General features: G+C 62.2%; 58 protein-coding genes (1 of these 58 running past the window's edge). 22 read left to right on the top strand and 36 right to left on the bottom strand.

Annotation, left to right across the window (positions count from 1 at the left end):
• Positions 1–623: 623 nt before the first annotated feature.
• The 3 genes from DMO26_RS33665 to DMO26_RS12110 form a co-directional block, all read right to left on the bottom strand.
• Positions 624–812: a hypothetical protein gene (locus DMO26_RS33665; RefSeq protein ID WP_162894853.1), complete on the bottom strand. Its 189-nt coding sequence runs from the start codon at positions 810–812 to the stop codon at positions 624–626.
• Between the two features lie 264 nt (positions 813–1,076).
• Positions 1,077–2,540 carry a sulfatase family protein gene (locus tag DMO26_RS12105; RefSeq protein ID WP_162894855.1) on the bottom strand — a complete coding sequence of 488 codons (1,464 nt, stop codon included), beginning with the start codon at positions 2,538–2,540 and terminating at the stop codon, positions 1,077–1,079.
• A 16-nt stretch (positions 2,541–2,556) separates the two neighbouring features.
• A complete protein-coding gene (locus DMO26_RS12110) occupies positions 2,557–3,465 on the bottom strand; it encodes a dihydrodipicolinate synthase family protein (protein WP_117192712.1) in 909 nt (302 codons plus the stop codon).
• A 186-nt stretch (positions 3,466–3,651) separates the two neighbouring features.
• Here DMO26_RS12110 and DMO26_RS12115 point away from each other — a divergent pair, with 186 nt between their 5' ends.
• From DMO26_RS12115 to DMO26_RS12165, 11 genes are all read left to right on the top strand, one after another.
• Positions 3,652–4,398: a FadR/GntR family transcriptional regulator gene (locus tag DMO26_RS12115; RefSeq protein ID WP_117192338.1), complete on the top strand. Its 747-nt coding sequence runs from the start codon at positions 3,652–3,654 to the stop codon at positions 4,396–4,398.
• A 27-nt stretch (positions 4,399–4,425) separates the two neighbouring features.
• Positions 4,426–6,009, top strand: a complete 1,584-nt coding sequence (locus DMO26_RS12120; RefSeq protein ID WP_117192339.1) for an ABC transporter substrate-binding protein — start codon at positions 4,426–4,428, stop codon at positions 6,007–6,009.
• A gap of 72 nt (positions 6,010–6,081) precedes the next feature.
• Positions 6,082–7,041: an ABC transporter permease gene (locus DMO26_RS12125; RefSeq protein WP_117192340.1), complete on the top strand. Its 960-nt coding sequence runs from the start codon at positions 6,082–6,084 to the stop codon at positions 7,039–7,041.
• A 1-nt stretch (position 7,042) separates the two neighbouring features.
• Positions 7,043–7,918, top strand: a complete 876-nt coding sequence (locus tag DMO26_RS12130; protein WP_117192341.1) for an ABC transporter permease — start codon at positions 7,043–7,045, stop codon at positions 7,916–7,918.
• 10 nt (positions 7,919–7,928) lie between these two features.
• Positions 7,929–8,846 (top strand): dihydrodipicolinate synthase family protein, encoded by a 918-nt coding sequence (locus tag DMO26_RS12135; protein WP_117192342.1) that lies wholly within the window; start codon positions 7,929–7,931, stop codon positions 8,844–8,846.
• Positions 8,847–8,848: 2 nt separating this feature from the next.
• On the top strand, positions 8,849–9,859 hold the full coding sequence (locus DMO26_RS12140) for an ABC transporter ATP-binding protein (RefSeq protein WP_117192343.1): 1,011 nt from the start codon (positions 8,849–8,851) through the stop codon (positions 9,857–9,859).
• A 3-nt stretch (positions 9,860–9,862) separates the two neighbouring features.
• Complete coding sequence (locus tag DMO26_RS12145; protein ID WP_117192344.1) at positions 9,863–10,831, top strand: ABC transporter ATP-binding protein; 969 nt, start codon at positions 9,863–9,865, stop codon at positions 10,829–10,831.
• 311 nt (positions 10,832–11,142) lie between these two features.
• Complete coding sequence (gene osmF, locus DMO26_RS12150) at positions 11,143–12,054, top strand: glycine betaine ABC transporter substrate-binding protein OsmF (protein WP_117192345.1); 912 nt, start codon at positions 11,143–11,145, stop codon at positions 12,052–12,054.
• A 98-nt stretch (positions 12,055–12,152) separates the two neighbouring features.
• A complete protein-coding gene (locus tag DMO26_RS12155; protein ID WP_117192346.1) occupies positions 12,153–13,319 on the top strand; it encodes an ABC transporter permease in 1,167 nt (388 codons plus the stop codon).
• Positions 13,316–14,254 carry an ABC transporter ATP-binding protein gene (locus tag DMO26_RS12160; RefSeq protein WP_117192347.1) on the top strand — a complete coding sequence of 313 codons (939 nt, stop codon included), beginning with the start codon at positions 13,316–13,318 and terminating at the stop codon, positions 14,252–14,254. Before DMO26_RS12155 ends, DMO26_RS12160 begins: the two co-directional genes overlap by 4 nt.
• On the top strand, positions 14,251–14,994 hold the full coding sequence (locus tag DMO26_RS12165) for an ABC transporter permease (RefSeq protein WP_117192348.1): 744 nt from the start codon (positions 14,251–14,253) through the stop codon (positions 14,992–14,994). The genes DMO26_RS12160 and DMO26_RS12165 overlap by 4 nt, the downstream gene beginning before the upstream one ends.
• Before the next feature lie 55 nt (positions 14,995–15,049).
• On the opposite strand, the gene DMO26_RS12170 is transcribed toward DMO26_RS12165, so the two are convergent.
• From DMO26_RS12170 to murA, 10 genes are all read right to left on the bottom strand, one after another.
• Complete coding sequence (locus DMO26_RS12170) at positions 15,050–15,970, bottom strand: DMT family transporter (protein WP_117192349.1); 921 nt, start codon at positions 15,968–15,970, stop codon at positions 15,050–15,052.
• A gap of 43 nt (positions 15,971–16,013) precedes the next feature.
• A complete protein-coding gene (locus DMO26_RS12175; RefSeq protein ID WP_117192350.1) occupies positions 16,014–17,129 on the bottom strand; it encodes an anhydro-N-acetylmuramic acid kinase in 1,116 nt (371 codons plus the stop codon).
• Positions 17,130–17,142: 13 nt separating this feature from the next.
• Positions 17,143–18,168, bottom strand: a complete 1,026-nt coding sequence (locus DMO26_RS12180; RefSeq protein WP_404947046.1) for a serine hydrolase domain-containing protein — start codon at positions 18,166–18,168, stop codon at positions 17,143–17,145.
• A 2-nt stretch (positions 18,169–18,170) separates the two neighbouring features.
• Positions 18,171–19,910, bottom strand: coding sequence for an ABC transporter ATP-binding protein (locus tag DMO26_RS12185; protein ID WP_117192352.1), 1,740 nt, complete (start codon positions 19,908–19,910; stop codon positions 18,171–18,173).
• A complete protein-coding gene (locus DMO26_RS12190; protein ID WP_117192353.1) occupies positions 19,907–20,746 on the bottom strand; it encodes an ABC transporter permease in 840 nt (279 codons plus the stop codon). Before DMO26_RS12190 ends, DMO26_RS12185 begins: the two co-directional genes overlap by 4 nt.
• The gene (locus tag DMO26_RS12195) at positions 20,746–21,708 is read right to left on the bottom strand and encodes an ABC transporter permease (RefSeq protein ID WP_117192354.1); all 963 of its coding nucleotides are present in this window, start codon (positions 21,706–21,708) and stop codon (positions 20,746–20,748) included. Before DMO26_RS12195 ends, DMO26_RS12190 begins: the two co-directional genes overlap by 1 nt.
• A gap of 263 nt (positions 21,709–21,971) precedes the next feature.
• The gene (locus tag DMO26_RS12200) at positions 21,972–23,492 is read right to left on the bottom strand and encodes an ABC transporter substrate-binding protein (RefSeq protein ID WP_117192355.1); all 1,521 of its coding nucleotides are present in this window, start codon (positions 23,490–23,492) and stop codon (positions 21,972–21,974) included.
• Between the two features lie 77 nt (positions 23,493–23,569).
• Positions 23,570–24,493 carry an N-acetylmuramic acid 6-phosphate etherase gene (murQ, locus tag DMO26_RS12205; protein ID WP_117192356.1) on the bottom strand — a complete coding sequence of 308 codons (924 nt, stop codon included), beginning with the start codon at positions 24,491–24,493 and terminating at the stop codon, positions 23,570–23,572.
• 180 nt (positions 24,494–24,673) lie between these two features.
• A complete protein-coding gene (locus DMO26_RS12210; protein ID WP_117192357.1) occupies positions 24,674–25,558 on the bottom strand; it encodes an N-acetylglucosamine kinase in 885 nt (294 codons plus the stop codon).
• Entirely contained in the window at positions 25,555–26,811 is a 1,257-nt protein-coding gene (murA, locus tag DMO26_RS12215; RefSeq protein ID WP_117192358.1) for a UDP-N-acetylglucosamine 1-carboxyvinyltransferase, read from the bottom strand. Before murA ends, DMO26_RS12210 begins: the two co-directional genes overlap by 4 nt.
• Positions 26,812–27,017: 206 nt before the next feature.
• Between murA and DMO26_RS12220 the strand changes: the two genes are divergently transcribed.
• Positions 27,018–27,869 carry a MurR/RpiR family transcriptional regulator gene (locus tag DMO26_RS12220; protein ID WP_117192359.1) on the top strand — a complete coding sequence of 284 codons (852 nt, stop codon included), beginning with the start codon at positions 27,018–27,020 and terminating at the stop codon, positions 27,867–27,869.
• Between the two features lie 15 nt (positions 27,870–27,884).
• Here DMO26_RS12220 and DMO26_RS12225 read toward each other — a convergent pair whose 3' ends face one another.
• From DMO26_RS12225 to DMO26_RS12235, 3 genes are all read right to left on the bottom strand, one after another.
• The gene (locus tag DMO26_RS12225; RefSeq protein WP_117192713.1) at positions 27,885–28,535 is read right to left on the bottom strand and encodes a class I SAM-dependent methyltransferase; all 651 of its coding nucleotides are present in this window, start codon (positions 28,533–28,535) and stop codon (positions 27,885–27,887) included.
• Positions 28,536–28,634: 99 nt separating this feature from the next.
• Positions 28,635–29,255, bottom strand: coding sequence for a 2-dehydro-3-deoxy-6-phosphogalactonate aldolase (locus DMO26_RS12230; RefSeq protein WP_117192360.1), 621 nt, complete (start codon positions 29,253–29,255; stop codon positions 28,635–28,637).
• Between the two features lie 14 nt (positions 29,256–29,269).
• Positions 29,270–30,199 (bottom strand): 2-dehydro-3-deoxygalactonokinase, encoded by a 930-nt coding sequence (locus DMO26_RS12235; protein WP_117192361.1) that lies wholly within the window; start codon positions 30,197–30,199, stop codon positions 29,270–29,272.
• Between the two features lie 290 nt (positions 30,200–30,489).
• Between DMO26_RS12235 and msrA the strand changes: the two genes are divergently transcribed.
• Positions 30,490–31,014 carry a peptide-methionine (S)-S-oxide reductase MsrA gene (msrA, locus tag DMO26_RS12240; protein ID WP_117192362.1) on the top strand — a complete coding sequence of 175 codons (525 nt, stop codon included), beginning with the start codon at positions 30,490–30,492 and terminating at the stop codon, positions 31,012–31,014.
• A gap of 65 nt (positions 31,015–31,079) precedes the next feature.
• On the opposite strand, the gene DMO26_RS12245 is transcribed toward msrA, so the two are convergent.
• Together DMO26_RS12245 and DMO26_RS12250 are read right to left on the bottom strand one after the other, a co-directional pair.
• A complete protein-coding gene (locus tag DMO26_RS12245) occupies positions 31,080–31,724 on the bottom strand; it encodes an NrsF family protein (protein ID WP_117192363.1) in 645 nt (214 codons plus the stop codon).
• Positions 31,721–32,269, bottom strand: a complete 549-nt coding sequence (locus DMO26_RS12250) for a sigma-70 family RNA polymerase sigma factor (RefSeq protein WP_117192364.1) — start codon at positions 32,267–32,269, stop codon at positions 31,721–31,723. The genes DMO26_RS12245 and DMO26_RS12250 overlap by 4 nt, the downstream gene beginning before the upstream one ends.
• Positions 32,270–32,455: 186 nt before the next feature.
• Between DMO26_RS12250 and DMO26_RS12255 the strand changes: the two genes are divergently transcribed.
• The 3 genes from DMO26_RS12255 to DMO26_RS12265 all read left to right on the top strand — a co-directional run bounded on the left by DMO26_RS12255 (position 32,456) and on the right by DMO26_RS12265 (position 34,454).
• Positions 32,456–32,749 (top strand): pentapeptide MXKDX repeat protein, encoded by a 294-nt coding sequence (locus DMO26_RS12255; RefSeq protein ID WP_117192365.1) that lies wholly within the window; start codon positions 32,456–32,458, stop codon positions 32,747–32,749.
• Between the two features lie 89 nt (positions 32,750–32,838).
• On the top strand, positions 32,839–33,681 hold the full coding sequence (locus tag DMO26_RS12260) for a cytochrome b/b6 domain-containing protein (protein ID WP_117192366.1): 843 nt from the start codon (positions 32,839–32,841) through the stop codon (positions 33,679–33,681).
• On the top strand, positions 33,678–34,454 hold the full coding sequence (locus DMO26_RS12265) for a molybdopterin-dependent oxidoreductase (protein WP_117192367.1): 777 nt from the start codon (positions 33,678–33,680) through the stop codon (positions 34,452–34,454). The genes DMO26_RS12260 and DMO26_RS12265 overlap by 4 nt, the downstream gene beginning before the upstream one ends.
• A gap of 35 nt (positions 34,455–34,489) precedes the next feature.
• Here the strand turns inward: DMO26_RS12265 and DMO26_RS12270 are convergent, their stop codons facing one another.
• The 8 genes from DMO26_RS12270 to DMO26_RS12305 form a co-directional block, all read right to left on the bottom strand.
• Positions 34,490–35,923 (bottom strand): aldehyde dehydrogenase family protein, encoded by a 1,434-nt coding sequence (locus DMO26_RS12270; protein ID WP_117192368.1) that lies wholly within the window; start codon positions 35,921–35,923, stop codon positions 34,490–34,492.
• A 69-nt stretch (positions 35,924–35,992) separates the two neighbouring features.
• Complete coding sequence (locus DMO26_RS12275) at positions 35,993–37,273, bottom strand: TRAP transporter large permease (RefSeq protein WP_117192369.1); 1,281 nt, start codon at positions 37,271–37,273, stop codon at positions 35,993–35,995.
• Entirely contained in the window at positions 37,273–37,794 is a 522-nt protein-coding gene (locus DMO26_RS12280) for a TRAP transporter small permease (protein WP_117192370.1), read from the bottom strand. Before DMO26_RS12280 ends, DMO26_RS12275 begins: the two co-directional genes overlap by 1 nt.
• Positions 37,795–37,882: 88 nt before the next feature.
• Entirely contained in the window at positions 37,883–38,854 is a 972-nt protein-coding gene (locus tag DMO26_RS12285) for a TRAP transporter substrate-binding protein (protein ID WP_117192371.1), read from the bottom strand.
• Positions 38,855–38,935: 81 nt separating this feature from the next.
• Positions 38,936–39,802: an amidohydrolase family protein gene (locus DMO26_RS12290; protein WP_117192372.1), complete on the bottom strand. Its 867-nt coding sequence runs from the start codon at positions 39,800–39,802 to the stop codon at positions 38,936–38,938.
• Positions 39,802–40,938, bottom strand: coding sequence for a mandelate racemase/muconate lactonizing enzyme family protein (locus DMO26_RS12295; protein WP_117192373.1), 1,137 nt, complete (start codon positions 40,936–40,938; stop codon positions 39,802–39,804). Before DMO26_RS12295 ends, DMO26_RS12290 begins: the two co-directional genes overlap by 1 nt.
• 18 nt (positions 40,939–40,956) lie before the next feature.
• Positions 40,957–41,862, bottom strand: coding sequence for a 5-dehydro-4-deoxyglucarate dehydratase (gene kdgD, locus DMO26_RS12300; RefSeq protein WP_117192716.1), 906 nt, complete (start codon positions 41,860–41,862; stop codon positions 40,957–40,959).
• Between the two features lie 73 nt (positions 41,863–41,935).
• Positions 41,936–42,688, bottom strand: a complete 753-nt coding sequence (locus DMO26_RS12305; RefSeq protein WP_117192374.1) for a FadR/GntR family transcriptional regulator — start codon at positions 42,686–42,688, stop codon at positions 41,936–41,938.
• Between the two features lie 198 nt (positions 42,689–42,886).
• Here DMO26_RS12305 and DMO26_RS12310 point away from each other — a divergent pair, with 198 nt between their 5' ends.
• Entirely contained in the window at positions 42,887–43,684 is a 798-nt protein-coding gene (locus tag DMO26_RS12310) for an NAD-dependent epimerase/dehydratase family protein (protein ID WP_117192375.1), read from the top strand.
• 96 nt (positions 43,685–43,780) lie between these two features.
• Positions 43,781–44,752, top strand: coding sequence for a S1C family serine protease (locus DMO26_RS12315; protein ID WP_117192376.1), 972 nt, complete (start codon positions 43,781–43,783; stop codon positions 44,750–44,752).
• Here the strand turns inward: DMO26_RS12315 and DMO26_RS12320 are convergent.
• The 7 genes from DMO26_RS12320 to DMO26_RS12350 form a co-directional block, all read right to left on the bottom strand.
• Positions 44,701–45,504, bottom strand: a complete 804-nt coding sequence (locus DMO26_RS12320; RefSeq protein ID WP_117192377.1) for a tyrosine-protein phosphatase — start codon at positions 45,502–45,504, stop codon at positions 44,701–44,703. The genes DMO26_RS12315 and DMO26_RS12320 overlap by 52 nt on opposite strands.
• 1 nt (position 45,505) lies before the next feature.
• The gene (locus tag DMO26_RS12325; RefSeq protein WP_117192378.1) at positions 45,506–46,381 is read right to left on the bottom strand and encodes a carbohydrate ABC transporter permease; all 876 of its coding nucleotides are present in this window, start codon (positions 46,379–46,381) and stop codon (positions 45,506–45,508) included.
• Positions 46,371–47,324: a carbohydrate ABC transporter permease gene (locus DMO26_RS12330; protein WP_117192379.1), complete on the bottom strand. Its 954-nt coding sequence runs from the start codon at positions 47,322–47,324 to the stop codon at positions 46,371–46,373. The genes DMO26_RS12325 and DMO26_RS12330 overlap by 11 nt, the downstream gene beginning before the upstream one ends.
• A gap of 120 nt (positions 47,325–47,444) precedes the next feature.
• Positions 47,445–48,740 carry an ABC transporter substrate-binding protein gene (locus tag DMO26_RS12335; RefSeq protein WP_117192380.1) on the bottom strand — a complete coding sequence of 432 codons (1,296 nt, stop codon included), beginning with the start codon at positions 48,738–48,740 and terminating at the stop codon, positions 47,445–47,447.
• A 22-nt stretch (positions 48,741–48,762) separates the two neighbouring features.
• Entirely contained in the window at positions 48,763–49,605 is an 843-nt protein-coding gene (locus DMO26_RS12340; RefSeq protein ID WP_117192381.1) for a metallophosphoesterase family protein, read from the bottom strand.
• Positions 49,606–49,712: 107 nt separating this feature from the next.
• On the bottom strand, positions 49,713–50,354 hold the full coding sequence (locus DMO26_RS12345; protein WP_117192382.1) for a TetR family transcriptional regulator: 642 nt from the start codon (positions 50,352–50,354) through the stop codon (positions 49,713–49,715).
• Between the two features lie 60 nt (positions 50,355–50,414).
• Positions 50,415–50,723, bottom strand: a complete 309-nt coding sequence (locus tag DMO26_RS12350) for a hypothetical protein (RefSeq protein WP_117192383.1) — start codon at positions 50,721–50,723, stop codon at positions 50,415–50,417.
• 207 nt (positions 50,724–50,930) lie between these two features.
• Here DMO26_RS12350 and DMO26_RS12355 point away from each other — a divergent pair, with 207 nt between their 5' ends.
• The gene (locus DMO26_RS12355) at positions 50,931–51,530 is read left to right on the top strand and encodes a DUF922 domain-containing Zn-dependent protease (RefSeq protein ID WP_117192384.1); all 600 of its coding nucleotides are present in this window, start codon (positions 50,931–50,933) and stop codon (positions 51,528–51,530) included.
• Between the two features lie 23 nt (positions 51,531–51,553).
• Here the strand turns inward: DMO26_RS12355 and DMO26_RS12360 are convergent, their stop codons facing one another.
• Positions 51,554–52,462 carry a DMT family transporter gene (locus DMO26_RS12360; RefSeq protein ID WP_117192385.1) on the bottom strand — a complete coding sequence of 303 codons (909 nt, stop codon included), beginning with the start codon at positions 52,460–52,462 and terminating at the stop codon, positions 51,554–51,556.
• An 86-nt stretch (positions 52,463–52,548) separates the two neighbouring features.
• Between DMO26_RS12360 and DMO26_RS12365 the strand changes: the two genes are divergently transcribed.
• Together DMO26_RS12365 and DMO26_RS12370 are read left to right on the top strand one after the other, a co-directional pair.
• Complete coding sequence (locus tag DMO26_RS12365) at positions 52,549–53,478, top strand: LysR substrate-binding domain-containing protein (protein ID WP_117192386.1); 930 nt, start codon at positions 52,549–52,551, stop codon at positions 53,476–53,478.
• Between the two features lie 71 nt (positions 53,479–53,549).
• Positions 53,550–53,870 (top strand): hypothetical protein, encoded by a 321-nt coding sequence (locus DMO26_RS12370; protein ID WP_117192387.1) that lies wholly within the window; start codon positions 53,550–53,552, stop codon positions 53,868–53,870.
• A gap of 136 nt (positions 53,871–54,006) precedes the next feature.
• Here DMO26_RS12370 and hppD read toward each other — a convergent pair whose 3' ends face one another.
• Positions 54,007–55,122, bottom strand: a complete 1,116-nt coding sequence (gene hppD / locus DMO26_RS12375; protein WP_117192717.1) for a 4-hydroxyphenylpyruvate dioxygenase — start codon at positions 55,120–55,122, stop codon at positions 54,007–54,009.
• A 124-nt stretch (positions 55,123–55,246) separates the two neighbouring features.
• On the opposite strand from hppD, the gene DMO26_RS12380 reads away from it, so the two are divergent.
• Positions 55,247–55,726 carry an Lrp/AsnC family transcriptional regulator gene (locus DMO26_RS12380; protein WP_117192388.1) on the top strand — a complete coding sequence of 160 codons (480 nt, stop codon included), beginning with the start codon at positions 55,247–55,249 and terminating at the stop codon, positions 55,724–55,726.
• A 3-nt stretch (positions 55,727–55,729) separates the two neighbouring features.
• Here DMO26_RS12380 and DMO26_RS12385 read toward each other — a convergent pair whose 3' ends face one another.
• Positions 55,730–55,805 carry the 3' end of a MarR family winged helix-turn-helix transcriptional regulator gene (locus tag DMO26_RS12385; RefSeq protein WP_117192389.1) on the bottom strand. 398 nt of this gene lie beyond the right edge of the window, so 76 of the gene's 474 nt are visible here — the last part of the coding sequence; the start codon falls outside the window, past its right edge — the gene reads right to left on this strand; it ends in the stop codon at positions 55,730–55,732.

Below are 55,805 nucleotides of genomic sequence, written 5' to 3' on the forward strand. Positions count from 1 at the left end.
CCTTCTTGAACCCATCGGGAATATCCCGCCAGCCGAGGCGGAAGAACGATACTACGCCATGATGGACGTGCCAGCCATGGCCGCATAACTTAAACCAAACGGCCTCCGGTAAAGTCGGGGCGGTTCACCCAAAATCACATCGTCTCAAGGACCTGCGTCGTCGGGCCGAAGAGATTGAACCCCGCTTGATAGAGGCCTGGCCACGAAACACCCGGTTCGCGCGCCGTTCTTTCGAGAGGCTCGAGCGCGCCTACGTCGAAGCGCGATATTCGCCAAAATTCGAGATCAAGGAGGAAGAACTCGCCTGGTTGGTGGAGCGGATCAAGGTCCTGCAACAATTGGTCAAGACCGCATGCTTGGAGCGGTTGGCATAATAGTCGGAACTCCATCGAATGATAACTACGGGCTTGGATTCGGGCTCAAACGTAAGCAGCGTCCAGGTCGCACCCAAGCCGAAATGCTTTATGTGGTTGGGTTTGTTCTGATGGGGCTATTTCTTTTGAAATCCATATCGACCGCAAGGATCAGATTACGCCCTCCCAGCAAATGCCGCTCGACGCGAGCGTCTTGGTCGCAAAAGTCTTTATTACACGGCTCATACCAACAGATTGCTGCCAAGCCTCTCACGATGTGCCGGATGCCGATGCGATACGGCCGCTTTGACCGGCGCCGACGGCTTTGATTCCCGTTGGCATCATCGTCCTCATCCTTATTTCCAGAATTTGATAGGCCGTCGTGAGCTTCTGGCGTTGCTCGGCAATGGATGTCTTACGGCTCTCACCAAATTTGCGGCCGACTGTTTGGTGCACCACGATCTCAACGTCCCGACGCCCATCAAGCGATGAGAAGCGGGCAAGGGGAAAGGCCGGGCTGCAGCAGTCGAGCCTCTTTCTCGATTAGTCAGTATCGGCCCGGACGTCCGATCAGATCTGTGCCGCTCTCAATCCCGGCATTTCCTAGATGCCTATTCCATCAAAGCCGAGTCAATACGGCTGGCCAATGTGTTTGTTCGGCGCTCTGGTCCGGATCGCTGTTTCGGAGTGTGGCGATGTAGCCGAAGAGGGCCGGCGGGTGCTCTATTTAATTCTGTTCTGCAGCTGCTGGGCGGCGTTGGGGATCGACGATGTGGCCCGCGGCGTGGCTGTCGCTGCTTCATTCTGCAGGAATGAAGCGATCTCGTTCAGCAGCTTGGACTCGGTTGCCGCGTAGGCGGGATCGCCTGCGAGATTCATGATTTCCTGGGGGTCGGCCTGAAGATCGAACAGCTCCCTCTGGCTCAAGCGGTCGCTGGTGTAGAGCGTAAGCTTATAGCATTGGGTGCGCGTCATGGTCGCCTGCATCGCCGGGTCCCAGAAGATGCCACCGTCGTTGACGCCGGAATTGCGGTAGGTGCAGATCGCGCTGCTGCGCCTTGCTGCGTTTTGCGATGCCATGGTGACAAGATCTTCGCTCTGGGGGCATGAGTGGGTATGGAGCCCCGCCGCCGAAAGGCATGTGGCCGCCACGTCGCGGCCTTGTGCAAGGGCGGTGCATCTTGTGCCCGCGGCGATGTGGCCGGGCCAGCGCAACAGCAGCGGCACCCCGACCGTCGGCTCATAGAGCGCCACGCCTTTGACGAAGAGCCCGTGGTCTCCAAGCTGGTCGCCGTGATCGGATATGAAGATCACCAGCGTATCCTCGGTCAGTCCCGCATCGTCCAATGCCGTCAGGACGCGGCCGATTTGCTCATCGAGGAAGGCGATGGAGGCGGCATAACCAAAACGGATCTTGCGGATTTCCTCAGGCGAGAAATCAGCGAAGCGTCCGAGATAAGAACCCTGCTGCTCGCGCCGGACGCATTCGGGCTGGGGTGTGCGCGAGACGATCGGCTCTGGTATTTTTACCTGTTCGATGCGATCCCGCAACGTCAGGGGGTAGTCCTCATAAGGGTCGTGGGGATCGAAGAGGCTCATCAGGCAGAAGAAAGGCTGCTTTTCCGCCTTCATCGCCCGGATGAAGTCGATTGTCCGGTCCGCCGCCCATTTGCTCATATGCACGGCTTCGGGATGATGAAGCTCCTTTCGGCCGTTACTCCGAAGGGCGGCGAGGAAGTCCGGAGCAGTCTGACGAAGCCAGGCCGCATAACCGTTGAAGGGGCTGTGCATCGAAACCGATGGCTCCAGGCACCATTCGTAGATGTCGAAACCGTCATGCGGATGCCGCTCTTGTTCTTCCCGGACGCGGCTGCTGACATGCAGCTTGCCGAAAAGCGCGGTCCGGTAGCCGGCTTCCTGCCGCAGCCGTTCGGGGAACAACGTTTCGTCCGGAGGGAGGTTGTCATGCACCCGTTTCACCGCATGGCCCGGCACGGGCTTGCCGGTGAAGATGCTGGCGCGTGAAGGAGTGCAGATCGGATTGTCGGCCGTGCAGTGTTCGAACACTGTTCCGGCTTTGCCCAACCGGTCGAGATTGGGGGTTGGGATCCAGTCGCAGCCGTAGACGCCGAGCGTATCCCGGCGCTGCTGGTCCGTCATGATCATCAGGATGTTGGGTCGTTTCACGATGCCTGCTCCACGATCACGGCATGATTTCGGGAAGGGCGGCTTTGGCTTTCTCACGGAGCTCCGGAACGACCGCGGGGTCGATCCAGCGATACGGTCGACGCAGGCGGGTGCCGATGTCCGCCCATCCCCCGATCGCAGCCAGCAGCTTGTCCAGCGCTGCATTGGAGTAGCTTTGTGTCTTGGCGAAGGGCGCTACGTGGTCATCCAGAAAGATTCGCAGCCGTTGCTCTATGCCGAGCGCCTGGTTGAGGCTGTCGGCCATGGATGCAGTCCATCGCTGTGCCCCGGACGGGCTGAGACAGGCAACGTTCGAGAACGCCCCGACCGCGACGCCCTGTTCGACGCCCGTCGCAAGATGATGCCCAGGGACATAGATTCCCCAAGGTCCGAGGTGCTGGCGGGCCTGCTCGTACCAAACGGAATCTCCATCTGCGAGCTTCACGCCGACAACCTGAGGGACGGATTTGAGGAGGACCGCCAGTTCGGCCGGCGCAAAGACGCGCTTGGCATGCGGCGGATGGTAAAGAACCAGCGGCACGGGACCGGCTGCCTCTGCGGCCATCGTCAGGAAATCCGTTGCTTCTGGGATCGTCACCGGCCACCAGTCCGGGAGGATCACCTGGATCGCCTCCGGCCCCAGCCCTGCCGCCCGGCGCCCCCGTTCCAGGGATATGCGGGGATCGGGCTGGCAGGCGCCGATCACGAAAGGCATTTGCGCGGCTCTGCAGCGATCTGCAAGCAGTTGCTGGATTGCGTCGAATTCCGCCTCCGTCTGATTGTGGAACTCGCCGGCCGTGCCGTTGGAATAGATGCCATCCACCCCTGCGGCGATCAGTCGATCTATCTCATCGGCGAGCCGGGAAAAATCGATCGAATCGTCATCATTGATCGGCAGCAACAACGTTGCCCAATTTCCCCGGATATGCCCCCAGCGGCCATCCCGCCTTTCGAACTTTGTAGTTGCCAATAACTGCCTCCCTTTGTGTGCATCTAGGCCCTGCGCGGCACTGCCGGCGACAGGCGGTTTTTCCGCTCAGATCCAATTCTTCATTTATAGACTTGCTAGATATCCTACAAGTCGATATATCCAAATCAATTGGAAGCAGAAATGCGCAAGGAGTCATTCTTGGCCAAGCCGATCAAGCCGTTGGAGCGTCCGCCGCTCCTGCATGTCAGCGTGCAGGAGAGCTTGCGCAGCTATATCGAAGACAACGACTTGACGGCTGGTGCGGCCCTGCCGCCGGAAACATTCCTGGCCCAGCAGTTGGGAGTCGGGCGCAATTCGGTACGCGAAGCGATCAAGGCGCTGGAATCGGTCGGCATTCTCGAAACGCGGCGCGGCATCGGCGTTTTCGTCAAGGAATTCTCGTTTGCGCCGCTCCTGGACAATCTGGCTTATGGGCTGCAGGCGTCATTGCGCGATGTGGAGGAACTCCTGGAAATACGCCGGGTGCTGGAAGCCGGTCTCATCGAGAAGACCATTGCGATGATCGATGATGAGGATGTGGCCGAGTTGCGGCGGCTCACGGACCGCATGCGTCAGCGCGCCGAACGGGGCGAAAGCTTTGCCGAGGAGGACCAGCAGTTTCATCAGCTTCTGTTTCGCTGTCAAAACAACAAGATGCTGAGCGCGCTGATCGATATCTTCTGGTCTGCCTTTTACAAGGCTTCCGGCTTCGCGAACCTGGCCAGCCCGACCCCCTTGGCCACCTGGCGCGATCACCATGAGATCGCCGAGGCCGTTGCGGCGAGAGATGTCGAGGCCGCCCGCAGGCGTCTGAGCGACCACTATTCGGGAATCGGGAGGGTCATTGCGAAGAACCGGCCGGAGGAGGTCGAGCCGCTCTCGCAATAGACCAAGAAACACAAAGAGGAGGAGAACATGCATCGACGGAATTTCGGCCGCCTTCTGGCGGCGGGTACCCTGTTTCTTGCTGCCACCGCAATGATGCCGGTGCCGGCCATGGCGCAGGCGGGCAAGACCATTGTCGGCGGCTTCGATGTAGGCCCCGGCGGTTTTCAGGGTAATTTCAATCCACTGACGGCCACGGCCGGCTTCACATGGCTCAATACCTACTTCGAGCCACTGGTCATCTACACGTCCGACCTGTCGAAGCTTACCGGTGCGCTGGCTTCCGAGTTCACTGTCGGCCAGGACAATCTGACCTACACATTCAAGTTGGTCCAGACGAATTGGCACGACGGCAAGCCCTTCACCTCGGCGGACGTCAAATTCACCCTGGAACTCGCCAAGAATGCCGAGAGCGGCAGCATCTTTGCCGCGCGGCTTGGCGATATCGCATCGGTCGAGACGCTGGATGAACGCACGGCGGTCGTCAAGCTCAGCAAGCCGAACTCGGCATTCCTCTCCGTCCTGTCGCAGGTGATGATGCTGCCCCGGCACGCGCTGTCGCCCGTGCCCCTCAAGGAAGTCGCCAAGAGCCAATGGTGGTCGACGCAGCCGATCGGGACGGGACCGTTCAAGTTCGTGAAATATGTCAGCGATCAATATGTCGAGATGGCCGCCTATGAGGGTTATCGGGGCGGCAAGCCGAAAGCGGATCGCCTGATCAACCGCTATTTCGCAAATGCTGCCGCAGCTGTCGCCGCGCTGAGGGCTGGAGAAATCCAGTTCACCTTCGCCGAGCCCGACGATGCCAAGACCTTCAAAGGCAACGGCAATTTCCGGATCATCGAAGGCGACTCCTATGTGGTGAATTACATAGGCTTCAACCACAGGGCCGGGATTTGGAACGATCCGCGCGTCCGTCAGGCGGTCATGTATGCCATCGACCGAAACGCCATCGTGTCGAGCCTATATGGGGGTGCGGCCAAGCTCGCCAATTGCGGTTATGTCGCCCCGCAGCTCCTCCCGAAGGGGCTGAGCGATTACGCCTATAATCCGCAGAAAGCGAAAGACCTGCTGGCCGAGGCGGGCTGGGACAAGATCAATGGCGACAAGCCGATTCCGTGGCTGACCTACTACAACACGCCGCAGGTCGCCAATGTCATGGCCGCGATCCAGGCCATGCTGGTGCAGGTCGGCATCAACGTGGTTCCGCGCGCGCTCGACGTCCCGACCTATAACGGGATCGCGCGGAGCGAAAAGTGGCCGGATTTCCCGCTGGTCTATGCGGGACTGCAGAACGGGCCCAACCCGGCATCGCTCAACATTGGATTGAATGCCGCTCAGATACCGCCGGCGGGCAACAATATCATGCGTGTCGAAATGCCTGCGCTCACGCAGGCACTGAATACGGCAATGGGGGAAACCGATCCGGCCAAGGCGGATGCCAAGTGGCAGCAGGTCTGCAAGGAAATGAATGCCCAGCTTCCCTGGGGACCGATGTGGGTTGCGAGCCGTTATGGGGTCGTCTCCGGCAAGCTCAGGGACTTCTTCTGGACACCGGCTCCGGCCGGCGGCCCGTTCGTTTCCCATCCGGAGAAGTGGGATATCGCTCCCTGAGGCACGGGTGAGCCGGGATGCGGCCGGACGATCAGTTCCGGCCGCGTCTTCCGCGAACCCTGTTGGTGAAACATGCTGCACTACATTCTTCGCCGTACCGCTGTCGGCCTGTTGATGCTGCTGGCTTTAACGGTTCTGATCTTCACGCTGCTGCGGCTCACGCCCGGCGATCCGATCGATGCCTATGTCAATCCGTCGGTGCCGATGTCGGCCGCCGACCTGGAGATGCTCCGCACGCGCCTCGGCCTTGATCAGCCTCTGCCGGTACAATATTTCGCTTGGCTCGGTGCGGCTTTGACGGGCGATTTCGGCTATTCCATCCAATATAACGGCGAAGCTGTCCTGCCGCTCGTCCTCAGCCGCATCGGGCCGACCATCCTGCTGATGTTCAGCGCGCTCGCCATCTCGGTCGTCATTGGGATTGCGACCGGCATTTTTGCGGCGGTCCGGCGCAACCGGTTCGCCGACCTTTCGCTTTCGACGGCTGCTTTTGTCGGGATTTCGAGCCCTGCCTTTCTGACGGCCCTGCTGGGTCTCTATGTCTTCGCGGTCATCCTGCGGTGGGTGCCGGCCGGCGGCATGCTGACGCCGGGCGCTCCCTTTTCCATCGGCGACCTGCTGGCGCACCTCATCCTGCCAGCCACGCTGCTGTCGATAGGCCATGGCGCGCTGATCATGCGCTATATGCGTTCCTCCCTGCTCGAAGTGCTGTCGCAGGACTATGTGCGCACGGCGCGCGCCAAGGGCGTCCGCGAATTCTGGGTCATCGTCAAACATGCGGTACGCAACGCGCTTCTGCCGGTAATCACGCTGATCGGATCGACGATCGGCATCGCCATCGGCGGCGCGATCTTCATCGAAAGCGTGTTCGACTGGCCCGGCATGGGCCTTCTGATGATCAATGCCGTGGCCCGGCGCGATTATCCCGTCATCATGTGCGCGACGCTGCTGACCGGCGCCTGTGTCATCCTCGTCAATCTGTTGACCGACATCGCCTACGCCGCTGTCGATCCGCGAATCAAGGTGGCGTGAGATGGCGGCTCTGGCGCATAACCGCTCGGCCGGTCCCATCCGCCGCGCACTATCCCGCTTTTTCGAAAACGGCGCGGCCGTGGCCGGTCTGGCCATCCTGGTTCCGATCCTGCTGCTTACGCTCACTTACGATCTCTGGTGGCCTTATAGGCCCAACGACATCGATCTCCTGGCGATGAACCGGGGGCCGTCACCGACACACTGGCTCGGCAGTGATGGCGTGGGACGGGATATCATGGCGCGGCTGCTGCAGGGCGGACGGACTTCGCTTCTGGTGGCGACCGTATCGATGGCGATCTCCACGTTCATCGGCTTCTTCATCGGAGCCATCGCCGGTTTTGCCGGGCGTCTCGTCGATGGCGTCACGATGCGCTTCGTGGATCTGGCCATGACCTTGCCGCCGGTCATTTTCCTCCTCGTGCTCGCCTCGATCGTCGGCAGCGGCATAATGCCGACGATCTTCGTGATTTCGCTGCTGTCCTGGCCGGTTCTCTCGCGCATGGTGAGGGCCAGGCTACTGGAACTGCGCGAGCGCGATTTCGTCGTCGCTTCCCGCGGCATGGGCGCGGGCCTCTGGCATCTGCTGATCCGGCACGGCCTGCCCAATACGATCGATATCCTCGTCGTCTACGCCACGCTGCAGGTGGCGAGCGGCATCCTGCTGGAGGCGGGCCTCTCATTTCTCGGCCTCGGTGTCACGCCTCCGGAAGCGAGCTGGGGCAACATGCTGAATGCTGCCCGGGCGACGCATGTGCTCGAAAACTATCCCTGGCAATGGATGTTTCCCGGCGGAGCGCTCGTCGTGACCGTTCTCGCCATCAACTTCGTGGGCGACGGGCTTCGCGATGCCTTCGACCCACGCTCCGAACTCAAGTGAAAGGTCGCACATGCCCCTGTTTACCGGCGTCATCCCACCCGTCGTCACCCCGCTCACCACTGCCTTCGAGGTGGACTACCCTTCCTTCACGCGCGTCATCGACCACCTGCTGGATGGCGGAGTGCACGGCCTATTCGTGCTTGGCTCGACCAGCGAGGTCGTGTTCCACGACGAAGCCACGCGGCGCCGCATCATCGAACATGCGGTGAAGCAGGTTCGTGGCCGCGTCCCGATCCTTGTCGGTGTGATCGATCCGACGACGGAACGCGTGATTGCCCATGCAAAGGCGGCGCAATCGGCAGGCGCCGACGCCATCGTTGTGACCGCACCGTTTTACGCACGCACAAATCAATCCGAGACGATCGACCACTTTCGTTACATCCGGGAGGCCGTCGACATCCCTGTCATCGCCTACGATATCCCTGTCTGCGTCCACATCAAGCTCGAACGCCGCACCACCGTCACGCTCGCCCGCGAGGGCACGATCATCGGCGTCAAGGATTCAAGCGGCGACGACGGCAATCTTCGTTATGTCATGGCCGATACTGCCGATCTGCCGGATTTTTTCGTCATGACCGGATCCGAGATCGTTGCCGACAGCGTCGTCAACATGGGCGCCCACGGCATCGTGCCCGGCCTCGGCAACGTCGATCCGCATGGCTATGTGCGCCTCTGGGATTTCTGCCAGGCGGGCGATTTCGCCGCCGCTCGCCGAGAGCAGGAGCGGCTTTGCCGGCTTTTCGAGATGGTCTGGGTGAGCCTTCCGCGGACCAGCGCGGGTTCTGCCGGAGTAGGCGCCTTCAAGACCGCCATGCGCAGGCTCGGCGTGATCGACACCAATATCATGGCCCGCCCGCAGCGATCCCTCAATGACGAAGAGGCGGCGGTCATCGATGGCATCCTGCGTCAAACCGGCCTTCTGGATTGACGATGAGCGCAGAGCCGATCCTCGACATTTCCGGATTGACGACGGTGTTCCGCATCGGCGATCGGGAGATCGCTGCCGTCCGCGACCTCAGTCTCAGCGTGGCGACGGGAGAAACCGTGGCGCTGGTCGGCGAGTCCGGCTCGGGAAAATCGGTGACCAGTCTGTCGATCATGGGCCTCCTGCCGCGCGGTATCGGCCGCATCGCCGCGGGGACGCTTCGTCTCAGGCGAAAATCGGGAGAGACTGTCGAACTGCAGAACATCGGCGGCGAGGCGCTGCGCCGCGTACGCGGCAATGATATCGGCATGGTGTTTCAGGAGCCGCTGACCAGCCTCAATCCGGTCTACACCATCGGCGAACAGATTGCCGAACCGATCCGTATCCATCTCGGCAAATCCCATCGGGAAGCCCTGTCGGATGCCATCGAGCGACTGGAGGACGTCGGCATTCCCGATCCTAGCCGGCGCGCCGGGCAGTATCCGCATGAATTGTCCGGCGGCATGCGGCAGCGGGCGACCATCGCCATGGCTCTGGCCTGCAACCCGACCCTTCTCATCGCCGACGAGCCGACGACGGCCCTCGACGTCACCATTCAGGCGCAGATCCTCGATCTGCTCGGACGGCTGCAGAAGGAGCGCGGCATGGGCATGTTGTTCGTCACCCATAATCTCGGCGTCGTCGCCGAGATCGCCGATCGCGTCGTCGTCATGTATGCCGGCTCGGTGGTCGAGATCGGCAGCGTGGCGCGGGTTTTCTCCCGCCCGCGCCATCCTTACACCCAGGGGCTGATGCGTTCGGTGCCGCGGCTCGGAACGGCGACGCTTCTCAAGGAGGCGGGAACGCCGTTGCCGACCATCGCGGGGTCGGTCCCGAGCCTCATGAACCTGCCGCAGGGCTGTCCGTTCGCACCCCGATGTCCCCATCGGCTAGAGGCTTGCGAGCAAGCCTATCCGCCGCTTGCCGACGCTGGCGAGGACCAGTTCAGCCGTTGCATCCGCTGGCAGGAGATCTGACCCATGTCACACAAATTTTTTCTTGAGGTCAGCGAGCTCGGAAAGGACTTCGCTCCGGTGGCGTTCGGGCGCGGACCGGTTGTGCGCGCCGTCCAGAACGTCTCGTTCAACATCAGGCGCGGTGAGGTCGTCGGTCTTGTCGGCGAATCCGGCAGCGGCAAGACCACCATCGGCCGCATGGTGGCGCAGCTGATCGAACCCACCTCCGGCAGCATCCGTTTTGACGGCGTCGAGACGACGAGCCTGACGCGTCGCGAGCTCCGCCGCATGCATGCGCGCGTTCAATACATTTTCCAGGACCCCTTCGCCAGCCTGTCGCCACGCATGACGATCGGCGAAATCCTCGTGGAAGGGCTGGATATCCAGCGGATCGGCAGCAAATCCGAGCGGGTCGCGAAGGCCGCCCAGGCGCTCGCGTCGGTGGACCTCCCGCCCGATGCGATTTCCCGCTATCCGCACGAATTTTCCGGCGGCCAGCGCCAGCGCATCGGCATCGCGCGAGCTCTGACGCTGGCGCCCGAGCTGATCGTCGCCGACGAGCCGGTATCGGCTCTCGACGTCTCGATCCAGGCCCAGATCGTCAACCTGCTGCGCGACCTGCAGATGCGGCTCGGCCTGACCATGCTGTTCATCGCGCATGATCTTGCGGTGGTCGAATATGTCGCCGATACGGTGATCGTGCTCTATCTCGGGCGCATCATGGAAATGGCGCCGAGCCGCGAGCTCTATGCCAGCCCCCAACACCCTTATACGCGCGCCCTGCTTTCGGCCGTTCCGTCGCCAGATCCCTCCCGGCACACCGCCCGGCAGATCCTCAAGGGGGATATCCCGAGCCCGGCGAACCCTCCCAGCGGCTGTGTTTTCCGTACGCGCTGCCCAGTCGCGATCGAGGCCTGTGCGGGCGCCGTGCCGGCGCTTCGGGAAGGGGCAAAAGGGCATTTCAAGGCATGCATTCGCGACGATCTCGATTGATCCGACACAACAGAAAGGCTCTCCACCATGGAGAGCGTCTCCCTTGTGGGCTTCGATCAGCTTCGGCGGGCTGCCTCCTCGCCGACATAGATGAGCTTGCCCGGCTAAATTCACTGGCACGCCAGCCTCTCGGCATGTCCTCCGAGTCCACCAACCAATTGCTACGCAAGCCCACTTAATCAGAAAATATTCGCTTTACCGACGCACGGGAACTCGCACATTTCACGAGCCGCTCTAAATAGAGCTGCGGCCTATCTTGTTTCTGTCCAACCCGCGCGGGCCTCACCCGCGATCCGCAGGAAGTTTCTGTCATGTCCTTGAAAAAACAGCTCTTGGGAATTGCTCTGGCGCTCGGCGTTTCCGCCACGATGGCCCAGGCGCAGGTCGTCGTCTCCTCGAAGATCGATACGGAAGGCGGCGTCATCGGCAATATCATCCTCGCCATGCTGAAGGCGAACAATATTCAGGCCACGGATCGCATTCAGCTGGGCGCTACGCCCGTCGTGCGCAAGGCGATCACGGCCGGCGAGATCGACATCTATCCGGAATATACCGGCAACGGCGCCTTCTTCTTCGAAAAAGGTGACGACCCGGCCTGGAAGGATCCGAAAAAAGCCTACGAAACAGTCAAGAAGCTCGACTACGATGCCAACAAGATCGTCTGGCTGACGCCGTCTTCCGCCAACAACACCTGGGCGATCGCGGTCCGCAAGGACGTTGCCGATGCCGCCAAGCTGAAGACGCTGAGCGATCTCGGCAAGTATGTCGCGGGCGGCGGCAAGATCGTGCTTGCGGCCTCTTCCGAATTCGTCAATTCGGCGGCCGCGCTGCCGGCCTTCCAGACCACCTATGGCTTCAAGCTGAAACCGGAGCAGCTCATCACGCTCTCGGGCGGCGATACGGCTGCGACGATCGCGGCGGCGGCCAACCAGACCAATGGCGCCAACGCGGCCATGGTGTACGGTACGGACGGCGGCATCGCGCCGTCCGGCCTCGTCGTCCTCGATGACGACAAGGGCGTGCAGCCCGTCTACCAGCCGGCGCCGATCATCCGTGAGGACGTTCTGAAGAAGAACCCGACGATCGAGGCCGTGCTGAAGCCGGTCTTCGAGAAGCTCGATCTCGTGACGCTGCAGGATCTGAATGGCCGTGTCCAGGTGGGCGGCGAGCCTGCCAAGGCGGTGGCTGAGGATTTCCTCAAGAAGAACGGCTTCCTGAAATAATTCCTACACGGTCGGATTTTCGTGCCACTATAGGGCCGGGCACTCGGATTGCCCGGCTTTTTATCCCCTTTCGTCCCTTGGGGCGCACAGGAGGCGGCTTGAGGATCAGGTTCGACAAACTCGGCATCGTGATCGCGCTCATCGCAGCCTGCGGCGTATTTTTTTCCGCCTTCGCCGTGCTGAAGCCCAACCGCATCCTGCAGGGGCAGGCGAAGACGATCCTGGAGGCGTTGCCGGCGTGGGCCGGGTGGGGGCTTCTGGTTCTTCTCGCCGTTGCAACCGCCATCGCGCTTTTCCGCATGTCGCCGTGGCTGAAACTGACTGCCGCAGCCGCAGCGCTTGCGGCATTGACGATCGCGATCGGCTATGCCGCAAGTTTCCTGACGCCGGCCGGAAACAGCTACGCTCGCGTCTCGCCGGCTTCGGGTTTCTGGATATTGCTCTTCGCCTTCGCGCTTCTGGCGGCCGATGCATTGACGCGGCTTCAACCGCCGCCGTGGATGCGTGTCCTGTTCCTCGCCATTACCGGGGGCGGAATTGCCCTCCTGCTGATTTCCGGCAGCTGGGACGGGCTCTCGATCATGAAGGAATATGGAGGCCGCGCCGATGTGTTCTGGATCGAAGCCGGCAAGCACGTGACGCTGGCGCTCGGCTCTCTGTTTGCCGCCGTGCTTGCAGGCCTGCCGCTCGGCATTCTCTGTCATCGGGTGACATGGCTGAGAACCGGCGTCCTCAATACGTTGAACCTCGTCCAGACCATTCCTTCGATCGCGCTGTTCGGCATTCTGATCGGGCCGCTCGCCTGGATCGCTGCGACGGTGCCCGGAGCGGCTGCGCTCGGCATCCGGGGCATTGGTGCTGCTCCGGCCTTCGTGGCGCTTTTCCTTTATTCGCTTCTGCCGGTGGTCGCCAATACGGTGGTGGGGTTGGCGGGCGTACCCCCCGAGGCAAACGACGCCGCCCGCGGCATCGGCATGACCGACCGGCAGCGGCTGTTCCAGGTCGAATTTCCGCTGGCCCTGCCGGTGATCCTGACGGCGATCCGCATCGTGCTGGTACAGAACATCGGCATGGCGACGATCGCGGCATTGATCGGCGGCGGCGGGTTCGGCGTCTTCGTCTTTCAGGGCATCGGTCAGACGGCAATGGACCTCGTGCTGCTGGGTGCCGTACCAACGGTGGCGCTCGCCTTTGCGGCGGCCGTAATGCTCGATGCGCTGATCGAAGCAAATTCCCGCGTTCCAAACGGAGTAAGCGCCGCATGATCGAGATCGACGCCATCACCAAGCGCTATGACGAAAACACCGTCGTGGACAATGTCTCGATGGTTATCGAACCGCGTACCGTCACAGTCGTGGTCGGTACCTCCGGCTCCGGCAAGACGACGCTGCTTCGGATGATCAACCGACTGGTCGAGCCGACCGAGGGGATGATCCGACTGGACGGCGAGGATAACCGCGCCATTCCCGGCCACGAGTTGCGGCGGCGGATCGGTTATGCCATCCAAGGGCACGGGCTCTTTCCGCACCGCACGGTGGCGCAGAATATTGCGACGGTGCCGGGCTTGCTCGGCTGGGAGAAATCGCGCATAGACGCCAAGGTCGAGGAACTGCTGACGCTTTTTCAACTCGACGCAAAGACTTTCGGCCCCCGTTATCCGCACGAACTGTCCGGCGGACAGCAGCAACGTGTCGGAGTTGCCCGGGCGCTGGCAGCCGAACCGAACGTGCTCCTGATGGACGAGCCATTCGGCGCGCTCGATCCGATCATCCGCGCCAAGGCTCAAGAGGATCTGCTGGCGATCCAAAGGCATTTCGGCACGACCATCGTGCTCGTCACGCATGACATGAACGAAGCCTTCCATCTGGCTGACAAGATTGCGGTCATGGACAAGGGTAGGGTGCTGCAATACGGGCCGCCGGTGGAACTCGTGCGCGCCCCCGCGGCGCCTTTCGTCGAGACGCTGATCGGCGACACGGAACGGCCCTTCCGGCTGCTGGCGATTGCCAAAGCCGGCGCCGCCGCCGAACCGGGGGATGCGGATGGCGAACCCATCCACGAGGACCGCAGCCAGCAGGAGGCGCTTGCGGATCTTCTATGGAGCGGCCGCAACGCTCTGCCGGTCATCTCGGCGACGGGGGTTCCGATGGGACGCGTGACCCTTGAGGCTCTTTTGAAGCATGCGGCGAGGCCGCAATGAAAGCCTGGATGCCGGTCATCCTGCGCGGCCTGCTCCTGGTACTGCTGGTCGCCTTCCTGCTGTCGCCGGGAAGTTTCGAGCCGCTGCTCAAACCTCTGGTGCAGCAGAACGCGCCTGCCATCTACAACCAGGGAAGCCTGCTCGATCTGACGCTGCAGCACTTACGGACGGTCTTTGCGGCAACGCTTGCCGCAACGATCATCGCCATCATGCTGGCAATCCTCGTCACCCGGCCATTCGGGGCGGAGTTCCTGCCGCTGTCCCGCAGCCTCGTGAATATCGGTCAGACATTTCCGCCGGTCGCCGTGCTGGCTCTGGCGGTGCCGGCCGTCGGGTTCGGGGAGAAACCGACGCTGATCGCGCTGTTTCTCTACGGTCTGCTGCCTATTTTCGAGAACACCTTGACGGCGCTGACCAACCTGCCGCGCTCGGTCATGGAGGCTGCGCGGGGAGCCGGGATGACCGACCTCCAGCGGCTCATGAAGGTCGAGTTGCCGCTTTCCCTGCCGGTCATGGTCGCCGGCATCCGGCTTTCGGTCACTATCAGCCTGGCGACGGCGACGATCGGTTCTACGGTGGCGGCGAAAACACTGGGCGAAGTGATCATCGCCGGGCTGCAGTCGAACAACCTTGCCTTCATTCTGCAAGGCGGGCTGATCGTCGGAGTGCTGGCAGTGCTGATCTATGACGGGCTTTCGGCCATCGAAAGGCTGCTCACGCGCCGCCTTGGCATAACCTGACCTTGCTGCCGAGCAAGACCTGGCGAAAAACCGCCGACACCTTCTTGAGATTATTTCAGCCGTGGCTTGAATCGGTCGGCACGACCGGTTCCGCATCCTGTTTCAGGTTGCCGCGGTGGAAGATGAACAGGCCGGCGATGACGATGATGCCGGCGCCGATCAGCGTCTGCGCGTCCGGGAGATCGCCGAAGAACAGCCAGCCCAGCACGACGGCCCAGATGAGCAGCGTGTATTGCAGCGGTGCGAGAACCGAGGCGGGCGCAAGCTTTAGCGAGCGGGTGATCAGCAGATGCGCGATGCAGGCGACGATGCCGAGCAGCAGCAGCGCCAGCAACTGGCCGAAATTGAACGGGCTCCAATGGCCGATGCTTAGAACAATACCCGCGATGAGGCCCGCGATCGTCTGCCAGGTGACCAGCGTCACATCCGAGGTGGCGCGCAGCCAGCGGTTCAGAACCAAGGTCAGCGCGAAGGAGAAGCTGCCGATGAGGCCGAAGATCGATGGCCAGGACAACATTTCGGAGGAGGGGCGCAGCGCAATCACGACACCGGCGAAACCGATCAGCACGGCCAGCCAGCGGCGCCAGCCGATCCGCTCGCCGAGCAGGAAATGCGACAGCGCCGCCACATAGATCGGTCCCGCCATGTAAAACGTCATGACGTCGGCAAGCGGCAGGTAGGTGACGGCGGCATAGAAAAGCGCCAGGTCGCCGGTGGCGAAGACGACGCGCATCACCTGCAATGCCGGCCTTTCCACTTTGTAGAGGGCGGAAACCGGCTGGCGGACCAGCATCGGGCCGAGGATGAAAAAGGCGCCGAAGGAGCGGATGACCAGAACCTGGCCGACCGAGAAACTGGCGACCAGCCATTTGCCCATGGCGTCGTTCAGCGAGAACATGAAATCGCCGAGCAGCATCAGCAAGACGCCGATCAACACCGCATTGCCGCCTGCCGCGTAAGCTGCTCTTTTGGTCATGATGTTCGAGTGCTCCTGGCGACAAGTATTTGAAAGCTGGGGCTTACCCCGCGAGCCGGCCGCCTTGCAAGGGTTTTGGCGCACCGGTGGTTGTCGGGAAGCTGATCGGCATGCCGCGCAGAACGCGAACCGCAAGGAAAGCGAAGCATTCGGCCTCCACTGCATCGCCGCGCCAGCCGAACTGGTCGGCGGAAACGGCGGTGACGCCGGCACGGCTTTCGAGCATCGACATGATCGTCGGATTGTGCCGGCCGCCGCCGCTGACGATCAACCGCTTCGGACGGTGCGGCAGCATGTCGAGCGCCTTGCCGACGGCAGAGGCGGTGAAAGCGGAAAGCGTGGCGGCACCCGTTGCATCGTCAAGGCCGTCCGCCATGGCGGCGGTGAAATCGAAACGGTCGAGCGATTTTGGATAGGGCGCGGTGAGATAGGGGTGCTCGAGCAACTTGGCGAGGCGTTCCTCGTCCACCTTGCCGGAGGCGCCGAGTGCGCCCCCCCGGTCCATGTCGCCCAGGCTGCGGGCCTTCATGAAATCGTTCAGCGGCGCATTGGCGGGGCCGGTATCGAAGGCGATGACGAGGTCCTTGCCGTCCCACCAGGTGATGTTGGCAACGCCACCGAGATTGAGAACGGCGGTATCGCCGGACGTATCGAGGCCACGAAGCAGGGCCGCGTGATAGGCGGCAGCAAGCGGGGCGCCCTGGCCGCCGGCGCGGACATCCGCCGAGCGGAAATCATAGGCGACCTTGCAGCCGAGGATCGAGGCCATCAGCGCGCCGTCGCCGAGCTGACGGGTGGCACCGATGCGCTCCTTTGTCGGGGCGCGGTGCAATACGCTCTGGCCGTGGAAACCGACGATGCCGATATCGGCCATGGCGAGGCCGGCGGTCTCCACCAGTTCCCTAACGGCCTGCGACTGGGCGCGGGTCAATGCTTCCTCGGCTTTCGCGAAGATCGCCGGATCTGCGCCTTCGAAGTTCCACACGCGGGCCTGCTGCAGCGTCTCCTCCAGCAGCGAGCGGATTTCCTGCGGATAGGGGGCGAGCGTGTAGGCGCCGAACGTCTCGATCGTCTCGCCGTCCGTTTTCAGGAGCGCAACGTCGATATTGCCGTCGAGAACCGTTCCGGTCATCAGGCCAACGGCCCAGATTGGCTGCATAGTCCAGCTCCTCTCAAGACTGATAGGCGAGATCGCCGACCGCTTGCCGCAGGGCAAGGATGCCGCTGTCGAAATGGCGGGTCGGATGAACGCGGTTGGTGAGTAGGGTGACCGCGCGGCCCCTCTTGAAATCGATCAGCAGGCTGACGCCGGTGAAGCCGGTATGGCCGATCGTGTTACCGCTGCATTGGCTGCCGCCCCACCAGTCGGCGAAGGGATGCTCCCAGCCATGGGTGCGGCGGTTGGAGAGCGGCGTCTGCATCAGCTTCAGGGCGTTCGCGGAAGCGCCGGTGCCGTCGAGAAGGCCTGTTGCGAAGTCGAGAACCGAGGTCACCGTACCGAACAGGCCGGCATGGCCGGAACCCTGAAGCGCGTAGCAATTCTCATCATGCACTTCGCCGGATATGACGCGGTGGCGGAAGGCACAGTTTTCCGTCGCGGCGGTGTTTTGCGGATCGGCGGACCAGGAGAAGCCTTTGCCGGGATCGAGTTCTCGGACGGTCTTCACTTTCGCAAGCCGTTCCAGCACGAAGCCGAGCAGGATGAAGTTGATATCAGAGTAGACCGGCGGGCCGGCACGCCATTCGCGCTGCAGGATGAAGGCGCGCAGCAGGTCAGGGTCGCGGTCATAGGTGTAGATAGGTTCAACACCGGGGAAGGGCGTCTGGTGGCCGAGGCACTGGCGGAAGGTGATTTTCCGCTCCCAGGCGTCGGCATTGTACTGGCGGAAATCTGGCAGGTGCGTGATGATCGGCGCGTCGAGATCGATAACGCCCTCGTCCACCAACTTGAGGATGCGTGTCGTGGTGAAGATGACCTTGGTCAGCGAGGCTAGGTCGAACCAAGTATCAGGCGTCATCGGTCGTTCGGCCGGGACGATCTGAGCCGCGCCCATAGCGCGGGTCATGCGGCCATGGTTCAGATCAACCATGCCCAGAATGCCGCCGGGGATGCGCTTAGCGGTGATCGCCTCTTCCAACGGTTTGAAGGTGCGGTCGAAGACGGCGGTCAATTCGGCGTCTGCGGTCTGGTCTTCCATCGTCATGCCTCCGCCCGTGCTCTGTGATCCGGGCCGAATTCCCGCCACTGTGCTTCCGGTGGTTCATAGCCCGGCGGGCGGACGAGAGAGGGGACTTGTCGGGTGTCGATTTCGAAACGTTGGTTGCGGCGGTCGATGCTCGGCACGGCGGAAATCAGCCGCTTCGTGTAGGAATGCTGTGGGTTGGACAGGATGGAAGCGGCATCGCCAATCTCGACGATCTGGCCTGCATAGAGCACCGCGATTCGGTGGGCGATGCGTTCCACCACCGCCATGTCATGCGATACGAAGAGATAGGCGAGGCCAAATTCCTTCTGCAGGTCGACCAGCAGTTCCAGCACCTTGGCCTGAACCGAGACATCGAGGGCGGAAACCGCTTCGTCCAGTACGACGACCGACGGGTTCAGCATCAGCGCACGGGCGATGCAGAGACGCTGGCGCTGGCCGCCGGAAAACTGGTGCGGGTAACGGTCGAGGCTGTCTTCCGGCAGGCCGACGCGTTTCAGGAGCGCCTTCATCTTTTCGCGAGTCTCGGCAGTCACCCGGCCGCCGCCGGCGATCACCGGTTCGGCGAGGATACTATCGACACGCAGGCGCGGATTGAGGGAGGCATACGGGTTCTGGAACACCATCTGCACGCTTGGGTCCGTCGCATCGGCGATGCTGCCCATATGTGTCGCGAAGCTGCCCCGGGTCGGCCTGACGAGACCGAGAATGGCGCGGGCGGTGGTGGATTTGCCCGAGCCGCTTTCGCCGACGATCGCCAGCGTCTCGCCAGGCATGAGCTTGAAGCTGACATTTTCGACGGCGTGGACCGAGCCCTGGGCGCGGCTGAAGAAGCCGCCCTTTACCTTGAAGCGCACGACCAGACCCTCGACGTCGAGGGCCGGCGTTTCCTTCTCCTTGCGGGTGAAATCGGTGCGGGCCGCCCGGCCGGACTCGAAATGAGGCACGGCGCTCAGGAGGTGCTGGGTATAGGGGTGCTGCGGGCGGTCGAGGACTTCCCCGAGGGCGCCCTGTTCGACTGCCTGGCCGGCCTGCATGACCATGACCTTGTCGGCAATTCCGGCGACGAGGCCGATATCATGGGTGATGAAGATCATCGCCATGCCCGTCTCGCGCTTCAGTTCGCCGAGCAGCGCCATGATCTGCGCCTGGACGGTGACGTCCAGCGCCGTCGTCGGTTCGTCGGCGATCAGGAGGCGCGGGTTGCAGGCAAGCGCGGTGGCGATCATCACCCGCTGCAGCATGCCGCCGGAGAGCTGGTTCGGCGCGTATTTCAGACGACGTGCGGCGTCCGGAATACGCACGCGGTCGAGCGCATCCTTGGCGGCGGCGATCGCCTGCCTGCCGGTCAGGCCGCGATGCAGGCGAAAACTTTCCTCGATCTGGGTGCCGATCGAAAGGACCGGGTTCAGCGAGGTCATCGGCTCCTGGAAGATCATGCCGATCTCCGAGCCGCGGATCTTTTCCAGCATCGGCTCTTTCGCCAGGGTGATGTCGAGGATGCTTTCGTCGGCGCGAGTGAGCTTGATCGAACCGCCGATGATCCTGCCGCCGCCGAAATCGACGAGGCGGTTGATGGACAGCGCCGTCACCGACTTGCCGGAGCCGCTTTCGCCCACGATCGCCAGCGTTTCGCCTGCCGCGAGATCGAAGCTGACGCCCTTGACGATCTCGTTCCTGGCGGGATCGCGCCCAAAGCCGACGCGCAGGTTCGAAACGGAGAGGAGGGATGTCATGCAGTCCGACTCCTTGTCTTCGGGTCAAGGATATCGCGCAGCGCATCGCCGAGCAGGTTGAAGCCCAGGATGCTGATCATGATGGTGATCGCCGGGAAGATCAGCAGCCAAGGTGCCGTCTCCATCAGGTTGCGGCTGTCGGCGAGCATCAGGCCGAGCGAAGATGACGGCGGCTGAGTGCCGAGGCCGAGGAAGGAGAGGCCGGCTTCAGTGAGCAGCGACCATGCCAAAGCCAGCGTGACCTGCACGGTCAGCGGTGCGACGAGATTGAGCAGCAGGTGGTGAGTGAGGATATAGCGCCGGCTCGAGCCGAAGGTGCGGGCGGCGTCGACGAATTCGCGCGACTTGATCGAAAGCGCGGGGCCACGCACGACACGGGTGAAGATCGGCATGTAGACGATCGCAATCGCCGCGACGCTCGTCCAGGTGCCGGGGCCGGCAACCGCGATGATGAGAAGCGCGAGCAGGATAGCCGGGAAGGCAAGCAGCACGTCCATGACGCGCATCACGATGCCGTCCCAAGCCTTGCCGAACCATGCGGCAGTGAGGCCGAGGACCGTGCCGGCGATGCTCGCCAGCGCCACGGCCGAAACGCCGACGAGGAAGGACTGGCCGACGCCCTTCATCAGGCGGCTTGCGACGTCGCGGCCGAAGAGGTCGGTGCCCATCCAGTAAACCATGCTTGGGGCATGCAGCCGGTCGATACGGTACTGCTGCAACGGGTTATGCGGAGTGATGCCGAACATACCGAGCATGGCGACGACGACATAGATCACGACGATCGTGCCGCCGATCCGGCCGCTGGGGTGGGAGAAAATGGCACGCAACATCGACATCAGCCGCCTTCTCCGAGACGGATGCGCGGATCGAGCGTCACATAAAGGAGATCGACGAGCAGATTGACCACCAGGAAGTTGAAGGCAATGAACAGGACGCAGCCCTGCACCAGCGCATAATCGCGCTGCAGGATCGCTTCGAGCACGAGGCGGCCGAGGCCGGGCAGCGCATAGATCTGTTCGACCAGAACCGCGCCGCCAAGCAGATAGCCGAATTCGACGCCGGAAAGCGTCACGACGGGGATCAGCGCGTTCGGCAGCGCATGGCGCCAGATGACGCTCATCTTTGGCACGCCCTTAGAGCGGGCGGTTCTGACATAATCGTCGGAGAGCACGTCCAGCATGGCGGAGCGCGAGATGCGGGTGACGGAGGCGGCGAATGCAAAGCCGAGCGTCACGGCCGGCAGGATCATCTGGCCGAGATTGCGGAGGGGATCGGTGAGGAAGGGCGTGAATTCGCCCATCGTAGGCAGGACGCCGAACCCGGCCGACAAGGCGTAGATCAAGAGCAGGCCGACGACGAAATTCGGCGTCGACTGGCCGATCATGGCGAAGATGCGTACGCCGAGATCGGAGAGTTTTTCATTGCGGGTCGCGGCAAAAATACCGGCTGGCAGGCCGACCGCGAGCGCTACGCACATGGACATCAGCGCAAGCTGCAGCGTCAGCGGGAAACGTTCGAGTATGATCGAGAGAACCGGCTTGCCGTGGGTGACGGAGATGCCGAGATCGCCCTGAAAGACGCCGAGGAGCCATTTCCAGTATTGCACGAGGATCGGTTGGTCGATGCCGAAATAGGCGGCGAGTGCCGCCCTCTGGGCCGACGTCAGCAGGCCGGCCTCGGTGCCGAGCATGGCGGTGATTGCGTCGCCCGGCACCATGCGGATGGCGACGAACACGAGGATGGAGACCCCGAGCATCACGAGCGGAAACGTCAGGAGGCGTCGCGCCAGATAACTCATGAATTCTTCCCCGTTCGTGGCGCGGTCATCGCATGCAGGCTGCTCCTCACCCTAACCCTCTCCCCGCACGCGGGGAGAGGGGCCATCGGCGACAGCGGCGTCACCGTCGACGCGCACCCTCTCCCCGCACGCGGGGAGAGGGGACGTGCCATACTCAGCCGTTGAGAGCGGGCTGGACGGTGCGGCATAACCCTTCTCCCCGTGTGCGGGGAGAAGGTGCCGGCAGGCGGATGAGGGGTAAAACCTGCTATGCGATCGTTCCGTCAATTCAGCTTCACCTTCGTCAAACCGAAGAGCGAGCCTTCCGGAGTCGGTTCGAAACCGGAGACGGTCTTCTGCTGGGCGGTGTAGTTGTAGGACGTGTAGAGCCAGACCCAGGGCGCCATTTCGACGATGTGCTTTTCGAAATCGGCGAAGATGATCTTGCGTTTGGCCGGATCGGTCTCGACGCGGCCCTTCTGCATCAGGCTGTCCAGTGTGTCGTCGCTATAGTTGGCGACCTTCTGTAGGTTGCCGGTCTTCGTCCAGTAACGGTTGTACATCGGATAGGGGTCGGCACGGCCGCCGTTCAACGCCACCGCCATGTCGAAATCGCCCTTCAACCAGGCGTCGACGTAAACGTTCAGCTCCATCATCTTGATGTTGAGCTTGACGCCGATTTCGGCAAGCTGCGACTGGATGACCTGCGCTTCGGCAGCCGCCGTCGCCGGTTCGCCGTTGGCTGCGATGACGGTGGCGGAAAAGCCGTTCGCAAAACCGGCATCGGCCATCAGCTTCTTCGCCTTGGCGATATCCTTCTTGTAGCAGAACAGCGTCGAGGTATCGCTGGTGTAACCCGGCATGGTGAGCGGGCCGGTGACCCTGCCTTCGCCGACAGAGGCCGTATCCAGCACGTCCTGGCGGTCGATGGCGCAGGAGATCGCCTGGCGCACGGCGAGATTGTCCATCGGCTTGCGCGACGGATTCATCTGCAGCACGTGATAAGCGAGAACCGGAGTGCGGTTCAGCACCAGGCTCGTTTCCTTCGGAACGAGGGTCGCGACGAGCGGGTCGTTGATCAGCGCGAAATCGACCTGCTTGGTGCGCAGCGCCGCAAGGATCGCGGTCTCATCCGGCAGGACGCTGATGTCGATACCGTCGATGCCGACCTTGCCGCCGGCCCAGTCCTTGTTGGCGGACAGCGTTTCCTTGGAATTCGGGACCCAATTGTCGAGCTTGAACGGGCCGGAGCCGAGCGCCTTGGTGCCGATCGTACCGGCGGCGATTTCCGCGGCGGGAACGATCGAGGCGTTGATGCTCGCCATCGCTGCCAAAAGCGGTACGTCCGGCTGCGACAGCTTGAAGACGACCGTCTTGTCGTCGGGGGTCTCGATCGAGGCGATCGACAGGTAGTTGGCGCGCGCCGCCGCGGCGGTCTTTTCGTCGAGGATGCGCTCGAACGAGGCCTTCACATCGGCTGCGGTGACCGGTTTGCCGTCCTGGAATTTGGCAGCGGGATTGAGTTTGAAGGTGAGCTGCTTGGCGTCGGGAGCGAATTCCCACGACGTGGCGAGGGCCGGAACGATCGTCAGGTTCTTGTCGAAACGGACTAGCGGTTCATAGATGAGTTCCAGCAGGCGGATCGAGGAGAATGCCGTCTGCTTATGCGGATCGAGGCCGGTCGCATCCTGCTTCCAGGCCATTTTCAGCGATGCGGCGGAAGCCGGCACGGCGATGCCGGCCGCACCAAGCGTCACGGCAAGTGCGAGGCCGGACAAGAATTTCGTCGAAAAATGCCTTCCCATTTCATTCTCCCTCTGTCTTGAGATTCGTTGCCTTCGATCCGGCGTGTGGTGAGCCTCGACCGGTCATTTCCGCAGCTTTACGCTGTCTTCCCATTAATTGCCTTGCGAAGAAAGCCTCCGGCTTCACTCAATGCGGTGCGGGCCGCGTCCACATCCATGCCGGTGACCACGATCAGGATGGCAAGCTTGACGTCATTGCCCGTCAGGTCCAGCGCGCGGCGCGCCTCATCGATGTCGCAGCCCGTTGCCTGCATGACGATGCGGGCGGCGCGGGCGACGAGTTTCTGGTTGCTGGCGTGCAGATCGACCATCAGGTTCTGGTAGCTCTTGCCGATCTTGATCATGCTCGCCGTCGTCAGCATGTTCAAAACAAGCTTTTGTGCCGTGCCGGATTTCAGACGGGTCGAACCGGTGAGGATCTCGGGGCCGACGACAGGGGAAATGGCGATATCGGCAATGGCGGCGATCACCGAATCCGGATTGCAGGAGAGTGCGGCCGTTTTTGCGCCGAGCGATTTGGCATAGTTGAGCGCCCCGATGACGTAGGGCGTGCGGCCGCTGACCGCGATGCCAACCACAACGTCGTCTGCCGTTAGGCCGATATCCATCAGGTCCTGCCGGCCCTGGACCGGATCGTCCTCGGCCCCTTCGACCGCGTGCCGCAATGCATGGTCACCGCCGGCGATCAGGCCGACGACCATGCCTTCCGGCACGCTGAAGGTCGGTGGGCATTCCGAGGCATCGAGCACGCCGAGCCTGCCGCTGGTGCCGGCGCCTATATAAACGAGGCGCGCGCCTTTCCGGAATGCCTTGACGATTTCGTCGACCGCTTCGGCGATTTGGGGAATCACCTTCCCGACGGCGGCAGGGACGCCTTGATCCTCGTCGTTGATCCTTCGCAGGACGTCGACCGTCGGCAGAAGATCGATATCCATCGAGCGGGGATTGCGGTCCTCAGAGACCAGTCTTTCCAGTTCGGATATCAGCCTTGCGTCGCTCATGAGCCTGCTTTCGACCTCAGGCCGGAAATTCGCGCCCGGCAGCGTCTGCGCCTTGGCTTTTAATCCCGCCTGTTCGTTACCTCTCGTTAAAGGATTAGGTTCAGCCATTCCGTGAGTCAATGAGGATCGGAATATATTATTCCAAATCAGCCATGATTCTTCGATCCGCCATGGCCAGGATCAGGAAGCGCTTACGGCCTTGCGGGCAAGAATGATGGCGCCTGAAACGGCATCGCCATCGGCGGGTTTCAGCCGGCGGCGGACATCCGGCGAAAGCCAGGCTTCGAGCGGGCTCGACAGGCCGCCGAGCAGAGTGACGCGCGGAGCGCCCTGATCGAACAGGGTACGCACCAGCGTATCGATCTGTTCGGCTGCTGCCTGGACGATGCGGCGGCCGGCGGCATCGCCCTGATCCGCATGGCGCATGACCATCGGAGCGAGCGCTGCATAGTCTGTCGCGGACGAACGGTCCATCCAGGCGACCGCTTCCATCGGGTCTGCATAAAAGCGCTGCATGACCTCGGTCAGAAGCGCGGTCTTTTCGATGCGGCCGTCATTGGCGCGGAGCGCCAGTTGCACGGCCTTCAGGCCGAGATCGGCGCCGCTGCCTTCGTCGGAGATCGGAAAACCGTAGCCACCGATCCGCAAGTTGCGCCCTTCCACGAAACCGAGCCCGATCGAGCCGGTGCCGGCTATGACGATCCCGCCGTCGCGTCCTGAATGTGCGCCAAGGCAGGCACCCATGCCGTCGCTGGTGAAATCGACACTGGCGAATGGGTGGGGGATTGCCCGCAGAGCCTCGATCGCGCCGATGCGATTGATCCCGGCAAGGCCGATACCGACATGGATGCGGGAAATCTCATCCGCCCCGAGCCCCGCCTCATCGATTGCTGCGTTGAAGGCGCGGGCGATCGAAGCCCAGGCTTCCTCGATGCCGAGGCGCGTGGTTGCCGGACCGGAAAGACCCTGTCCGAGCACGGCCCCGGAACCATCCTCGATGCGGGCCCGGCAGCCGGTGCCGCCGCCATCGACGCCCAGAAAATAATGATCGCCGCCGGCCGTCATTCGCTGATCCGCTCGATATCGGCGCCACAGAGTTTCAGCTTGCGGTCAAGCTGCTCGTAACCGCGGTCGAGATGGTAGACGCGGTTGACGACGGTCTCACCCTTGGAGACGAGCCCGGCAAGCACCAGCGAAACGGAGGCGCGCAGATCCGTCGCCATTACCTGGGCACCCTTGAGCGGTGCTCCGCCGCGCACCAGCGCCGTAGTACCCTGAAGGGAGATGTTCGCACCAAGCCGCATCAGTTCCGGCACGTGCATGAAGCGGCTTTCGAACACGGTTTCGCGGATCAGAGAGGCGCCTTCCGCGCAGGCGGCGAGCGCCATGAACTGCGCCTGGAGATCGGTCGGGAAACCTGGATAGGGTTCCGTGGTGATATCGGTCCCTCTCAACGGACCATCGCGCGAGACAACGAGGCCGCGGTCGCTCGGCCAGATGCTGACGCCCATGGCTTCCAACACCTGCAGGACCGAGGCCATGTTTTCGAGCCTGGCATTGGTGAGCTCCAGCATGCCGCCGGTGATCGCCGCTGCCACTGCATAGGTGCCGGCTTCGATGCGGTCGGAAATGCCATGGTGCTTCGCCGGCCGCCAGGTGGTCGAGCCTTCCACGAGGATGCGGTGCGTGCCGGCACCTTCGATCTTCGCGCCCATGGCGATCAGGCAGGCGGCAAGATCGGCAACCTCGGGCTCGCGGGCGGCATTGAGGATTTCGGTCTCGCCGTTTGCAGCGGTCGCGGCCATCATCGCGGTTTCGGTAGCGCCGACGGAAGGCGAGGCGAGCACAATGCGCGCGCCCTTGAGGCCGCCCCTGGTGGAGGCGACGATCAAGCCGCCCTCGACGCCGATATCTGCTCCGAGCGCGGCAAGAGCCTTGATGTGCATGTCCACCGGCCGGGCGCCAATGGCGCAGCCGCCGGGGAGCGAAACCTTCGCCTCGCCGCAACGGGCAAGCAGCGGCCCGAGCACCAGCACGGTCGCGCGCATCTTGCGGACGGTGTCGTAGGAGGTTTCCGTCGAGACGATGTCCTTCGCGTGGATCGTCGTGGAATGACTGGCTCGGCCGACTTCCGCGCCGTGCAGGCCGATGACGCCGAGCATGTTCTCGACATCGCTGACCTGCGGAAGATTAGAGAGTTCCACCGGATAGGGGCTGAGCAACGTCGCCGCGATCTGCGGCAGGGCGGCGTTCTTGGCGCCAGCAATGGTCACGGCGCCCTGAAGCCGATGACCGCCGACGATGCGCAATCTATCCATGACGAACCCGCCGAAGAGACAAGATGGAATCTCCATGCATCCATGCTGTGCCGGAAACTAAACCTGCCAGCGCTCCTGTCAATCATTCGGAATTTTTTATTCCTGATTGCAATACGATTTGTGATAATCAACCGTTGCAGACGCGTGATGCGGTGTTATCTTCGCATTCCCCGAGAGGACGGAACCTGAGGCTTCCGAAGGAACGCATGTCAATCCTGAAAAAGATCAATGCGCAGCTCGAGATCATGGCGCCGGCGGATCGTCAGATCGGTCAGTTCATCCTCGACAATCCGGAGCAGATGCTTAGGCTTTCCTCCGCGGCCCTTGCCGCCGAGACCGGCCGCAGCCAGTCGAGCGTCGTGAAGTTCAGCCAGAAGCTCGGTTTCGCCGGCTATCAGGAATTGAAGCTCGCCGTCAGCGAGGCCAAGGCGCAGGAGCGGCACGCGCCGCCCGGCATGATCCATGGCACGATCGAGCTCGGCGACAGCTATCTGACGATCCTGCAGAAGCTTATCGGCAGCAAGATGCTCGCCATGCAGCAGACGCTTGCGGTCAACAGCGAGCAGGAGATCGAGCGGGCGCTGACGGCACTCGACACGGCACGCCGCATCCACATGGCCGGCGTCGGCGCCTCCTCGCTCGTCGCTCGCGATTTTTCCTACAAGCTGATGAAGCTCGGCCGCAACGTGCTGCATGATAGCGACAGCCATGTGCAGATGGCGAATGTCTCGACGCTGCGGGAGGGCGACGTGCTTCTGGCGCTGTCCCATTCCGGCGCCAGCATCGAGACTTTGAGGATCGCCGAACTCGCTCGCGAACGCGGGGCTACGGTGATCGGCGTGACCGGCCTCGCCGGCGGCCAGTTGGGGCAGGTGGCGGATATCCGGCTCTACACCGTGGCGGACGAAGAGCGCGTCCGTTCCTCGTCGATCACGGCGCGCGATGCGCAGCTGATGCTGACGGACCTATTGTTCATTCTTCTCGTGCAGCGCCAGCCGGACGCCAACGACTACGTTCATAACAGCGAGATTGCGGTCTCGGTTTTGAAGATGAAGTAGATCTGCCCTTCAAGCTCACGCGTCGAGACGGTGCTTCAGGCGCATGACCTTGAAGAAGCCATTCGGAAAGACGCGGCGGATTTCGGCAACCCGGAAGTCGCCGCGACGCTCCGCCCATTCGGCTATCCGTGAAATGCGGAAGGCCGAACTCCATCCGACCCGATGGACGATCGGTGCGACCGCTTCCTCTATGGCGCCCTGGATGCCGCGTCCGTCGCCGAGCTTGCTGGCGACGATGATTTCGCCGCCCGGCCGCGTCACGCGGGCGCATTCGTCGAGCGCCCGTTCCGGATCGGGAATAAGCGTAATGACGAAGGGCAGGCAGACCGCATCGAAGGAGCGGTCGGCAAAATCGAGATGATGGGCATCCATCACGTGCAGGGCCTGTACGTGGCCAAGCCGGTGGCGGGAAACCTTTTCGCGCGCCTTGGCGATCATGTGTTCGGAGAGGTCGACGCCGACGACCCGGCAGTGCTCCGGGTAATAAGGCAGGGCGAGGCCCGTGCCGACCCCGACCTCCAGGATGTCGCGCCCTGCTTCGGCGGCGAGCCTTGCCGCGGTGCGATGCCCATCCCGCAACAGGCCCCGATAGACGCGGTCATAGACCGGAGCCCAGCGCTCGTAGACCTTCTGCTGATGTTCGGTGCTGTTGCGGATGGTCGCCAAGATCGTTCCCCCCCTGATACCCGGATGCGTCCAGAAACTCAGGATAGAGACCATAGTTCCGTTTTTCGAATCTTTTGCGATGCCGGGCCGATGACGGTATCAGGCGGCGCGCATCGCTTCGATGAATCTTTTCGCCTGATCGGCAATCGCGGCAAGGTCCGCGCCCGGCTTGTAAAGCGACGAGCCGATGCCGAAGCCGGCCGCACCCGCTTTGATGTAATCGGTCATGTTGTCCGGCGTCACACCGCCTACGGCAAGCACGGGAATATGCTTCGGCAGCACCGCCTTCCAGGCCTTGATGACATAAGGCGGGATAGCTTCGGCCGGAAAGGCCTTGATGCCGGTGGCACCGGCTTCGATTGCCGCGAAGGCTTCGGTTGGAGTGGCGACGCCGGGAAGGCTTACCATGTCCGCGGCACGGCTGGCTTTGATGACATCGACATTGGCATTCGGCGAGATGATGACTTTTGCGCCGGTTGCCGCGACATCGGCGACCTGTGCCGGCGTCAACACAGTGCCGGCACCGATGAGCGCTTGTTCGCCGAAACGCCTGACCAGTTTCTCGATGCTCTTCAGTGGCTCGGGAGAGTTAAGCGGCACTTCGATGATGCGCCAGCCGGCCCCGACCAGCACGTCGCCGACGGCTTCCGCTTCCTCGGGCTTGATGCCGCGCAGGATGGCGACGAGATTGCAGGCCTTGAGCGCCTCTTCGAAGGTCATCTCGGAACTCCTTGTTATTCGGCGGCTGCGGCCGCGATCAGCATGATGCCGCGCTTGGCGGCGTTTTCGGGGCCCGCTTCGACCGTCAGGTCGAAGAGCGGTGCGATGCGGCCATAACGGCTGTTCAGGATATTGTTGCCGACGATGCCGATCGCATCGCCCGGCTTGAACCAGCCGGTGGCCCGCGCCTGGCGGAATTCGGAGCCGATGACGAGGCCGGAGACATAGTCGAGGATGTCTTCGGGCTTCAGTTTGCCGTCGAGGATGCCGGTGCGGGCGCTGAAGATCGCCGACAGGAAGGCGTCGGCGGCGATGCCCTCGCTTGCCGCGAATTCCGCGCCGCGATCGAAGGCGCTCCAGTTCGGTTCTGCGCCGGGGACGGGATCTTGGGCTTTGGCGATGAAGGAGTGTTTGGTCAGCAGTGCGAAAACCTCGCCCGTCGCGTAGGTTTGGAAACCGGCGATGCGGCCTGCCTCTATCCGCGCCCATTTGCTGTGGGTGCCGGGAAGAACCAGCGTACGGTTCTTGTCGAGGCCGAAGCCGACGATCTGGGTTTCCTCGCCGCGCATGACGTCCGGAAACGGCCTTGCCGCCGGATTGCGCATGCCGGGCAGGAAGGTGATGACGGCGCCGTTGCCAAGTGTCAGTTTCCGCGTTCCGGCCGCCAGTTCCGAGATCCCGCCGGGCGTGTCCACGTAAGGCACCTCGATCCAGCCGTTGCGGCTGGTGATCATGCCGCTCGCAAGCACCGGGAGAGGACCATGCGCCGAAAACCAGGCGCCGACCGCTTCCATAAGAGCCGCTTCGAAGGCGCCATCCTTGACGAATTGGATACCGCCGCTGGAGGTCTCGCGAGTATCGGTCGTTTCGCCGTCTTCCGACACCAGCATGGCGCGCAACGAGCTCGTGCCCCAATCGAGGATGATCGAGGTCGGTCTTGGCATGATGAGAATCCTCCGGAAACGCTTCGGGCCCTTCGATAGCCCGGCCCACCTCCCGATGTCGAGAGGCGGTTGGCGGTATGTTGGACTTCAGCAGGCAGGGATGCCGCGAAATTTCGGCTGCCTGCCGCGGCGGTTCACCGATGCGTCATGACTCAGCGTGAACCTCACTTAACGGAAGCGCTGTGGCCCATGGAATGTCGGCACGCGGCAGGCGTCGGTTTTCTTCGATATTGAATATTCGGCTGCGGAGCGCCATTTTAGTCTCAAATCCAACACCGAAGGAGGAAAGCATGACGACGTCTACCGAACGGGCCGTCCTGGCCGGCGGCTGTTTCTGGGGCATGCAGGACCTGATCCGGCGCATGCCGGGGGTGTTCTCCACCCGCGTCGGCTATAGCGGCGGCGACGTGAAGAACGCCACCTATCGCAATCACGGCACTCATGCGGAAGCCATCGAAGTGATCTTCGATCCGGCGAAGATGAGCTATCGCGATTTGCTGGAGTTTTTCTTCCAGATTCATGACCCGAGCACGAAGAACCGCCAGGGCAACGATATGGGCACGAGCTACCGTTCGGCGATCTATTATGAAAACGACGAGCAGAAGCGCGTCGCCGAAGATACGATCGCCGATGTGAACGCATCCGGCCTGTGGCCGGGGAAGGTGGTGACGGAAGTCGAGCCGGTCGGCGATTTCTGGGAGGCCGAACCGGAACATCAGGATTACCTGGTTCGTTATCCGAACGGCTATACCTGCCATTTCCCGCGTCCGAACTGGAAGCTGCCGAAGCGTTCCAGCATTGCTGCCGCCGAATGACGGCGCCTCAATCCGATGATATCGTGCCCGGCAGGCTGTCGTGCCTGCCGGGCATTTTTTTGCCGTTACCAGCGAAGCAGGCGGGGGCCTGTCAGAGCGCCAAGTGCGCCGGTCAAGAGAATGCCGATCGAGTACCAGATCAGCACGAAGGGCATGCCGTTTTCGGTGCAGAACCAGGAATAGACCCAGGCGCCGGCAGCCCCGGCCGCGAGGCCCGCAACGAAGCCCGTGAGACGCAATTTCGTCGGAGCGCCATGGCGTAGCACCCAGGTGGTGCCGGCGAAGACGGGGAGCGCAAACCCGAAGATCAGCAACGGGCAGTGAAGTGCCGAAGAGCCGACGATCAGAACGCGGTAGTTTTCCGGCGGCGCGATGGCGAGCTGGATGCACGCGATGGCCGCCATGGCGGCGAAGATCGAGACGAGCAGGCTGAAGAACCGTCCCTCGGAACCGTCGGGGCGCGCCAGTTGATAGACGGTAAGGAAGGCGGTCAGCGCGATCAGCGCATTGTAGGCGGATTTGATCCAGAAGACCGGCAGCATGAGGGCCTCGGCCATATCGACGCGCAGACCGACGATCACCAGCATCAGCAGCAGCGAAATGCAAAGGGCAGGCAGGATGCCGAGCGCGAAACGACGCCGCAGCGCCTGGCGCGGCACCGGCTCCAGATCGCTTACCAGGCTATCGATAACGTCGTCGGTCTTTCTCACGATCCGCCTCGCAATCTTTCTCCGAGTGCCTTGAGTGCCCGGTGGATGCTGACCTTCACCGCTGATTCCGACTGGCCGGTAAGGCTTGCGGTATCGGCGATCGACTGGCCCTCCAGTTTCACCTGCCGGATCAGGTCCTGCTGTTTCGGCGATAACCCGTCGAGCAGCCGTTCCACATCCAGGCGGGCGGTCAGCGCTTCTTCGCTAAAGCCGCTTTCGATCTTCTCGTCGAGTTCCGTCTCGGCCAGTCTCCGTCTGCCGCGGCCGCGGTGATGGTCGATGAGTTTGTAACGGGCAATCGAGAAGAACCAGGCTGTGAAAAGGCGGTCGCGGTCGTAGGTCGATCGGCGCGAATGTAATGCCAGCAATGTCTCCTGAACCAGGTCTTCCATGTCCGCCTTCGTCGCCGCACCCATGCGCCGGCTGTAATATCCGACCAGCAGGACGCGCAGCGCCGTCAGCAAACGCCGGTAGGCTGCCTCGTCCCCGTCAAGGGAAAGAAGCATCAATGCTTTCAAGGCTTCTTCCGAAGGGGCGCTGGTCATGCTGTCACAGAGGTTATTCGGAGAAGCACGTAATCGGTTACAGGCGAAAAGAAAAACAATGCGGGTATCACAGCTCTATCACATGCGTGTGAGGCTGTAACGTATCTCGGTAGGCCTTCGAATGGTGGGATGTGAGCCTTCGGCGGGCAGCCGGCGGACACGACACTCAATCCGAGGAGAATATCCATGACCAAGATCCTTTCCGCCCTTGCAGCCTGCACCTTCGCGATCGGCCTCTCGCTTGCCGGTGTCGCTTCCGCGCAGGACGCCATGAAGTCCGACACGATGAAGAAGGACAACATGCAAAGCGGCGCGATGTCGAAGGACGCCATGAAGACCGATGCCATGAAGACCGATGCCATGAAGACCGATGCCATGAAGACGGGGAGCACCAAGGCCGACTGCATGCACAATGCCGGCATGGAGAAGGACGCGATGAAGAAGTCCGACATGATGAAGGCCTGCGACACGATGAAATAAGAATTTTCGCACTTTGCGCGGCCGCTGAAACTTTATTCGCAGTGGCCGCGTCCTCTCCTGCGAAACGTCCATTCATCCGGAGAACAATCATGGCGACGATCGATGCCGATATGGAAACCGGCCGCACGCTTGTCTACCGTCACAGCCTCTTGGTGCGCCTGTCGCACTGGATGAATGTGCTGTGCTTCACGGTGCTGCTGTTCAGCGGACTGCAGATATTCAATGCCCATCCGGCACTCTATTGGGGCCAGTACGGCGCCGATAACGATCCGTCCTTCATTTCGATGGAAGCCGTCGAGGACGGTGGCAGCGCGAAGGGCCTGACGCGTGTCGGTCCGTTCGCGTTCGACACGACCGGGTTTCTCGGAGTTTCGAATGTCGACGGCGAAGCGACGGCGCGGGGTTTTCCGGACTGGCTCACCATTCCGAGCTATCAGGATCTTGCGACAGGCCGGCGCTGGCATTTCTTCTTCGCCTGGCTGTTCGTCCTCAACGGCTTTTTCTATCTCGTCTACGGCCTGGCGAGCCGGCACTTTCGACGCGATCTCGTACCCGCCGCAGAAGAATTGATGCCCGCTCATCTGAGCCACGAAGTGGCCAATCACGCGCGGCTGCGTTTTCCGAAAGGGCAGGAGGCCAGGCACTACAACACGCTGCAGAAGCTGGCCTATCTCGCGGTGATCTTCCTGCTTCTGCCGCTGATGATCGGGACGGGGCTCACCATGTCGCCGGGGTTCAACGCCGTGGCGCCCTGGCTGCTGGATGTCTTCGGCGGCCGGCAGTCGGCCCGTACCATTCACTTCCTGACGGCCTTCTCGCTCGTCGCCTTCGTCGCCGTGCATCTGGCGATGGTCGTCCTGTCGGGCGTCTTCAACAACCTGCGTTCCATGATCACCGGCTATTACGCCATCGAACCGGAGGACAAGCCGTGAGCCGTCTCATCACCCGCCGCCGTTTCCTGATCGGTTCGACATTGACCGCCTCCGCGCTGGGCCTCAGCGGCTGCGATGCGCTCGTCGAAAGCGACCGGACGAAATCGGTCCTCAAGATCGCTGAAGGTTTTTCCATGAAAACCCAGCGCTTCCTGCTTGGCGACGACGCGCTCGCCCGCGAATTCGGAGAGGCGGATCTTTCGCCGGTTTTCCGCGCCAACGGCACCAGCATGCCGGACAATCCGCACTATCTCGAATGGATGAACAGCCAGTTCTCCACCTGGAAGCTGGAGGTCGGCGGACTGGTCGAAAAGCCGGCGCAGCTTTCGCTTGCGCAACTCAAGGCCATGCCGTCGCGAACCCAGATCACCCGGCATGACTGCGTCGAAGGCTGGAGCGCGATCGGCAAATGGTCCGGCCTACCGCTCGGCGCTCTGTTGCAGTCGGTCGGTCTGAAGCCGGAAGCGCGCTACATCGTCTTCCACTGTGCCGATGAATACGAAAAGACGCTGGACGGCAGCGGCTGGTATTACGAAAGCATTGATCTGGTCGATGCTTTCCATCCGCAGACCATCCTTGCCTATTCGATGAATGGTCGGGATCTGGAGGTTGCGCATGGCGCGCCGCTGAGGCTCCGGGTCGAGCGGCAGCTTGGTTACAAGCAGGCGAAATATCTCACTCGCATCGAAGCGGTCGCCGAACTCGGCAGGCTCTATGGCGGCAATGGCGGGTTCTGGGAAGATCGCGGCTACGAATGGTATGCCGGGATTTGAAAGAGGCCCGGCATGTTACGCCGGGCCCAGTCCTGTTACGCCAGCGTATAGGCGGTCTTCACGACGGTGAAGAATTCGGCGGCATATTTGCCCTGTTCGCGGGGGCCGAAGGATGAGGCCTTGCGGCCGCCGAACGGCACGTGGAAATCGACGCCGGCGGTCGGCAGGTTGACCATCACCATGCCGGCTTCCGAGTTGCGCTTGAAATGCGTCGCATATTTCAGGCTGGTGGTGGCGATGCCGGCGGAGAGACCGAACGGCGTGTCGTTGGCGGTAGCGAGCGCCTCTTCATAGTTTTTGACGCGAATGACCGATGCGACCGGGCCGAAGATTTCCTCGCGGGAGATGCGCATCTGGTTGGTCGCTTCGGTGAACAGCGTCGGCTGCAGGTAGAAGCCGGGCGTTTCGCGCTTCACGAGTTCGCCGCCGAAGGCGAGCTTGGCGCCTTCGTTCTTGCCGATCTCGATATAGTCTGTATCCGTCTTCAGCTGCTTCTCGTCGACGACCGGGCCGATATGGCTGCCGGCCTTCATGGCGTTGTCGACATTGAGCGACTTCAGCTTTTCGGTTAGCGCGGCGACGAACTTGTCATGGATGCCTTCGGTGACGATCAGGCGCGAAGACGCGGTGCAGCGCTGGCCGGTCGAGAAGAAGCCGGAATTGGCGGCAGCTTCGACGGCGACGGTGAGATCCGCGTCATCGAGGACGACCATCGGGTTCTTGCCGCCCATTTCCAGCTGGAACTTGCGGTTATGCTCGATGGAGGCGAGGGCGACGCGTTTCCCCGTACCGGTGGAGCCGGTAAAGGTGATGCCGGCGAGATCCGGACTGTCGAGCATCGCCTGGCCAACGACCGAACCGCGGCCCATGACGAGGTTCAGCACGCCCTTGGGCAGGCCGGCGCGGTGCAGGATGTCGACGATCGCCCAGGCGCAGCCCGGCACGAGATCGGCCGGCTTGAAAACGACGGTGTTGCCGTAGCAGAGCGCCGGCGCGATCTTCCAGGCGGGAATGGCGATCGGGAAGTTCCAGGGCGTGATGATGCCGATGACGCCGAGCGGCTCGCGGGTGATCTCGACGCCGATGTTCGGGCGGGCGGACGGGACCACCTCGCCAGTCAGGCGCAGCGTTTCGCCGGCGAAGAAATCGAAGATCTGCGCGGCGCGGATGACCTCGCCGGTTGCTTCGGGAAGGATCTTGCCCTCCTCTCGGGCGAGAAGCGCGCCGAGTTCGTCCTTGCGGGCGAGGATTTCGTCGGAGGTCTTCTTCAGGATCGCATGACGCTCGAGGATGCCCGAGCGCGACCAGGCCGGAAAGGCGGCCTTGGCTGCGGCAATCGCGGTCTTCGCGTCTTCGGTCGAACCTTGGGCGTACATGCCGACGACGTCGTTGGTATCGGACGGGCTGATGTTCTTGGATGCCTCGGTGCCGACCCATTCGCCGGCGATCAGGTTCTGGTAGATGGTCATTGACCTCTCCTTTCATGTGAAAGGTCCCGCCATGGGAGCGGGACCGTCAGATAAAGCTTGTTCAGTCGCTCATCGGAAAATGCTTGGCAGCCAGAGCGACAGGGCCGGGATGTAAGTCACGAGCAGCAATACTGCGACGCTGGCTCCGAAGAAAGGCCAGATCGTGCGCATCGCTTCACGTATCGTGATGCCGCCGACCGCGCAACTGACGAAAAGCACGGTGCCGACCGGCGGCGTGTTGAGACCGATGCCGGCGTTCAGGATCATCACGACGCCGAAATGGACAGGATCGATGCCGAAGGCTTTCACGACCGGCAGCAGGATCGGGGTCGATATGATGACCATCGGGGCCATGTCCATGAACGTGCCGAGGATGAGCAGGATGACGTTGATCATCAGGAGCACGATGATCGGATTGTCCGAGATCGCGCCGATCGCGGCAATGATCAGCGACTGAACCTGCAGAAATGCCATCAGCCAGCCGAACGCGGCCGCGGTGCCGATGACGAGCAGAACCATGGCGGTGGTGCGCACGGCGCCCATGACCGCCTCGACGAAACCTTCCCAGTTCAGTTCGCGATAAACGAGCATGGCGACGAGGAAGGCGTAGAGGACGGCAATGCAGGAGCTTTCGGTTGCCGTGAACACGCCGGAGCGGACGCCGCCGAAGATGATGGCGATCAGCAGGATGCCCGGCAGCGAGGCCAGCAGGTAATAGGCGACGCGGGCGAAGCCGGGGAAGGGGTCGGCCGGATAGCCGCGCCTGACGGCAACCCACCAGGCCGTGAACATCAGCGCTCCGGCCAGCAGCAGGCCAGGAATGATGCCTGCGGTGAAGAGGTCGGCGACGGAGACGTTGCCGCCTGCTGCGATCGAATAGAGGATCATGTTGTGCGAGGGCGGGATCATCAGCGCGATGATGGCGGCATTGGCTGTCACATTGACTGCATAGTCCCTGTCGTAACCGCGCGCAGCCATCTGCGGGATCATCAATCCGCCGACCGCCGAGGCATCGGCAACCGCCGAGCCGGAAATGCCGCCGAACAGCGTCGAGGCGACGACGTTGACCTGGCCCAGGCCACCGCGCATGTGGCCGACAATGCCCGCCGCGAAGCGGATGAGGCGATAGGCGATGCCGCCACGCACCATCAGGTCGCCGGCGAAGATGAAGAACGGGATCGCCATCATGGCGAAGACGTTCATGCCCGAATTCAGCTGCTGAAAAACGACGATCGGAGGGAGGCCCATGTAGAGGACCGTTGCGAAGGATGCTATCCCCAGGCAGAAGGCGATCGGCATGCCGATCAGCATCAGCAGCGTGAACGAACCGAAAAGAATGGCATAGGCCATTACGCAGCCTCCTGCACGAGGACGTCGGCGGCGACTTCGACACCGATCACGATATCGGCGAAGCGCTCCAGAGCGAAAAGAGAAATCATCGCGCCGCCGACGATCATCGGGAAGAAATCCGTACCGCCCGGCCAGCCGAGGACGGGAATGGTCGCGGACCAGGTGCCGATGGCAAGCAGCGTCGAATAATAGGCCATGCCGATGCCGAAGAGCACGATGAGGCCGAGGCTGACGAGATCCATCGTCTTCTGAATGACCGGCGGCATGACGTGGCGGACGATATCGAGGCCAAGATGGACGCTCTCACGAACGCCGACGGCGGCGCCAAGCATGATGAACCAGGACATGAGGTAGAGTGACAGCGGCTCGGACCAGCTCGGCGAATCGTTCAGGACGTAACGGCCGAACACCTGCCAACCGACGATGAGCGTCATGGCGACGATGCCAATGCCGGAAATATAAAGTGATAGGCGGCTCAATCCGCCGAGAATCGGCCTGATGGCCAGCACGAAACTTTTCATGAATCTGTCCTCCACGACCCGGCATGCGTTCCCAGTGCCGGTATGAAAAAACCGGCCCTCGTTGGAGGGCCGGTTCATTGTTTTTTGATTATTTGGTGGCCTGGATCTGCTCGAGCAGGGCCTTCTGCTTCGGGTCGGTGACGAACTTGTCGTAGACCGGCTTCATGACGGCCGAGAACTCGTCCTTGTTGACGGTGATGACGTTGGCGCCACCGGCACGGACCTTGGCTTCCGACGTCTTTTCACGGGCAGCCCAGAGTTCGCGCATCTTGACGACGGAGTCCTTGGCGGCCTGGCGGAAAATCTTCTGGTCTTCCGGGGTCAGCTTGTCCCAGGAGATCTTGGACATGACCAGGATTTCCGGATTCAGCGAATGTTCGGTCAGCGTATAGTTCTTGGCGATTTCATAGTGGCGAGCCGATTCATAGGATGGCCAGTTGTTTTCCGCGCCGTCGACCACGCCGGTTTCGAGCGAGGAATAGACTTCGCCCATCGGCATCGGCGTCGGGTTGGCGCCGAAGGCCTGCATCATGGCGATCCAGAGGTCGGATTGCTGGACGCGGATCTTCATGCCCTTCAGGTCGGCAAGCTTGGTGATCGGCTTCTTGGTCGTGTAGAAGGAGCGTGCGCCGGAATCGTAGTAGGCAAGGCCGATCAGGCCATGTGGTTCGAAGGCTTTCAGGATTTCGTCGCCGATCGGGCCATCGACGACCTTGTGCATGTGCTCGGTCGAGCGGAACAGGAAGGGCAGGCCGAGAACGGTGGTTTGCGGCACGAGGTTGTTGAACGGTGCAGCATTGACGCGGTTCATATCGATGACGCCGAAACGGGTCTGTTCGATCGTATCCTTTTCACCGCCCAGTACCGAGTTGTTCATGACCTGGATCTTGATGCGGCCGTTGGTGCGCTGAGAAACCAGTTCACCCATATACTTGACCGCATCGACGGTCGGATAGCCGTCCGGATGGATGTCGGCCGAACGCAGGGTGACCTGGGCATGGGCGGCGGTCGCACCGAGGGCGAGGCCGAATGCAAGGCCGAGGAATTTCGTGAATTTCATTTTGTCCTCCTCAGGTAAATCGCCGGAGCCTCCGTGCTCCGGTCGTTTGGTTTGGCAGTCCCCTCAAGCCTGCTTTGCCGTTTATTGGGTGGGCAGGCCGTAAAGCTCTTCCGGGTTTTTGACGAGCGCGAGTTCGCGTGCGGCATCGTTCGGCAGCCAGCCGAGCACGGTATCGGTCAGCGCCGCGTCGTCCGGATAATCCTTCTGCTCGCGAGCCAGATTGTGCGGCCAGTTGGTGCCCCAGACGATGCGTTCCGGCGCGTATCTGGCTATCTCGCGCGCTACGGCCGCGACGTCTGCATAGTCCGGGCCGCCCGCCTTCGAGGATTCGTAGACGCCGGCGAACTTGAACCAGCATTTGCCGCCATCGATCAGCCGCTTGACGGCATCGACCTGCGGGCTGTCCGGTGTGACGCCTGCGAAGAACTTCCCATGATGATCGAAGACCCAGCGGGACTTCATGGTTTTGAGCCGCGCCTCGTGGTCGAGGATGTTGCTGCCGTCGAACTGCACGGCCACCATCCAGTCGCGCGAGGCAGCCTTGGCGTCGACCGCTTCCAGTTCGGACAGGCTCACCGCGCCGCCCGGCAGATCCATGATGCGGGCGCCGACATTGCCGGTGGCGGCGAGGCGGTCGAGCTCGGCTTCCGGCGTCGTGCCATCGATGACGCAGACGCCGCGGGCTATCGGGCCGAATTCCGCAAGGCAGGCGTTGAGATTGGAATTGTCGCGCTGCTGGGCATTGCCCTGGGTGACGATGACCCGATCGATGCCGATCCAGCGCATGAACTGGAGATACTGGGCCGGTGTCGGCAAGTCTCCAGCCGGAAGGCCAGGGCCACCGGGGAGCGAGGGAAAGCCCGGCAGATAGGCATGCATCTGAGTGTCGACCGCGCCCTTAGGCAGCCTGGTCCTGGGTGGGGTGCCGGAAAGGGTGCGGACGAGCATCAGATGTCTCCCATGCGGAATTCTTTGAGCGCATCGCGGTTGATCTCGATCCCGAGGCCAGGGCCGTTCGGGATCTCAACCACGCCGCGCTCGTGTTCGATCGGGGTTTTGATCACCGCCTGACGGAACGGATTATCGGTACGGTCGAATTCGAGGATCGGTTCGATCGGGTTGACGCGAACTGGGCTCGGGACCATCGCCGCCATGAACTGCAGCGCGGCGGCGATATGCACGGCCGTCCCCCACACATGCGGCACGACGCGGACGCCATGCAGCGCCGCGAGATCGGCGATGCGCTTGGCCTCCGTGAAACCACCGACGCCGGCGAGGTCAGGCTGGACGATGTCGACGGCGCGCGTTTCGATCGGCTCGCGCATGCCCCAGCGGGTGTGCCAGGTCTCGCCGCCGGCAACCGGGATCGGCTGTTTGGCGCGGATTTCGCGATAGGCGGCCAGCTGTTCGGGAACGACCGGTTCCTCGAACCAGTCGATGCCGTATTCGGCGGCGGCATTACCGAGCCTGATCGCTTCTACGGCGTCATAACCATGGTTTGCGTCGATCATCACCCGCATGTCGGAACCTGCCGCCTCGCGCACGGCGCGGATGACGCGGAGGTCCTCCTCGACGCCGAAACCGATCTTGATCTTGGTGGCGTGGAAACCTTCTTGCCGATAGCGAGCGACATCCGTCGCATTGTCCTCAACGCGGTCGACGCCGTCACGCTTGAAGCTGCCGGTCGCATAGGCCTTGACACTTTCGCGGAATCTGCCGCCGAGCAGGATCGAGACAGGCGCCCCGAAATGCTTGCCCTTGATGTCCCAGAGCGCGATGTCGATACCGGAAAGCGCGGTGATTGTCAGGCCGCGCTGGCCCTGGTCGCGCAGCGCATTATAGAGTGTCGCCCAGATCTTTTCGGTTTCCAGCGGGTTCTGGCCGATCAGCCAGCTCGTATAGGCTGCAACGATCGCGGCATTCGGACGGGCAGGGCCGAGGCATTCGCCCCAGCCGATCGTACCGTCGTCGCACTCGATCTCGACGAGCACATGGGCGCGGCGATCGAAGCGCATCGAGGCGCTTTCGAAGGCGACGTCGAGCCTGTGTTCGAGAAGATGGGTGCGGACCGAAACGATTTTCATAGGAGCTACGCCCTTGGGTTACCGCTTGTGGCTGCCGATAAGCTTCAGGAGCATCTGCTCTTCCTCGGCCGTCAGGTCGTCGAGCGGCGGACGGACCTTGCCGGCATTGAAGCCCTGCAGGCGCACGCCGGCCTTGATGGCCGCGACGGCGTAACCTTTGCGGCGGCTGCGTAGCGCCATGAAGGGGTAGAAGAAATCCTTGAGTATCTCTTCGCAGCGGGTGCGGTTGCCGGCGCGCAGCGCCTTGTAGAATTCGACGGCGAGGCCGGGAACGAAGTTGAAGACGGCGGAGGAATAGGTGGTGAAGCCGGCGCCGAGATAGGCTTCGGCGAACAGTTCGGCGGTCGGCATGCCGCCGAGATACATCAGCCGGTCGCCCATGGTGGCGGTGATCTGGCGGACGAGACCGATGTCGCCGGTGCCGTCCTTGAAACCGACGAGATTAGGGCATTCATCGCAAAGACGCTTCAGCGTGTCGACCTGCAGAACCGAGTTGTCGCGGTTATAGACCATGACGCCGATGCCGACCGACTGGCAGATGCGCTTGACATGCTGGTAGAGGCCTTCCTGCGGCGCATCGATCAGGTAATGCGGCAGGAGCAGGATGCCGTCGGCGCCGGCTTTTTCGACGGCCCTGGCGAGTTCGACGCCGACATGGGTGCCGAAACCGCAGCCCGAGACGATCGCCGTCTTGCCGGAAGCTTCCTTGGCTGCCTTGACGATGCCGGGAATTTCGTCGGGAGAGAGCGAGAAGAATTCACCCGTGCCGCCGGCGGCGAACAGGACCGGCGCTTCGAAACCCGACAGCCATTCGATGTGACGCTGATAGCTTTCCTGTTGGAACTGGCCTTCCTTGTCGAAATGGGTCACGGGGAAGGACAGCAGGCCGGTGCCAAGCACGGCCTTGATCTCTTCAGGCGTCATCATGCGAATTCCTCTGTAAACAACTCCTCCGGGTGAAATTGTCGTACAGATCGTGCTGACTTGTGTCAACAAGTCATCTTACAGATTCGCGGAGCTCCCGCAGGAGGGTGCGATAACGCAGCTGGCTGCCGCGCAGATGGCGACGCATGGCGTCGCGCGCCTCCTCCTCGTCGCCATCGGAAATCGCCACGACGATGGCATTGTGCTCCTCGTCGAGCAGCTTAATATAGGCGGCCTGATCAGTTTCCGAATCGTCCGGGCGCAAGGCTGCGCGGGGGATCAGGTTGCGGCCGATCATCGTCAGGAATTCGCGGAAGCGGGGGTTGTTGGTCGCCTCGGCGATGGCGAGATGCAGCGCGAAATCCGCCTCGCTGGTGGGTTTCGAGGCTTCGAGACAGGCCCGGATCGCATAATGGCGGTCGAGAATGACTTCTTCCTGAGCAGGCGAGCGGCGGAGCGCCGCAAGCCCAGCGGCTTCGACTTCGACGGCCGTTCTAAGCTCCAGGAGCTCGATCATCGAGGAAACCCGGGCCAGATCGAGGTCGGAAAGAGACAAGGGCGTGGGTTGAGGGGCGGCGGAGGCTTCCAGCACGAAAACCCCGGCGCCCTGTCGTGCTTCCACCAGGCGATCGGCGCGCAAAGACGCGATCGCCTCGCGCACCACGGTGCGGCTGACGCTGTAGGCTTCCGTCAACTGCGCTTCGCTCGGCAGGCGGGATCCCGGCGGAAACTGCCCCTTTGTAATTGCCTGGCGCAACGTGTCGCCGAGCTGCGAAACAAGCGTCCTCGATCCCCTGCCGGTATCGAGTTTTGTTTCAACGCTCATTTCACTCTCCCTGATAAAGCCAGCGCATCACAGCGCCCGCCGACTCATATGTCAAGTTGGCCTTGATCATCGGGCCGGCTCTGACTTATTGACCGGTCTCGACCAAGATGTATGATAAGTGATGACGCTTGTCACGAACAAGTTGGGCCCATAGCTGGATTGCCGCGGTCGCCCCGCGCCGCTTTCGGAGGACGAATTTTGAAAAGACTTTTGATCACCGGCGCCGCAGGCGGCCTCGGCCGTGCCATGCGCGCCCGCCTTGCGGGGTTTGCCGACACGCTTCGCCTGTCGGATATTTCCGATCTCGGCGCCGCCGGCCCGAATGAAGAGCTGGTCCAGTGTGATCTGGGCGATGCCGATGCCGTCACGAAGCTCGTCGAGGGCTGCGACGGAATTCTGCACCTCGGCGGCATTTCAGTCGAGGACAAGTTCTCGAAGATCCTCAACGCCAACCTGCTCGGCCTCTACAATCTCTATGAAGCGGCCCGTGCCCATGGGCAGCCGCGCATCCTTTTCGCCAGCTCCAACCATGTCGTCGGTTTCTATCGGCAGGACGAACATATCGACGTGAAGGCACCGATGAAGCCGGACGGCCTCTATGGCGTCTCGAAATGTTTCGGCGAGGCGCTGGCCCGCATGTATTTCGAAAAATTCGGTCAGGAGACGGCGCTGGTGAGGATCGGCAGCTGTTTCGAAAAGCCGATGAACCACCGCATGCTGTCCGGCTGGATGTCCTACGACGATTTCGTCTCGCTGATCGGCTGCGTTTTCCGCGCACCGATGCTCGGCTGCCCGATCATCTGGGGTATTTCCGACAATGACAGCAAGTGGTGGGATAATTCACACGCGTCCTATCTCGGCTGGAAACCGAAGGACAACGCGGAGCGCTATCGCGCCGAACTCGAAGCAAGCCAGGAGCGACCGGCGCCGACTTCGGCCATGGCGGTCTATCAGGGCGGCAAGTTCGTCGAGGACCCGATCTTCGCGGAGGACTGAGCCGGTCTTGCCGGTTCTTGTTTCCGGGTTTTGAACCCACCACATCAGCTCCTTCTTCGCTCCTTCTTCCGAAGGGCGCTTTTCGGAGTTCTTGTCATGGGATTCATCGATATCAATCCTCCCGTCCCCGAGGATGACGTTCTGCTGGACGTCTATTCGGAGACGGTCGCCGGCGCCGTCGATCGCGTCGGCCCCGCCGTCAGCCGCATAGAGCGGCTCGGCGGCGTTGCTGGCCAAGGGGGCCATGGATCGGGCTTTGCCATTTCGCCCGACGGCCTGATCATCACCAATCATCACGTCGTCGCGGATGCCAAGACGGTTCGCATCCTGAGCGCCAATGGCGCGGTCGGCCAGGGTGCCGTGCTCGGCCGCGATGCCGATACGGATATCGCCCTGGTGCGCGCCGATATGGACGTGCAGGCCTGGGCGAGGCTTGGCAATTCCAAGAAGCTGCGCCGTGGCCATATCGCGATCGCGATCGGCAATCCGCTCGGTTTCGACTGGTCGGTCACGTCGGGCGTCGTCTCGGCACTCGGCCGTTCGATGCGGGCTTCCACCGGCCGTCTGATCGACGACGTGGTGCAGACGGATGCGGCGCTCAATCCGGGCAATTCCGGCGGGCCGCTGGTATCCGCTTCCGGCGAGGTGGTGGGCGTCAATACCGCGGTCATTCGGGGCGCACAGGGCATCGCCTTTGCGGTCGCCTCCAACACGGCCAATTTCGTCGTGTCGGAAATCCTGCGGTTCGGCCATGTGCGGCGCGCCTTCATCGGCATCGTCGTCGATACGACCGCGCTCCCGCGGCGCGTCGCGCTCAAGGCCGGTATGCAGCAGGACACGACGGTGCGCATCCGCCGCATCGATCCCGGCAGCCCGGCGGAAAAGGCGAGGCTCAAGGAAGGGGATTTCATCCTGGCGATCGATGGTCAGCCCGTCGCGGGCGCGGATGATCTGATCCGGCTCCTCGATGGAACACGGATCGGCAAGGAAACACCGATCACCGTCTATGATCTCGATCAGCAGGTCGTCGATCGGGTGCTCGTTCCTGCCGCGCGCCCCAAGGGCTGATCGGCCGGATCCTGGGAGAGACGATCCCTCAACCGTCGCTTCCCGGCTTCGTCGAAACCGAGCTTCGCCAGATATTCCGGCACGCCGCCATAATGCAGGCGGATATGATCGAGCGCCTGGCGCATGCTATGCGGCTCGGATGCGAGGACGATGTCGGCCAGTGCGGCGGACGTGCCGCGCCCGAGCGCGCGTTCACGAAGTCGGGCGATCAGCGGACCGGAGATCGTGGCGGTGAGCGCGTAGTCCTCGATGATCGTCGTGTCGTCGACGCCGGCATTGGCGAGCAGCAGGGCAGAAATGACCCCGGTGCGGTCCTTACCGGCACTGCAGTGGAAGAGGACTACCCCGTCCGGCGCGTCGGCGATCGTGTTCAACACTTCGGCTATTGCGGGCTGGCAGGCGTCGAGCGCCCGGCAATAACGGTCGCCCATGTCGAAGCTCATGCTCGCCCCCGCCATCATCTCGACCGGCGCCAGCGCCGAAAAGACCGGCGTGTTGTGGTAACGCACCCGTTCGTGCCCCGCGAAGGGATTGGCTTCGGCGGCGATCTCATGGGCATTGCGCAGGTCGATGACGGTCGTCAGGCCGTGGCCCAGCAGCGCGTCGATATCGGCCGAGCTCAGGCGGTGCAGGGCGTCGCCGCGCAGCAATGAGCGCCAGCGTGTCGAGCCTCCGCTCGCGGTCCTGTAGCCGCCGAGATCGCGGACATTGTGGGCGCCTTCGAGCGCGATCAGTCGGTCGTGGATAATCATTTCAGCGGATTCCGGATTTCATGAAGGATTCGATGACGTGGCGCTGGAGGATCAGGTAGATGAGCAGGATCGGCAGGCTGGCGAGCGCGGCCGCCGCCATCAGCGGTCCCCACAGATTGCCTTCCTGGGTCATGAACATCTGCAGACCAATCTGAACGACCGAGTTCTCCGGCTTGCGGGAAAGCAGCAGGGGCCAGAAATATTCGTTCCAGGCCGAAATGAAGGCGATGATCGACAGCGAGGCGATCGGTGCGCCCATGTTCGGCGTGACGATCTGCCAGAGGATCTTCCAGCTTCTCGCGCCGTCTATGCGCGCCGCTTCCAGAATCTCGGTCGGGAAGGAGCGCATGGCGTGGTAGAGCAGCAGCACCGCGAAGGCATGGCTGGCGTTCGGCAGGATGAGGCCGGTCAGCGTGTCAAGGAGGCCGAGCCGGGAGGCCAGCACATAGTTCGGGATCATCGTCACCTGGAAGGGAACGAGCCAGGAAAGTGCGATCAAACCATGAATGACGCCGGAGAGCCGCATGCGCCAGCGCACCAGGGCATACGCCGCGAAAAGGCCGGTCACGACCTGGAGAGCCGCCGTTGCCGCAGCGACGATCGTCGTGTTGGCAAGCATCTGCAGCATCGGAATGCGGGTCAGTACGAACACATAGTTTTCGAGGGTCGGGCTGGCCGGCCAGAAGGCCGTCGAGAAGATCTCGTTTTCCGGACGCAGCGAGGTGACGATCATCCAATAGATCGGGAAGATCGACAAGATCGACAGGAGGACCATCACCGCATGTACGGCCAGGCAGCGCAGACTGCCCATATTCGATGCAGACGAGGCGAGCGGCGGGTGGCCCTGGGAAATATCCGGGGAGGCGTCAATTGTCATAGACTGCGAACCTCCTGGTCAGCCACATGCAGCCTGCGGCGACGACCGCAAAACCGGCGAAGGCGATCATGCCGGCGGCCGAACTCCAGCCGGCCGACATGGTCTGGAAACCGTATTCCCAGAGCAGGTAGAAGATGTTGGTGGTCGATTTCAGCGGACCGCCATTGGTCAGCACATTGATATAGGCAAAGCTCCATTGCGCGCCGAACAGGATCGTCATCATCGACAGAAGCAGGATGGTCGGCGAGAGGAGCGGCAGGCGGATGTCGCGGATGATCCCCCAGCGGCTAGCGCCGTCGATGCGGGCCGCCTCGATATAGGAGGGATTGATGCCGGCATTGGCCGCCGAGAAAAGCAGGGTCGAAAAGCCGATCAGTTTCCAGCCGGTGATCCAGGTGAGCGTTGCGAGCGCATAGTTCGGATCGGTCAGGAAACCGATGCGGCCCAGGCCCATTTGCTCCAGCCACAGGGTGATCAGGCCCTGGTCCTCGTTGAGCAGCCAGCGCCAGAGGATCGCGGCGACGACGGGGGCGACGATCATCGGCACGAAGATCAGCCCGCGATAGATCATCCGGGCGCGGCCGGTCAGATCCTGGGTCCAGATCGCCACGAAGAGCGGGATGATCACCGACATCGGGAAAAGGCCGAGGATGTAGTAAAGCGTGTTCCAGAGCGCGTTGCGCATCTCCGGCAATGCCATGAGGCGCTCGTAGTTCTTCAATCCCACATAACGCTGGGGCGCCGTCGGCAGCATGTTCCACTGGTAGAAGGAAAGCTGAAATGCCTCGACCAGCGGAATATAGGTCCAGACGAACAGCAGGATGAGTGCCGGTGCGAGGTAGGCCCAAGGCGCGACGGTGAATGTCTCTCGCTGGCGCCGTGTTTTGGCCGGGGTTTGGGCTGTCGCAAGCGGTCTGGCGAGGTCAGCCTGGATATCGGTCATGATGCGGGTCCCGATGGATTTCAGATGCCGGGCGATGGAGCGAACACGCCCGGCATCCTTCCTCGTGATGTCATGCCTTGGCGGGCAGGGTGCCCAAGGCGCGTGTCGCGGTTAGAAGCTTTAAGGCATCAGCTCCTGGCCCTGCTCCTGAGCGGCCTTGAGGGTTGCGATCGGGTCGCCGTTGCCGAAAACGGCTTCACGCACCGCGTCCATCATCATCTTCTCGACCTGGCGGTAGTTCGGACCGGGGAAGGCCATGTTCGGCGTCAGGCGATTGAGTTGTTCCAGATTGGCGCGGAACATCGGGTTTTTCTTGACCCACGGGCCGAGATAGTTCGGATCGTCGACGATGTCGAGGCGCAGCGGCAGGTAGCCGATTTTGCTGGTGATGATCGTGTAGGCTTCCTTGCTCGTCAGATATTTCAGGAGCTCATACGAAGCACGCTGCTTGGCCGGATCCCTGCTGAAGACGAAGAGTGCGCTGCCGGAATTGGTCGGGGCGGTCGGCTTTTCGCCGAAAGACGGCATCGGGGCGATGCGCAGGTCGAACTTGCCTTGGGCGGCCTTCTTGTAGGAGCCGAGGACCGCCGTCGTATAGACGAACATGCCGAGATTGCCGGCGGCGAACGTGTCCGAGCCGCTGGCCGGATCGATCTTGGCATGGGCGCCGCTCGTTACCATATCGCGCATCGTCTTGACCGCTTCGGCGGCATCCTTGTCGGCGAAGGTCAGCTTGTCGCCTTCGCGCACCTTGCCGCCGTTCGACATGACAATCGCCTGGTAGACGAAGGTACCGTCGCTCGGGCCGTAAGCTCCCGGGAAGAAGCCGTTTTTGCCAGTCTTTTCCTTGATCGCCTTGCCGGCGATGTTGACGTCGGCCCAGGTCTTCGGCGGATTGTTCGGATCGAGGCCGGCCTGCTTGAAGAGGTCGCCGTTGTAATAGAGAACCGGTGTGGAGAAGGTATAGGCGAGGCCGTATGTCTTGCCGTCCACCTTGCCGAGCTCGAGCCCCTTGGGGATCATGCCGGCGAGATGCTCCTTCAGCTCGGCGGGGCTTACCATGTCTTCGAGCGCGTTGCCGCCGAGATCGGAAGCGATGAAGATCAGGTCGCGGAAAGTAAGCTGGGCAACGTCCGGCTGCTTGCCGGCGACAATATCGGCCTGCACGCGGTTGATGATCTCGTTCGAGGGCACAGCGATCGTTTCGACCTTGACGTTCGGGAACTTCTTTTCAAAACCGGCGATCAGCTCCTTGGTGGCCTCGGAGCCGATGCCTGCAGAGGCGAGATTGTAGTTGTAGAAGCTGATGGTGACCGGCTTGTCGATCGTCTTCGGCATTTCCGCGAGGGCGCCGAGGGGCAGGATGGAGGCGGCGGCGAGCGTCGCCATGAGCTTGAGCGTGGTTCTGCGCAGCATTTGCGTGTCTCCGGGTGGGGATTTATTCGGCAGCGACGGGCATAGCCCGGGCCATCAGCAGTTCGAGGGGATAGGTGTTGAGTTCGGCGCGGTCCGACGGCAGCGGCACGAAGGCCATGGTAAGGCCGGAGGGGCGGATCGTGCCGATGCCGAAGGAGGCGCCGCGGACCATGCGCAGGATGTCGGTGCGCAGGATATCGGTCGCCGCATGCTGGCCGGTGCCGACGACGACGGGGATGCCGTGCCAGACGGAGACGCGGTCGTGATGGATATGGCCGCTCAGGATGCCGACGATGTTGCGGCCCCCGAGCAGTTCGCGGAAGCGCTCCGACTGCGGGAAGTGGATCGTTCGCCAGTGTGTTGCATCGGCTTCCTCACCCAATGCAGGAGGATGATGGACGACGATCAGTTTCGGCAGGTCCGGATGGCTGTCGAGCGTCGACGCGAGCCAGTCGAACTGTTCCGGATCGATCGTGCCGCCGATCAGGCCCGGCGTGGAGGAATCGATCGTGACGATATGGATGCCGTCGATGACCGTGTCATGGTCGTAGGGCGCCTCCGGATCGGCCGTCTCGACGCCCATGCCTTCGTAGAAGCCGGGGCGGGTATCGTGGTTGCCGAGCGCGTAGATCACCGGCACGTCGAGCTTGGCGTCCATGATCTCCTTCAGCCGGCGAAAACTCTCCGCATCGCCGCGGTTGGTGAGGTCGCCGCTGGCAATGACGAATTGCGGCTTCGGCGTCACGGTCGCCACGAGGTCCAGGACCTGATGGAGCGTTTCGGTCGTGTCCGAATGCAGATGGCTGTCGTCGGCGGTACCGATATGCAGGTCGGTCAGATGGATGAAAGTGGTTTCGCGGCGCATCGGATACCTCCTGGGGGACAGTCTGGGACGGTTTCGTCAGGAAGATCGATAGAAGCGGTTTGTTTCCCGGTCGTGACGGATTTCGAATGCCGTTCGAATCGGCGGGATCAGGCCATGCGCCGGAACATCGGAGCGATCACTTCGACCATGCGGGCGATGACGAGTTCCGGATCGTCAAGGTTCATGCGGTAATTGGTGAGGACTTCGGTGCGCGGGCGGCTTCGGGTGACTTGCGAGCGGATGCCGAGCGCGCAATTGAGCCGCCAGCCGATATCCACCTCGTCGAGCCAGGGCGCAATCCGTTTCAGGTGAGGAATGAAGGCGCGGTGGTGTTCGACATCGTCGATGATCCGCCGGTAGTGCGGCGCACGCTCCCGGTGCGTCTTCGCCATCGAGGTGAAATGCGAAAGGACCGGATAGCTGGAAGTGGGATCGAGGCTCCACCGGATCGAGGGTCCGACAAGCGCTGCGATGACTTCTTCCAGATCCGGCGGGTCGGGCGCCCGGCGGTCGGCGGCCTTGCGCAGCAGGCTCAGGCGCTCGGCATTCAGCCGCCGGTAGACCCGTTCGGCGACAGCCGCGATCAGCTCTTCCTGCGAACCGAAATGATAGGCGATGGCAGACGGCGTCGCATTGGCCTCGACAGCGATACGCCGCGCCGTCAGATCCTCCAGAGCCTCAGCTTCGCAAAGCAGGTTCTCGCAGGCGTCCATAAGCCTGATGGCGGTGAGATTGGTACGGCCGTGCATGGATCGATCACCCTCGACAGAGCCAGCCTAGACGCGGTTTATGTAGAGTGGATGACAGGTTCAGGCTAAGTCGGCGCGGCTGCTTTCCTCGTCGGCGCGGCGGGCAAAGGGAGCCGGCCATTGGTCACGATCACCTTCGTCATTGCGAAATTCGTGCATGCGATGCTTGATCGCCAGCGCATAGATCGTGTCGAGAATATTGCGATCCCGCAGGTGCGGGTCGGTAAGGCCAAGCAACGCCGCCCGAACGATCTTCTTGCTCGATGTCCTGGGGCAGCGTTTCGCGACGAAGTCGAACAATACCTTGTCCGTCAGTCCTTCCATCGCACCATCTACCAGTGCCTCGTAGATTTTGCGCTTCTCCCCCATCGGACCCTTCCCATGCCCTTGATTCAATCGTGTCATGTAAATGTCATCTAATTGTCATCATCCATTTTGCGCGAAATATGGCAAGGGGCGAGCATCTGTCTGATTGGCCGGACCGATCAGAGAAGCGCCGGCCAGCGATTGAAACCGGGGGACTTCATCTCTAGTTTCTCGCCGAGCGCCACCCGGAGGAACAACGTGAAGACAGGCATGAAAGTTTTCTGGCAGGTCGCCTGTCTTTTGCTGATGCCTGCTGTTTTCGCTTTGGCACAAAGCCAGTGGCAGGCGACCGAGCAGGTGGAGACCTATCCGATCACCGGCGACTCGGGCGTTGACCTCTATGCCTCGATCGGCGAACGGGGACCAAAGGTCGGCAGCGAAGTGCGCGCCATCGCACATACCAATTTCAAGCTGACCTGGACGCGAAAATACGAACCGCAGGCGAACGGGGCTTGCACGCTGACGACCGCGCGGCCGCGGCTGATCATCATCTACACGCTGCCCAAGCCGGCGATCAAACTTTCGGCGGAGCTTCAGAAGAAATGGGACGTCTTCATCGCCGGCGTGCGCAAGCACGAGCGGGTGCATGCGGTGATCATCACCGACATGGTGAAGGAGATCGAGCGGGTGAGTGTCGGCCTCAGCGTCGCCAATGATCCCAAATGCGAAAAGATCAGGACCGAACTGCAAGCCAAGCTCGGAGAAATCTCCAAGGCCCAGCGCCAGCGCAATGCGGATTTCGACCGCATGGAGATGAGCGAGGGCGGCAATGTTCACCAGTTGATCCTTCAATTGGTGAACGGTCGCTGAGGCGCCCGCCGTCTTTTGCGGCTTTATCGCCTGCGCATCAGATTGACGACCAGCACTCCGAAGATCGCCATGATGCCGCCGATGGCACTGATCGCGGTCGGCACTTCGCCAAGCCAGAGGAACCCGATCACAGTGGCTGTCGGAGGCACGCCGTAGAGGAAATTGGCGGCTCGCGCTGCTGAAAGGCGCTTCAAGGCAATCGCCCAGGTGACGTAGCCGATCGCCGTCGGGAAGAGCACCAGATAGGCGACGCCCCAGTTGACCTCCGCCGGTGCGGCTGCAAGCGCCTGAAGAGTGGCGGGCACTGCCGGCACGAGCGGTATGGAGCCGATCAGCATCAGCCAGGCGGTGACCGCGAGCGCCGGCATGCGACCGAGGATGGGTTTCTGCAGGACGCTCGCCACCGCCGAGCAGAGTGCTGCGCCGAGGATGAGGATCGCGTTCGGATCAAGATCGAAGCCCGAGTCGGAGGAAAGGGCGATCAGTGCGACGCCGGCAAAGGAGATCGCTGTGCCGATCCAGCCCCAGCGGCCGAACCGTTCTCCAAGCGCAAACGTGGCGATGAGCGCGGTGAAGACCGGCATGGTGTTGATGATGAAGCTGGCAGGTCCCGACGCGACGGTGCGTTCCCCCATGTTGAGGAGCACCGCGTAAGCCGCGATGAAGAGCACCGCGGCGACCGTCAGGCGCAGGATGTCGCGTCGTGCCGGAAGGGCGGGGCGGGCGACCGCCAGATACACGGCGGCGATCAGCGCGGCTGCGACATAACGGGCGGTGGCAAGCTCGATCGGCGTCAGCGGTCCGAGACAGATCCGGATGACCGCGAAGGAGGACGCCCAGAAGACGATCGTCACCAGGATCGCGATGAGCGCGATCATATCGAAGTTGCGGCTCCGATTCGTTGTTCTTTCTTCCATCGCCATCGTGCTCATGTCTGCCTCCGTCGAATTCCGTGAGTTGACAGTTACGCTTCCGCTCCGTGCTTGAAAAGCATCGCAATCGATGATCATATGTGCGTATGGTTCACAGCTCGCAGACTCTGCCGCCGCTCGATACGCTCGAAACCTTTGCGCGCGCCGCACGTCTCGGGTCGTTTTCCGCGGCTGCGGAAGAAGGCGGCGTGACCCACGGCGCCGTGTCGCGCCAGATTTCCCGCCTCGAACGCTGGATGGGCGTGCGTCTCTTTGCGCGGGAGGCGCGCGGCGTGGCGCTGACGCCGGAAGGCATGCGGTTTTTTGCCCGGGCCGAGGAGGCGCTGGCCCTGCTCGGCAACACCGACGAACGGTGGCTGCCCCGGCGCAACAAGGCCGTCGTGCGGCTTTCCGTAACGCCGTCGGTTGCCTCGCTCTGGCTCTTTCCGCGGCTTTCGAGACTGGAAGCGAACGACATCCACCTCGATTTCGTGCTGGAACATCGGCTGGCCGATTTCAGCGAGGGGATCGATCTGGCGATCCGCTGCGGCAGAGGCCCTTGGGCCGGCGTGCGCAGCTTGCCGCTCTGGCATGAAAAGCTCTTTCCGGTCGCCTCGCCGGCGCTTGCTGAGCGCCTTGGCGGACGGACCGAGGCACAGTCGCTGCTCGACCTGCCGATCCTGCACGATTCCAATATCGAGGCCTGGCGGCGCTGGCTGGCGGGTGAGGGCATCGATTATGTGCCGCGCGGCCAGGATCGGCGCTTCGAGGACTACAATCTCGTCATGGATGCCTGCGTCCAAGGTCTCGGGATCGCGCTTGCGCGACCGCCGCTTGCCGATGCAGCAATGGAATCCGGCCGCGTGGTTGCAGTCTCCGGAAGGGTGATCGATCATCACGTGGCGTTCCACCTGATCCGGCCCAATGATGCTCTCAAGGCATCCACGGCGGAATTCGCGAGGCGCTTCCTGCAGGATGCAGGTCAGGATGAGGCCACGATTGCCGCTTTCGTGGCGCCGGGCCGCGGCAAGGGATAGGGACGAGCGGCACTTGCCGGCACCGATGCCGCTTCTACTTGTTCCGGCAAACGGAGGTCGAGGAGCATCTGATGGATAGCAGGGCAACGATCGCACGCATCTGGCGGGGCAAGGTGCCGGCGTCACGCGCCGACGAATATGAAGCCTATCTTTACGAGGAAGGCATTCCGCCGCTCGTCCGGACGGCGCTTGCGGTTCAGCTTTTCCGGGAGGAGCAGGGGGACGAGACGGAGTTCGTCACCACCTCGTACTGGCTGGATTTCCAAGCCATGGCGGCGTTCACCGGAGGTGACCCCGGTCAGGTTCATCACCTCGAGCGGGATGCGGAGTTCCTCATCGAACTGCCCCAGCGGGTCGCCGTGATGAGGATCCTCATCGACCGGGAGAGTTGACGGCTCTTATTGGCAAGGCGGCAAAATGTCTTTTGTGATGCCTGGGCCTCTCCCAGGCACCTGCAAACGTCCGGTTTTGTGAAGGCGTCGCCGGACCCCGGCGGGTACGCGCGGCTTTTTCTCTCCTCTGCCCCGACTATTCCGCCGCCTCCCGCGGCTTCAGCACGCCGCGACGGATCTGGTCTTCCTCGATCGATTCGAAGAGGGCGCGGAAATTGCCTTCGCCAAAACCTTCGTCGCCCTTGCGCTGGATGAATTCGAAGAAGATCGGTCCGATGACCGTCTTTGAGAATATCTGCAGCAGGATCTTCGTCATGCCGCCATCGACCACACCTTCGCCGTCGATCAGGATGCCGTGTGTCTTCATCCGTTCGATCGGTTCGTCATGTCCGTTCACGCGATCCTTCGACATCTCGTAATAGGTGTCCGGCGGGCCGGGCATGAATTTCAGGCCGTTTTCGGCGAGCTTGTCGGTCGCTTCGTAGATGCCGTCCGTGCCGACGGCGATGTGCTGGATGCCTTCGCCCTTGTACTTCTTCAGGAATTCCTCGATCTGGCTGGTCTCGTCCTTGGATTCGTTCAGCGGAATGCGGATCTTGCCGCAAGGCGAGGTGATCGCCCGGCTCATCAGGCCGGTGATGCGGCCGTCGATATTGAAGAAGTGGATCTGCTTGAAGTTGAAGAGTTCGCGGTAAAAATCCCACCACTTGTCCATGTTGCCGCGATAGACGTTGTGGGTCAGGTGGTCGAGGTAATAGAAGCCGACGCCCGCCGGCTTCGGGTTCCTTTCGCCGAGCCATTCGAATTCGGCCTCATACGCCGAGCCCTTCTCGCCGTAGGTCTCGATGAAATAGAGAAGCGAACCGCCGATGCCGAGGATGGCCGGCACGTCGAGCGTCTTGTCATTGCCTTCGTAGGGCGTCGCGCCTTTGGAAACGGCGTGATCGAAGGCGTGTTTGGCATCGACGACGCGCCAGGCCATGGCCGGTGCGCAAGGGCCGTGTTCATCGACGAAGCGCATCGCATGGCTGCCGGGCTCGGCATTGACGATGTAGTTGATATCGCCCTGTCTCCAGACGGTGATGTTCTTCGTCTTGTGCCGGGCGATCGGTCTGTAGCCCATGCGGGTGAAGAGTTCTTCCAGCTTCTGCGGCTCCGGATGGGCGAATTCGACGAACTCGAAACCGTCAGTGCCAGCCGGATTGTCGGCGGTGATCTCAGAAACCGGTGCATCGTGCGGGAAAGGACCCATGGCAAACTCCTCCTGTCGGTCGATCATCATCATGATGCAAGGAAGGTGCATTGTGCTTGCAATATCGCTCGCCTTCCGCTCCTATCGTGCATGATGTGTGCGCAAACAGGAGGTGAGATGCACGATGGAAGCTTTAGACGGATACGACCTGAAAATCCTGACTCAGTTGCAAGACGATGGGCGGCTGACGAACAACGAGCTCTCCGAACTGATCGCGCTGTCGCCATCCCAATGTTCTCGCCGACGGGCGCGGCTGGAGAGCGAGGGCTATATCCAATCCTACCGCGCGCATCTCGATCGGCAGAAGCTCGGGCTCGACCTTCTCGTCGTCATCGCGGTGACGCTCGCCACCCACAATCGCGACAATGCCAAGCGTTTCCAGCTGCTCGTCGAGGACCTGCCCGACGTCCTGGAATGTTTCTCGCTGACTGGCGAGATGGATTATCACCTCAAGGTGGTGACCCGCGATCTCGCGGGCCTTTCGCATTTCGTCAACGATGTGCTTCTGCCGCACGAGAGCGTGCAGCATGTCAAAACCTCCATCGTGCTGAATGTACTCAAAGATTTCAGCGGGCTGCCGATCCGGAAGTCCGGTCGGGCCTGAGGCTCAGAGATCATCCGGCTCGGGCAACTTCTTGCCCCTGGTCGAACTGCGAATGACCTTTTCGATACCTGCGAGCCCG

The organism is Rhizobium terrae (genome assembly GCF_003425685.1).
In the GTDB taxonomy this organism is placed as follows: Bacteria; Pseudomonadota; Alphaproteobacteria; order Rhizobiales; family Rhizobiaceae; genus Neorhizobium; species Neorhizobium terrae.

Excerpts from the sequence above, each read along its gene's own strand:
- DMO26_RS12315 (WP_117192376.1), top strand. The coding sequence starts at position 43,781 with ATGGGATTCATCGATATCAATCCTCCCGTCCCCGAGGATGACGTTCTG.
- DMO26_RS12180 (WP_404947046.1), bottom strand. The coding sequence starts at position 18,168 with ATGGAAGACCAGACCGCAGACGCCGAATTGACCGCCGTCTTCGACCGC.
- hppD (WP_117192717.1), bottom strand. The coding sequence starts at position 55,122 with ATGGGTCCTTTCCCGCACGATGCACCGGTTTCTGAGATCACCGCCGAC.
- DMO26_RS12175 (WP_117192350.1), bottom strand. The coding sequence starts at position 17,129 with ATGCAGCCAATCTGGGCCGTTGGCCTGATGACCGGAACGGTTCTCGAC.
- DMO26_RS12275 (WP_117192369.1), bottom strand. The coding sequence starts at position 37,273 with ATGGCCTATGCCATTCTTTTCGGTTCGTTCACGCTGCTGATGCTGATC.
- DMO26_RS12360 (WP_117192385.1), bottom strand. The coding sequence starts at position 52,462 with ATGAGCACGATGGCGATGGAAGAAAGAACAACGAATCGGAGCCGCAAC.
- DMO26_RS12330 (WP_117192379.1), bottom strand. The coding sequence starts at position 47,324 with ATGACCGATATCCAGGCTGACCTCGCCAGACCGCTTGCGACAGCCCAA.
- DMO26_RS12370 (WP_117192387.1), top strand. The coding sequence starts at position 53,550 with ATGGATAGCAGGGCAACGATCGCACGCATCTGGCGGGGCAAGGTGCCG.
- DMO26_RS12195 (WP_117192354.1), bottom strand. The coding sequence starts at position 21,708 with ATGAGTTATCTGGCGCGACGCCTCCTGACGTTTCCGCTCGTGATGCTC.
- DMO26_RS12305 (WP_117192374.1), bottom strand. The coding sequence starts at position 42,688 with ATGAGCGTTGAAACAAAACTCGATACCGGCAGGGGATCGAGGACGCTT.
- DMO26_RS12325 (WP_117192378.1), bottom strand. The coding sequence starts at position 46,381 with ATGACAATTGACGCCTCCCCGGATATTTCCCAGGGCCACCCGCCGCTC.
- DMO26_RS12345 (WP_117192382.1), bottom strand. The coding sequence starts at position 50,354 with ATGCACGGCCGTACCAATCTCACCGCCATCAGGCTTATGGACGCCTGC.
- DMO26_RS12235 (WP_117192361.1), bottom strand. The coding sequence starts at position 30,199 with ATGCCAAGACCGACCTCGATCATCCTCGATTGGGGCACGAGCTCGTTG.
- kdgD (WP_117192716.1), bottom strand. The coding sequence starts at position 41,862 with ATGACGCCTGAAGAGATCAAGGCCGTGCTTGGCACCGGCCTGCTGTCC.
- DMO26_RS12130 (WP_117192341.1), top strand. The coding sequence starts at position 7,043 with ATGGCGGCTCTGGCGCATAACCGCTCGGCCGGTCCCATCCGCCGCGCA.
- DMO26_RS12125 (WP_117192340.1), top strand. The coding sequence starts at position 6,082 with ATGCTGCACTACATTCTTCGCCGTACCGCTGTCGGCCTGTTGATGCTG.
- DMO26_RS12250 (WP_117192364.1), bottom strand. The coding sequence starts at position 32,269 with ATGACCAGCGCCCCTTCGGAAGAAGCCTTGAAAGCATTGATGCTTCTT.
- DMO26_RS12135 (WP_117192342.1), top strand. The coding sequence starts at position 7,929 with ATGCCCCTGTTTACCGGCGTCATCCCACCCGTCGTCACCCCGCTCACC.
- DMO26_RS12270 (WP_117192368.1), bottom strand. The coding sequence starts at position 35,923 with ATGACCATCTACCAGAACCTGATCGCCGGCGAATGGGTCGGCACCGAG.
- DMO26_RS12355 (WP_117192384.1), top strand. The coding sequence starts at position 50,931 with ATGAAAGTTTTCTGGCAGGTCGCCTGTCTTTTGCTGATGCCTGCTGTT.
- DMO26_RS12115 (WP_117192338.1), top strand. The coding sequence starts at position 3,652 with ATGCGCAAGGAGTCATTCTTGGCCAAGCCGATCAAGCCGTTGGAGCGT.
- DMO26_RS12285 (WP_117192371.1), bottom strand. The coding sequence starts at position 38,854 with ATGAAATTCACGAAATTCCTCGGCCTTGCATTCGGCCTCGCCCTCGGT.
- DMO26_RS12170 (WP_117192349.1), bottom strand. The coding sequence starts at position 15,970 with ATGACCAAAAGAGCAGCTTACGCGGCAGGCGGCAATGCGGTGTTGATC.
- DMO26_RS12120 (WP_117192339.1), top strand. The coding sequence starts at position 4,426 with ATGCATCGACGGAATTTCGGCCGCCTTCTGGCGGCGGGTACCCTGTTT.
- DMO26_RS12190 (WP_117192353.1), bottom strand. The coding sequence starts at position 20,746 with ATGTCGATGTTGCGTGCCATTTTCTCCCACCCCAGCGGCCGGATCGGC.
- DMO26_RS12335 (WP_117192380.1), bottom strand. The coding sequence starts at position 48,740 with ATGCTGCGCAGAACCACGCTCAAGCTCATGGCGACGCTCGCCGCCGCC.
- DMO26_RS12230 (WP_117192360.1), bottom strand. The coding sequence starts at position 29,255 with ATGACCTTCGAAGAGGCGCTCAAGGCCTGCAATCTCGTCGCCATCCTG.
- DMO26_RS12185 (WP_117192352.1), bottom strand. The coding sequence starts at position 19,910 with ATGACATCCCTCCTCTCCGTTTCGAACCTGCGCGTCGGCTTTGGGCGC.
- DMO26_RS12200 (WP_117192355.1), bottom strand. The coding sequence starts at position 23,492 with ATGGGAAGGCATTTTTCGACGAAATTCTTGTCCGGCCTCGCACTTGCC.
- DMO26_RS12295 (WP_117192373.1), bottom strand. The coding sequence starts at position 40,938 with ATGAAAATCGTTTCGGTCCGCACCCATCTTCTCGAACACAGGCTCGAC.
- DMO26_RS12140 (WP_117192343.1), top strand. The coding sequence starts at position 8,849 with ATGAGCGCAGAGCCGATCCTCGACATTTCCGGATTGACGACGGTGTTC.
- DMO26_RS12290 (WP_117192372.1), bottom strand. The coding sequence starts at position 39,802 with ATGCTCGTCCGCACCCTTTCCGGCACCCCACCCAGGACCAGGCTGCCT.
- osmF (WP_117192345.1), top strand. The coding sequence starts at position 11,143 with ATGTCCTTGAAAAAACAGCTCTTGGGAATTGCTCTGGCGCTCGGCGTT.
- DMO26_RS12210 (WP_117192357.1), bottom strand. The coding sequence starts at position 25,558 with ATGACGGCCGGCGGCGATCATTATTTTCTGGGCGTCGATGGCGGCGGC.
- murQ (WP_117192356.1), bottom strand. The coding sequence starts at position 24,493 with ATGAGCGACGCAAGGCTGATATCCGAACTGGAAAGACTGGTCTCTGAG.
- DMO26_RS12165 (WP_117192348.1), top strand. The coding sequence starts at position 14,251 with ATGAAAGCCTGGATGCCGGTCATCCTGCGCGGCCTGCTCCTGGTACTG.
- DMO26_RS12160 (WP_117192347.1), top strand. The coding sequence starts at position 13,316 with ATGATCGAGATCGACGCCATCACCAAGCGCTATGACGAAAACACCGTC.
- DMO26_RS12320 (WP_117192377.1), bottom strand. The coding sequence starts at position 45,504 with ATGATTATCCACGACCGACTGATCGCGCTCGAAGGCGCCCACAATGTC.
- DMO26_RS12350 (WP_117192383.1), bottom strand. The coding sequence starts at position 50,723 with ATGGGGGAGAAGCGCAAAATCTACGAGGCACTGGTAGATGGTGCGATG.
- DMO26_RS12220 (WP_117192359.1), top strand. The coding sequence starts at position 27,018 with ATGTCAATCCTGAAAAAGATCAATGCGCAGCTCGAGATCATGGCGCCG.
- DMO26_RS12260 (WP_117192366.1), top strand. The coding sequence starts at position 32,839 with ATGGCGACGATCGATGCCGATATGGAAACCGGCCGCACGCTTGTCTAC.
- DMO26_RS12380 (WP_117192388.1), top strand. The coding sequence starts at position 55,247 with ATGGAAGCTTTAGACGGATACGACCTGAAAATCCTGACTCAGTTGCAA.
- DMO26_RS12365 (WP_117192386.1), top strand. The coding sequence starts at position 52,549 with ATGGTTCACAGCTCGCAGACTCTGCCGCCGCTCGATACGCTCGAAACC.
- DMO26_RS12280 (WP_117192370.1), bottom strand. The coding sequence starts at position 37,794 with ATGAAAAGTTTCGTGCTGGCCATCAGGCCGATTCTCGGCGGATTGAGC.
- DMO26_RS12145 (WP_117192344.1), top strand. The coding sequence starts at position 9,863 with ATGTCACACAAATTTTTTCTTGAGGTCAGCGAGCTCGGAAAGGACTTC.
- msrA (WP_117192362.1), top strand. The coding sequence starts at position 30,490 with ATGACGACGTCTACCGAACGGGCCGTCCTGGCCGGCGGCTGTTTCTGG.
- DMO26_RS12340 (WP_117192381.1), bottom strand. The coding sequence starts at position 49,605 with ATGCGCCGCGAAACCACTTTCATCCATCTGACCGACCTGCATATCGGT.
- murA (WP_117192358.1), bottom strand. The coding sequence starts at position 26,811 with ATGGATAGATTGCGCATCGTCGGCGGTCATCGGCTTCAGGGCGCCGTG.
- DMO26_RS12255 (WP_117192365.1), top strand. The coding sequence starts at position 32,456 with ATGACCAAGATCCTTTCCGCCCTTGCAGCCTGCACCTTCGCGATCGGC.